General features: G+C 56.1%; 55 protein-coding genes (2 of these 55 cut by a window edge). 12 read left to right on the top strand and 43 right to left on the bottom strand.

Annotated features, from left to right (window positions below; all coding sequences use genetic code 11):
* The 4 genes from nifJ to A1355_RS18115 all read right to left on the bottom strand — a co-directional run.
* On the bottom strand, positions 1-2,803 hold the 5' portion of the coding sequence (gene nifJ / locus A1355_RS18100; RefSeq protein WP_064030678.1) for a pyruvate:ferredoxin (flavodoxin) oxidoreductase. It extends 833 nt beyond the left edge of the window; the window shows 2,803 of its 3,636 coding nt (coding positions 1-2,803); it begins with the start codon at positions 2,801-2,803; its stop codon lies off the left edge, out of view.
* 332 nt (positions 2,804-3,135) lie between these two features.
* Positions 3,136-3,666 carry a hypothetical protein gene (locus tag A1355_RS18105; protein ID WP_064030679.1) on the bottom strand — a complete coding sequence of 177 codons (531 nt, stop codon included), beginning with the start codon at positions 3,664-3,666 and terminating at the stop codon, positions 3,136-3,138.
* 60 nt (positions 3,667-3,726) lie between these two features.
* On the bottom strand, positions 3,727-4,170 hold the full coding sequence (locus tag A1355_RS18110; protein WP_331710126.1) for an SRPBCC family protein: 444 nt from the start codon (positions 4,168-4,170) through the stop codon (positions 3,727-3,729).
* A 128-nt stretch (positions 4,171-4,298) separates the two neighbouring features.
* A complete protein-coding gene (locus A1355_RS18115) occupies positions 4,299-4,667 on the bottom strand; it encodes a hypothetical protein (protein WP_082885634.1) in 369 nt (122 codons plus the stop codon).
* 213 nt (positions 4,668-4,880) lie between these two features.
* On the opposite strand from A1355_RS18115, the gene A1355_RS18120 reads away from it, so the two are divergent.
* Positions 4,881-6,248, top strand: coding sequence for a hypothetical protein (locus tag A1355_RS18120; protein WP_231883719.1), 1,368 nt, complete (start codon positions 4,881-4,883; stop codon positions 6,246-6,248).
* A 2-nt stretch (positions 6,249-6,250) separates the two neighbouring features.
* Here A1355_RS18120 and A1355_RS18125 read toward each other — a convergent pair whose 3' ends face one another.
* Positions 6,251-6,760 (bottom strand): O-acetyl-ADP-ribose deacetylase, encoded by a 510-nt coding sequence (locus A1355_RS18125; RefSeq protein WP_064030681.1) that lies wholly within the window; start codon positions 6,758-6,760, stop codon positions 6,251-6,253.
* A 62-nt stretch (positions 6,761-6,822) separates the two neighbouring features.
* Here A1355_RS18125 and A1355_RS18130 point away from each other — a divergent pair, with 62 nt between their 5' ends.
* Together A1355_RS18130 and A1355_RS18135 are read left to right on the top strand one after the other, a co-directional pair.
* On the top strand, positions 6,823-7,035 hold the full coding sequence (locus A1355_RS18130) for a DUF2905 family protein (protein WP_064030738.1): 213 nt from the start codon (positions 6,823-6,825) through the stop codon (positions 7,033-7,035).
* A 14-nt stretch (positions 7,036-7,049) separates the two neighbouring features.
* Positions 7,050-7,556, top strand: coding sequence for a YqiA/YcfP family alpha/beta fold hydrolase (locus A1355_RS18135; protein ID WP_064030682.1), 507 nt, complete (start codon positions 7,050-7,052; stop codon positions 7,554-7,556).
* 32 nt (positions 7,557-7,588) lie between these two features.
* Here A1355_RS18135 and A1355_RS18140 read toward each other — a convergent pair whose 3' ends face one another.
* The 14 genes from A1355_RS18140 to A1355_RS18205 form a co-directional block, all read right to left on the bottom strand.
* Complete coding sequence (locus tag A1355_RS18140; RefSeq protein ID WP_064030683.1) at positions 7,589-7,930, bottom strand: hypothetical protein; 342 nt, start codon at positions 7,928-7,930, stop codon at positions 7,589-7,591.
* A gap of 335 nt (positions 7,931-8,265) precedes the next feature.
* Positions 8,266-10,797, bottom strand: a complete 2,532-nt coding sequence (locus A1355_RS18145; protein WP_064030684.1) for a 6-hydroxymethylpterin diphosphokinase MptE-like protein — start codon at positions 10,795-10,797, stop codon at positions 8,266-8,268.
* Between the two features lie 67 nt (positions 10,798-10,864).
* On the bottom strand, positions 10,865-11,719 hold the full coding sequence (locus A1355_RS18150; RefSeq protein ID WP_064030685.1) for a flagellin: 855 nt from the start codon (positions 11,717-11,719) through the stop codon (positions 10,865-10,867).
* A gap of 600 nt (positions 11,720-12,319) precedes the next feature.
* On the bottom strand, positions 12,320-12,643 hold the full coding sequence (fliT, locus tag A1355_RS18155) for a flagellar protein FliT (RefSeq protein WP_064030686.1): 324 nt from the start codon (positions 12,641-12,643) through the stop codon (positions 12,320-12,322).
* Positions 12,643-13,029 carry a flagellar export chaperone FliS gene (gene fliS / locus A1355_RS18160; protein WP_064030687.1) on the bottom strand — a complete coding sequence of 129 codons (387 nt, stop codon included), beginning with the start codon at positions 13,027-13,029 and terminating at the stop codon, positions 12,643-12,645. The genes fliT and fliS overlap by 1 nt, the downstream gene beginning before the upstream one ends.
* An 18-nt stretch (positions 13,030-13,047) precedes the next feature.
* Positions 13,048-14,451, bottom strand: a complete 1,404-nt coding sequence (gene fliD / locus A1355_RS18165; protein ID WP_064030688.1) for a flagellar filament capping protein FliD — start codon at positions 14,449-14,451, stop codon at positions 13,048-13,050.
* A gap of 34 nt (positions 14,452-14,485) precedes the next feature.
* Positions 14,486-14,923, bottom strand: a complete 438-nt coding sequence (locus A1355_RS18170) for a flagellar protein FlaG (RefSeq protein WP_064030689.1) — start codon at positions 14,921-14,923, stop codon at positions 14,486-14,488.
* A 69-nt stretch (positions 14,924-14,992) separates the two neighbouring features.
* On the bottom strand, positions 14,993-15,841 hold the full coding sequence (locus A1355_RS18175; RefSeq protein WP_064030690.1) for a flagellin: 849 nt from the start codon (positions 15,839-15,841) through the stop codon (positions 14,993-14,995).
* Between the two features lie 133 nt (positions 15,842-15,974).
* Positions 15,975-17,027, bottom strand: a complete 1,053-nt coding sequence (locus tag A1355_RS18180; protein WP_064030691.1) for a nucleotidyltransferase family protein — start codon at positions 17,025-17,027, stop codon at positions 15,975-15,977.
* Positions 17,024-17,668, bottom strand: coding sequence for an acetyltransferase (locus A1355_RS18185; RefSeq protein ID WP_064030692.1), 645 nt, complete (start codon positions 17,666-17,668; stop codon positions 17,024-17,026). The genes A1355_RS18180 and A1355_RS18185 overlap by 4 nt, the downstream gene beginning before the upstream one ends.
* Positions 17,665-18,735 (bottom strand): N-acetylneuraminate synthase, encoded by a 1,071-nt coding sequence (neuB, locus tag A1355_RS18190; RefSeq protein WP_064030693.1) that lies wholly within the window; start codon positions 18,733-18,735, stop codon positions 17,665-17,667. The genes A1355_RS18185 and neuB overlap by 4 nt, the downstream gene beginning before the upstream one ends.
* 18 nt (positions 18,736-18,753) lie before the next feature.
* Positions 18,754-19,245, bottom strand: coding sequence for a hypothetical protein (locus A1355_RS18195; protein WP_064030694.1), 492 nt, complete (start codon positions 19,243-19,245; stop codon positions 18,754-18,756).
* A 1-nt stretch (position 19,246) separates the two neighbouring features.
* Entirely contained in the window at positions 19,247-19,873 is a 627-nt protein-coding gene (locus A1355_RS18200) for a hypothetical protein (RefSeq protein ID WP_064030695.1), read from the bottom strand.
* Positions 19,870-21,642 carry a VWA domain-containing protein gene (locus tag A1355_RS18205; protein WP_064030696.1) on the bottom strand — a complete coding sequence of 591 codons (1,773 nt, stop codon included), beginning with the start codon at positions 21,640-21,642 and terminating at the stop codon, positions 19,870-19,872. The genes A1355_RS18200 and A1355_RS18205 overlap by 4 nt, the downstream gene beginning before the upstream one ends.
* Positions 21,643-21,771: 129 nt before the next feature.
* On the opposite strand from A1355_RS18205, the gene A1355_RS18210 reads away from it, so the two are divergent.
* On the top strand, positions 21,772-22,944 hold the full coding sequence (locus A1355_RS18210; RefSeq protein WP_064030697.1) for a phosphoglycerate kinase: 1,173 nt from the start codon (positions 21,772-21,774) through the stop codon (positions 22,942-22,944).
* Between the two features lie 66 nt (positions 22,945-23,010).
* Here A1355_RS18210 and A1355_RS18215 read toward each other — a convergent pair whose 3' ends face one another.
* Together A1355_RS18215 and hslO are read right to left on the bottom strand one after the other, a co-directional pair.
* On the bottom strand, positions 23,011-23,784 hold the full coding sequence (locus A1355_RS18215; RefSeq protein ID WP_064030698.1) for a hypothetical protein: 774 nt from the start codon (positions 23,782-23,784) through the stop codon (positions 23,011-23,013).
* Positions 23,785-23,792: 8 nt separating this feature from the next.
* The gene (gene hslO / locus A1355_RS18220) at positions 23,793-24,674 is read right to left on the bottom strand and encodes an Hsp33 family molecular chaperone HslO (RefSeq protein WP_064030699.1); all 882 of its coding nucleotides are present in this window, start codon (positions 24,672-24,674) and stop codon (positions 23,793-23,795) included.
* 77 nt (positions 24,675-24,751) lie between these two features.
* Between hslO and msrA the strand changes: the two genes are divergently transcribed.
* From msrA to A1355_RS18235, 3 genes are all read left to right on the top strand, one after another.
* Positions 24,752-25,408, top strand: a complete 657-nt coding sequence (msrA, locus tag A1355_RS18225) for a peptide-methionine (S)-S-oxide reductase MsrA (protein WP_197471846.1) — start codon at positions 24,752-24,754, stop codon at positions 25,406-25,408.
* Between the two features lie 233 nt (positions 25,409-25,641).
* Complete coding sequence (locus tag A1355_RS18230; RefSeq protein WP_064030701.1) at positions 25,642-27,495, top strand: methanol/ethanol family PQQ-dependent dehydrogenase; 1,854 nt, start codon at positions 25,642-25,644, stop codon at positions 27,493-27,495.
* Positions 27,496-27,586: 91 nt separating this feature from the next.
* Complete coding sequence (locus tag A1355_RS18235) at positions 27,587-28,435, top strand: quinoprotein dehydrogenase-associated putative ABC transporter substrate-binding protein (protein ID WP_064030702.1); 849 nt, start codon at positions 27,587-27,589, stop codon at positions 28,433-28,435.
* On the opposite strand, the gene malQ is transcribed toward A1355_RS18235, so the two are convergent.
* The 3 genes from malQ to glgC are packed head-to-tail and all read right to left on the bottom strand — an operon-like array spanning position 28,432 to position 32,895.
* Positions 28,432-29,937 carry a 4-alpha-glucanotransferase gene (gene malQ, locus A1355_RS18240; RefSeq protein ID WP_396642577.1) on the bottom strand — a complete coding sequence of 502 codons (1,506 nt, stop codon included), beginning with the start codon at positions 29,935-29,937 and terminating at the stop codon, positions 28,432-28,434. The genes A1355_RS18235 and malQ overlap by 4 nt on opposite strands.
* Entirely contained in the window at positions 29,934-31,625 is a 1,692-nt protein-coding gene (locus A1355_RS18245; RefSeq protein ID WP_064030703.1) for a glycoside hydrolase family 57 protein, read from the bottom strand. Before A1355_RS18245 ends, malQ begins: the two co-directional genes overlap by 4 nt.
* A complete protein-coding gene (gene glgC, locus A1355_RS18250; RefSeq protein ID WP_064030704.1) occupies positions 31,615-32,895 on the bottom strand; it encodes a glucose-1-phosphate adenylyltransferase in 1,281 nt (426 codons plus the stop codon). The genes A1355_RS18245 and glgC overlap by 11 nt, the downstream gene beginning before the upstream one ends.
* Before the next feature lie 214 nt (positions 32,896-33,109).
* Between glgC and glgB the strand changes: the two genes are divergently transcribed.
* From glgB to A1355_RS18275, 5 genes are all read left to right on the top strand, one after another.
* Complete coding sequence (gene glgB / locus A1355_RS18255; RefSeq protein WP_064030705.1) at positions 33,110-35,287, top strand: 1,4-alpha-glucan branching protein GlgB; 2,178 nt, start codon at positions 33,110-33,112, stop codon at positions 35,285-35,287.
* 13 nt (positions 35,288-35,300) lie between these two features.
* Positions 35,301-36,734, top strand: coding sequence for a glycogen synthase GlgA (gene glgA / locus A1355_RS18260; protein WP_064030706.1), 1,434 nt, complete (start codon positions 35,301-35,303; stop codon positions 36,732-36,734).
* Complete coding sequence (locus A1355_RS18265) at positions 36,724-37,509, top strand: type II and III secretion system protein (RefSeq protein WP_064030707.1); 786 nt, start codon at positions 36,724-36,726, stop codon at positions 37,507-37,509. Before glgA ends, A1355_RS18265 begins: the two co-directional genes overlap by 11 nt.
* A gap of 120 nt (positions 37,510-37,629) precedes the next feature.
* Positions 37,630-38,682 (top strand): extracellular solute-binding protein, encoded by a 1,053-nt coding sequence (locus A1355_RS18270; RefSeq protein WP_157197943.1) that lies wholly within the window; start codon positions 37,630-37,632, stop codon positions 38,680-38,682.
* The gene (locus tag A1355_RS18275) at positions 38,682-42,443 is read left to right on the top strand and encodes an EAL domain-containing protein (RefSeq protein ID WP_064030709.1); all 3,762 of its coding nucleotides are present in this window, start codon (positions 38,682-38,684) and stop codon (positions 42,441-42,443) included. The genes A1355_RS18270 and A1355_RS18275 overlap by 1 nt, the downstream gene beginning before the upstream one ends.
* Here the strand turns inward: A1355_RS18275 and A1355_RS18280 are convergent.
* The 19 genes from A1355_RS18280 to A1355_RS18370 all read right to left on the bottom strand — a co-directional run.
* A complete protein-coding gene (locus tag A1355_RS18280; protein ID WP_064030710.1) occupies positions 42,424-43,263 on the bottom strand; it encodes an HlyC/CorC family transporter in 840 nt (279 codons plus the stop codon). The two genes, A1355_RS18275 and A1355_RS18280, sit on opposite strands and share 20 nt — an antisense overlap.
* The gene (gene ybeY / locus A1355_RS18285; RefSeq protein WP_064030711.1) at positions 43,260-43,718 is read right to left on the bottom strand and encodes an rRNA maturation RNase YbeY; all 459 of its coding nucleotides are present in this window, start codon (positions 43,716-43,718) and stop codon (positions 43,260-43,262) included. The genes A1355_RS18280 and ybeY overlap by 4 nt, the downstream gene beginning before the upstream one ends.
* Positions 43,718-44,707, bottom strand: coding sequence for a PhoH family protein (locus tag A1355_RS18290; RefSeq protein WP_064030712.1), 990 nt, complete (start codon positions 44,705-44,707; stop codon positions 43,718-43,720). The genes ybeY and A1355_RS18290 overlap by 1 nt, the downstream gene beginning before the upstream one ends.
* Positions 44,707-46,062 carry a tRNA (N6-isopentenyl adenosine(37)-C2)-methylthiotransferase MiaB gene (gene miaB / locus A1355_RS18295; RefSeq protein ID WP_064030713.1) on the bottom strand — a complete coding sequence of 452 codons (1,356 nt, stop codon included), beginning with the start codon at positions 46,060-46,062 and terminating at the stop codon, positions 44,707-44,709. Before miaB ends, A1355_RS18290 begins: the two co-directional genes overlap by 1 nt.
* Positions 46,063-46,167: 105 nt before the next feature.
* Positions 46,168-46,896 (bottom strand): MBL fold metallo-hydrolase, encoded by a 729-nt coding sequence (locus A1355_RS18300; RefSeq protein ID WP_064030714.1) that lies wholly within the window; start codon positions 46,894-46,896, stop codon positions 46,168-46,170.
* A complete protein-coding gene (locus A1355_RS18305; RefSeq protein WP_064030715.1) occupies positions 46,893-47,528 on the bottom strand; it encodes a hypothetical protein in 636 nt (211 codons plus the stop codon). Before A1355_RS18305 ends, A1355_RS18300 begins: the two co-directional genes overlap by 4 nt.
* A gap of 64 nt (positions 47,529-47,592) precedes the next feature.
* Positions 47,593-48,294, bottom strand: a complete 702-nt coding sequence (gene queC / locus A1355_RS18310; RefSeq protein ID WP_064030716.1) for a 7-cyano-7-deazaguanine synthase QueC — start codon at positions 48,292-48,294, stop codon at positions 47,593-47,595.
* Positions 48,275-48,934: a 7-carboxy-7-deazaguanine synthase QueE gene (gene queE, locus A1355_RS18315; RefSeq protein WP_064030717.1), complete on the bottom strand. Its 660-nt coding sequence runs from the start codon at positions 48,932-48,934 to the stop codon at positions 48,275-48,277. The genes queC and queE overlap by 20 nt, the downstream gene beginning before the upstream one ends.
* The gene (gene ybgF, locus A1355_RS18320) at positions 48,931-49,839 is read right to left on the bottom strand and encodes a tol-pal system protein YbgF (RefSeq protein ID WP_064030718.1); all 909 of its coding nucleotides are present in this window, start codon (positions 49,837-49,839) and stop codon (positions 48,931-48,933) included. The genes queE and ybgF overlap by 4 nt, the downstream gene beginning before the upstream one ends.
* Positions 49,836-50,393 (bottom strand): peptidoglycan-associated lipoprotein Pal, encoded by a 558-nt coding sequence (gene pal, locus A1355_RS18325; RefSeq protein WP_064030719.1) that lies wholly within the window; start codon positions 50,391-50,393, stop codon positions 49,836-49,838. Before pal ends, ybgF begins: the two co-directional genes overlap by 4 nt.
* Positions 50,394-50,456: 63 nt before the next feature.
* Positions 50,457-51,740 carry a Tol-Pal system beta propeller repeat protein TolB gene (gene tolB / locus A1355_RS18330; protein WP_064030720.1) on the bottom strand — a complete coding sequence of 428 codons (1,284 nt, stop codon included), beginning with the start codon at positions 51,738-51,740 and terminating at the stop codon, positions 50,457-50,459.
* A gap of 21 nt (positions 51,741-51,761) precedes the next feature.
* Positions 51,762-53,276 carry a cell envelope integrity protein TolA gene (gene tolA, locus A1355_RS18335; RefSeq protein WP_064030721.1) on the bottom strand — a complete coding sequence of 505 codons (1,515 nt, stop codon included), beginning with the start codon at positions 53,274-53,276 and terminating at the stop codon, positions 51,762-51,764.
* Between the two features lie 9 nt (positions 53,277-53,285).
* Positions 53,286-53,696 carry a protein TolR gene (gene tolR, locus A1355_RS18340; RefSeq protein ID WP_231883721.1) on the bottom strand — a complete coding sequence of 137 codons (411 nt, stop codon included), beginning with the start codon at positions 53,694-53,696 and terminating at the stop codon, positions 53,286-53,288.
* 44 nt (positions 53,697-53,740) lie between these two features.
* Positions 53,741-54,418: a protein TolQ gene (tolQ, locus tag A1355_RS18345; protein WP_064030723.1), complete on the bottom strand. Its 678-nt coding sequence runs from the start codon at positions 54,416-54,418 to the stop codon at positions 53,741-53,743.
* Complete coding sequence (gene ybgC, locus A1355_RS18350; protein WP_064030724.1) at positions 54,418-54,825, bottom strand: tol-pal system-associated acyl-CoA thioesterase; 408 nt, start codon at positions 54,823-54,825, stop codon at positions 54,418-54,420. Before ybgC ends, tolQ begins: the two co-directional genes overlap by 1 nt.
* Entirely contained in the window at positions 54,822-55,859 is a 1,038-nt protein-coding gene (gene ruvB / locus A1355_RS18355; protein ID WP_064030725.1) for a Holliday junction branch migration DNA helicase RuvB, read from the bottom strand. The genes ybgC and ruvB overlap by 4 nt, the downstream gene beginning before the upstream one ends.
* Positions 55,856-56,455, bottom strand: coding sequence for a Holliday junction branch migration protein RuvA (gene ruvA / locus A1355_RS18360; RefSeq protein ID WP_064030726.1), 600 nt, complete (start codon positions 56,453-56,455; stop codon positions 55,856-55,858). Before ruvA ends, ruvB begins: the two co-directional genes overlap by 4 nt.
* Positions 56,452-56,949 carry a crossover junction endodeoxyribonuclease RuvC gene (gene ruvC, locus A1355_RS18365; protein WP_064030727.1) on the bottom strand — a complete coding sequence of 166 codons (498 nt, stop codon included), beginning with the start codon at positions 56,947-56,949 and terminating at the stop codon, positions 56,452-56,454. Before ruvC ends, ruvA begins: the two co-directional genes overlap by 4 nt.
* 30 nt (positions 56,950-56,979) lie before the next feature.
* Positions 56,980-57,296, bottom strand: partial view of a YebC/PmpR family DNA-binding transcriptional regulator gene (locus tag A1355_RS18370; RefSeq protein WP_064030728.1) — the 3' end only. 439 nt of this gene lie beyond the right edge of the window; 317 of the gene's 756 nt are visible here — the last part of the coding sequence; its start codon lies beyond the right edge, outside the window; it ends in the stop codon at positions 56,980-56,982.

Raw genomic sequence — 57,296 nt, forward strand, 5'->3', positions numbered from 1 at the left:
CGTCGGACTGGTCGGCGTGCAGCAGTCCGTCCACCAATTCGCCGCCCAGCACTTCGCGCAGACTCAGCAACAACTCGGCGGCCTGTTCGGCCTGCTTGTCGATCGCCACCCGCATTCCCAGGCCGAACTCGGCGTTATCCTCGAACAGCGAGTTGCTCCAGGCCGGACCGCGGCCGTCTGCGTTTTTGGTCCAAGGCGTGGTCGGCAGATTGCCGCCGTAAATCGACGAACAACCGGTGGCGTTGGCGACGATCATCCGATCGCCGAACAGTTGCGAGGCCAATTTTACATAAGGCGTCTCGCCGCAACCGACGCAAGCACCGGAAAATTCGAACAAGGGTTGCAGCACCATCGCTCCCTTGATCGTGCTGGTCTTGATCAAGCGCCGGTCGTATTCGGGCAGACCCAAAAAATAATCCCAGTTTTGGCTTTCCGGCTCGCGCAGCGGGGCCTGCGGCGCCATGTTCAGCGCCTTGCGGCTGGCGTTGGATTTATCGCGTATCGGGCAAATATCCACGCACAAGCCGCAACCGGTGCAATCCTCGGGCGCGACTTGATAGCTGATCGATAAGCCGGCCGGGAAGTCCTTGCCCAGCATGGCCGCATGCTTGAAGGTGGCCGGCGCGTCGGCGACCGTGTCGGTCGAAAATATCTTGCTGCGGATCGCCGCGTGCGGACAGACCATCGGACACTTACCGCATTGGGTACACAAGTCGGTTTCCCAGACCGGAATCGCCAGCGCCAGATTGCGTTTCTCGTAGGCGGCGGTACCGGTCGGGAAGGTGCCGTCGGCCGGCATCGCGCTGACCGGCAACGCGTCACCGCGGCCGGCGATAATTTCGCCGGTGACTCGGCGCACGAAGTCCGGCGCGTTGGCGGCGACCGGCGCCTGTAGATCGAATGTGCTATCGGCCCGGCCTGGTAACATGACCTGATGCAGCCCGGACAGGGTTTCGTCAATGGCCTTGAAATTCAGTTCGACGATGCGTTGGCCCTTTTTACCGTAGGTTTTTTCGACCGCATGCTTGACCGCCGCGATCGCCTGCTGTTGCGGCAAGACCCCGGAAATCGCAAAAAAGCAGGTTTGCATGATGGTATTGATGCGCTTGCCCATGCCGCATTGTTCGGCGACCGCATAGGCGTCGATCACGTAAAAGCGGATGCGTTTTTCCAACATCTGCCGCTGCATCGTCGCCGGCAGGCTGTGCCAGATGCGATCGGCCGGCTCGGCGCTATTCAACAGAAACACCGCGTTGTCGGCGGCGTTAGCCAACATATCGTAACGTTCCAGGAAGATGGTTTGATGGCAACCGATGAAGCGAGCGTCGCCCCGGCCGATCAGATACGTCGAGCGAATTTGCTTGGGCCCGAAGCGCAAATGCGACACGGTAATCGCGCCGGATTTTTTCGAGTCGTACACGAAATAACCCTGGGCGTGCCAATCGGTTTCCTCGCCGATGATCTTGATCGTGTTTTTGTTGGCGCTGACGGTGCCGTCGCTACCCAGGCCGTAAAACATCGCCTGAAAGGTATCGGCATGGGCGTCGGTACGAAAATCGGCGTCCCAGTCCAAACTGGTATGGCCGACGTCGTCGAGTATGCCGATGGTAAATTGATGCTTGGGCCTTTCGCGCTTGAGTTCGTCGTAGACCGCCTTGGCCATGCCCGGCGTGAATTCCTTGGAGGACAAGCCGTAACGGCCGCCGACCACTCGCGGCAAAGCGGCGAATTTGCCGCCGGCGGCAAAATCCTGAACCAGCGCCGCCAGCACGTCTTTGTACAAGGGCTCGCCGTCGCTGCCCGGCTCCTTGGTCCGATCCAGCACCGCGATTCTGCGGCAACTGGCCGGTAAGGCTGCGATCAGCCGGTCGGCGGCAAACGGCCGGTACAGGCGCACTTTCAGCAAGCCGACTTGTTCGCCTTGCCGGATCAGAAAATCCAGGGTTTCCTCGGCCGCCTCGGCCCCGGAACCCAGCAGCACGATCACCCGCTCGGCTTGCGCCGAGCCGACGTAATCGAACAAGCGGTATTGGCGGCCAGTCAAACCGGCGAACCGATCCATCGCCCGCTGGGCGATGTCCGGTAGCGCCGCGTAAAACGGATTGACCGATTCGCGGCCTTGAAAATACACGTCGGGGTTTTGCGCGGTGCCGCGCAGTACCGGCCGGTCGGGGGTCAGCGCCCGGTTGCGATGCGCGGCAACCCAGGCGTCGTCTATCATCGCCCGAATCACATCGTCGCCGACTTCGACGATTTTCGCCACCTCGTGCGACGTGCGGAAACCGTCGAAGAAATGCATGAACGGAATTCGGCTTTCCAGCGAGACCGCGTGAGCGATCAGCGCCAAATCCTGGACTTCCTGGGGTGAGTTGGAGCACAGCATCGCGAAACCGGTCATCCGCGCCGACATCACGTCGCTGTGGTCGCCGAAGATCGACAAGCCCTGGCAAGCCAACGAGCGGGCGGCGATGTGAAACACCGCCGGACTCAGTTCGCCGGCGATTTTGTACATGTTCGGCAGCATCAGCAACAGGCCTTGCGACGCGGTAAACGTCGTCGCCAGCGTGCCGGCCTGCAAAGCGCCGTGGATCGCGCCGGCCGCGCCGGCCTCGCTCTGCATCTCGACCACTTGCGGCACGGTACCCCAAAGATTGACTTGGCCGCGCGCCGACCATTCATCGGCCCATTCGCCCATCGCCGACGACGGCGTAATCGGATAAATGGCGATGACTTCGTTGAGTTTGTGGGCGATGGCCGCCGCGGCCTGATTTCCGTCTATCGTAAGCGTTCGAGGATTTTCCATGACACAACCTTGCTGCTAAGGTGAATGGCGCCGCCCGGCGGCAGCCTCTGAATTCGCTGGCGTCCCTCTCCGATTCGCCGGCGGACTGGATCCGGCGTGGCAAACTTTAGCGGCTGCGAGAGGCTCTCCGACCGGTAAAGTTTTCGACGCCGTGATTAACCCTACTAAGCATAGTCAAAAAATGCTTGCGCAAAATTTGGTCAATTTGATGACAGCCTAATGGCAACGGCGAATGGCGGCGATTGGCAACCGCTTAATCACAAACTTATCCACAGCTTTTGTGCATAACCGTACTTTAGGACAATAGCCTGAAAGTGGCGGCCATAAGGAATTCAATCGCGAATCGGTATCCGCCCCAATTTCTGCTCTATGCCGAGAACGGCACGGTTAAGTAGATAAAAATGCCGGTCCTCGACAAACTGCAAGCCCAACATGTAGAAAATCGGTCCCCAGAACGGGTTGACCAGCATGCCGCCGAGCACGCTTTTAGCGGTCCTCGACAGATTCCGTAACGGATTGAACGCCACCGCCAAGGTTTGCCTGGGGTGCTCGGCAAACACCTCGGCAATCGGCTGCAATTGACACAGTTCGCGTTGCTCCAGTCCGGCCGAGGAAACCGCCAGTTTTTTAGCCATTTTGGCAAAATGCCATCGCGCAACCGTTGCCGACACCGCAAACACCAGGGCCATCAACGGTAACAGAATTTTCGGCGGTAGCAACGGCGCGAATATCGGCGCCAGCAGCACGAGACCATATCCCAACATCACCAGATCCTCGCCGCGTTCGACGTCGCGGTCCAGATGCTCGACTATACCGGCGACTCGATTGCCGGCCTGTAACGGATAACTGTCTGATTCAACCATGTCGCTCGCCTCCGCAATGAATTCGAGAGGGTTCGATTTAATGCTTGTCGCGGGAAAAAGTCAATCTTCTGAAACAGTAACGGCCGGCAACGGCCAACGCGCTTGCAACACCTCGGCCCGCCACTGGAAAATCCGCTGTAATCGCATTCCGATCAAGCAGTAATGCAACAATTCACCCATCCAGCCCCAGCGCATCGAGTAAAACACGATGTCCGCCACTTCTACTCCGCTTCGGCAAGGCGTCACAACTACTTCGTGGCTAAAGAAAGCGAAAGGACCGACGCGCTGCTGATAGACAAAACGTCGCGGCGGTTCGCAATAGCACACTTCGGACAACCAAGCCATCGGCCATCCGAAAACCGCGCGCATTCGGTATGCAATCAGTAAACCAGGATAAATTTCCTCCGGCACCGGCGAGGCAATATCGACGTGAAAAAAATCCGGGGTAATCGCGTTGAGATGCTGAGGCGACGAGAAAAAACGCCAAGCCTGTTCGGGAGCCACATTCAGATGCTGAGATCGGTGAAGGCGATGAATAACCATGACGTAGTGAGTTCTATATCCGGTTGGACTAAACGCCAATCTACCGCGAAAAAGGTCAAACGCCAGTATAAACCGGCGCAAGTATCGCTTTAACGGTCGCCGTCGCGGTCCGGATCGCGAATTTCGGCAATCAGATCGCCCAAATTCTCTTTTTGTCGCAAAATGAAATTTCTACTTTCCACGGCGGTGCGGCCACTGACGGTCAATAATTCCTTGCGGTATTTGTGCGCAAAATAGCCGCTGGCAATGCCTGCCACGAACAAGCCCAGCGGGCGCCTGACAAAAGCTTTGGCGATACTCCGACTGGCGTGGCTGATGCCGGAAATCACAATGCCCATCACCACACCTTTAACCAGTATTTCGCCGTTGGTCGGCGGCGCCATCCTCGCCGACTTAGGTTTACGGATTTTCTTTTGCGGCATTTCCGCGCCTGCTTCCAGTGGTTTTTTCTGTTTCATCCCGCGACTCCAGTACAAATTGATCGAAACCGTCCTAACGCCCCAACAGAAGGCATGCCTGAAAACGCAAATGCTGCTTGACCGACATATCGCTATTCTCTAATCTTCCGCGACTTTTGGCGGCCGGTCAAATTTCCTTAACCGGCGTTCGGTTCGGCTCGACCCGCGCTATCGTCGCGGCTCGAACTTTGCGCCCGCGGAAATAATCCGTCAATGAACAGTCCAAGCGAAATGCCGGCGGAAAACGCCGAACTTCCAGAATCCGAAACTGCCTTCCACCACGGAATACCGATGCCCATGCCGCTTTCGCCTATCGCCACTATTCCCTTTCGCGCCGAACAATTGAACGGCTCCTGCCGCTGCGCTTCGTTAAACCGTAAGGCCTTGCGCAAATCACTAGCGGACTCGATGAACGGCGATGCACTGTACCGCATGCTGACCGAGGAGCGGCCGCATTTGTGCGCCGACGTACCGGTATTCGTCAGTCAATCGGATCTGGATCGGCAAGCGGAAATCATTGCCGCACTGGAACGGGTAATCGCATTACCGGCGTTTCGGGAACAGGTATTGAGCCGCGCGCCGCTGAGTGCCGCTCACCAAACCCAAGCTACCGGTGTATTTCTGGGTTACGACTTCCATCTAGGCACCGATGGCCCACGTTTGATCGAGATCAATAGCAACGCCGGCGGTGCGCTGATCAATGCCCTGCTGATCCGCGCCCAGGACACTTGCTGCGAAGTCGCCGACCATCGGCAACCGGGCCGCCCGCCCATAACTCCGCCCGCGCCGGAAGCGGCCTTCGTCGAGATGTTTCTCAGCGAGTGGCGCGCGGAACGCGGGATTCAAGCTCTACGGACCATCGCCATCGTCGACGAGCAACCCGAACAACAATACTTGTATCCGGAGTTTTTGCTGTTCAAACAACTGTTCGAAGCGCACGGTTCGCAAGCCTGGATTCTCGACCCCAGTGCTCTGGAATATCGGGACGGCGGCGTCTGGCACCAGCAAACCCGAATCGACCTGATCTACAACCGCTTGACCGATTTCGGCCTGGACGAACCCCAGCATGCGGCGTTACGCGCGGCATACCTGGCCGGCGCCGCCGTGGTCACGCCGCACCCGAGAAACCACGCCTTATACGCCGACAAGCGCAATCTGATCTTGCTGAGCGACGACGATTATTTACGAACCCTGGGCGTGGATAGTCAAACCCGGGCGGTATTGCGCGAAGGCGTCGCCAAAACCATAGCCGTCGCATCGGAAAACGCCGCTGCCTTGTGGGCGGAACGCAAACGGCTATTCTTCAAGCCCGCCCGCGGCTACGGTAGCAAAGCGGCATATCGGGGGGATAAACTGACCAAACGGGTGTTCGAGGACATTCTGCAAAACGATTACGTTGCCCAATCGATCGTCCTACCCAGCGAACGCCGCCTGGACAGCGGCTATTTAAAACTGGATTTGCGCCACTACGTGTATCGGGGCGAAACTCAATTGGTCTGTGCCCGGCTCTATCAAGGCCAAACCACCAACTTCCGGACGCCCGGCGGCGGCTTCGCGCAAGTCGTGGCGATTGCCGAATGAGATCAAACCCGTTCCAGCAAATGCCGATATATCGCCAGTTCGGCCGCGCCGAAACAGCAAAAAATCACGTCGACCTCGTAACGCGTTAGCTTAAGAGACTCGCTAACCTCCGCTACCGCTACTTCGGCGGCGGCTAGTATCGGAAAACCGTAAGCGCCGGTACTGATGCAGGGAAAGGCGATAGACGACAAAGCGTGCTCGCCGGCCAACGTCAACGAATTGTGGTAACACGCGGCCAGTAGTTCGGCTTCTCGATGCGAACCGCCTCGCCAGACCGGACCGACCGTATGAATGACGAATTTGGCCGGTAAGCCGAACCCTTCGGTAAGTTTCGCCTGCCCAACCTGACAGCCGTCCAAGCGGCGACAGGCGGCCAACAACGCCGGACCGGCGGCCCGGTGTACCGCACCGTCTACCCCGCCGCCACCCTGCAGCGAGGCGTTCGCGGCATTGACGACGGCATCCACCGCCAACGTGGTAATATCCGCTTGCACGGCCTGCATAGTCCGCATTAAAACTCCCGGCCGATTTGGGCCTGAAACGCAGTCCGCCTGAAAAGGCGGAGGATAATCTAATGGTAGGCAAAATTTTGACGATTGCCGGCGCCGGTCTGTTATTGCTCGGCTTGGCAATAAGCCATGCGCCTTGGCTGTTGAATTGGTTCGGCAAACTACCCGGCGATATTTCGATTCAAACCGAAAACAGTCGAGTCTTCATTCCGATCACGTCGATGCTGGTCGTCAGCCTGTTGCTGAGCTTGCTAAGCCATCTGATTTTGCGGAAATAACGTTACCCGTCTCTATGAAACACTTAGTCATCTACAACCACGGCATGGACAGTATTCCCTGGGGCGAGAAGGCCTTGGCACTGGCCGACGTCGCCGAGCGGCGCGGGTTTCATTTCAAAAGCATCGATTATCGGCCCAACAACGATCCGGACTGGCGGGTTTCCCGACTGCTGGCCGAAAATTTGCCTACCTACGATAAGCTGGTCTTGGTCGGTTCGAGCATGGGTGCCTACGTCGCCACGGTCGCCGCCGAAACACTGAATCCGCACGGTTTGTTCCTGATCGCGCCCGCCTTCTATCTGCCGGGGTACGCCCGCGACCGTTTCGCACCGGGGACTACGAATATCGAAGTCTTTCACGGCTGGCGGGACGACGTGGTCCCGCCGGAGCATGCCTGGCGATTTTGTCGGGAACACGGCGCCCGTTTGCATCTGTACGACGCCGATCATCGCTTGCTCAGCATTCTGCCGGCGATGGGCTTAGCTTTCGACCGTTTTCTCGCGGCGTTAAGCGTCGACTAATCCATAGCACAAGCACATAGGAAACCGACCGACTAGTAACGCCCGTTACCCAACCAAGCACCCGCCGCCGCGCCAACGCCGGCCGCCAACGGATCGCCGCCACCGAACTGATAACCCATCGCCCCGCCGACCACGCCACCCAATAGTCCTGTCGGTGAACGCTGTTCGTAACGGTAATAGACCGGCGGTGGCGGCGGTGCATAATAGCGAGGTACCGGTACGTACTCGACAACTCTAGGCGGCATGTAGATGATCCGCTCCCGAATTATCGGGCCGTGCCCATGGTGGTGATGGCCGTGATGCCAACCGTGACCGTCGGCGCTAACCGCTGACGAAAATATCAAGCCAACAATCATGAATTTCAAAGTGTTCATCGCATAGCTCCTTTTCCTGGGTGCTTGGACCAGAGCATGCGCCGCGACACTTAATGTTGACTTAAAATCGAACCTCGGGCGACTAAACAGATAATAGAACTTACCCCATCTCGATTGCCGGGCCGGGCTGGGCAGCCACACGTCGCATGCCTTACTCCGCCAGCAAGGTAATCGCCAGTCGTTGTTAATCGTGCGCGTCACAGTTAGTTTGGAGCACAAAACGTCCATTGCCGACTTCCTTGAGTAGATGGTTGGTGCGCGGCTTCCCCGTGACTAAAACGATCCTTCAATTCGCCGTCGGAATAGGCGACCTTATCGGCAACGCTGTAGTTTTCTCAACCGACATCCGCCGAACCAACCGCCGAGTCGGCTCTGATTTTGGCTAATTGCAAGCGCATCGCCAAGGCCGCCTCCAATCCCGGCTTGTTCGTCAACAAGTGATCGAGCATCAATTCAGCCGCTTCGTAAATACCCTGATCCAGATATAAACGCGCCAATTTCAACTGAGCGGCACTATCGTCCGGAAACCTGCGAATGTAGGCATTGTAAGTGTCAATCGCCACCAGAATGTCGCCGTGTAAGCGCTGAATTTCAGCGTACCAAGACTGGTAAAGCGGATTCAACCGCGCCAGGCACTCCAACGCCAGATTGGCCTGATACACGTCATCGCATTCGACCGCGATCACGACGATACGCGCCAGCGCTTCTTCCAACAACGAGTCCCCACCGTCGACAATCTGGCGATACGCATCCAGCGCCGCATCGTGATCGCGTGCCAACTCAGCCAAATAACCGGTTATCAGTGCTTGATACGGCGCGACATTTTCCGGTTCAGGGTGTTTTCGCAGACTATTTCGCAAGTCCGCCAATTCTTCGACTTTTTGGTGTTTGAATAGCATCCCCGCCCGTTGCCTCAGGTTTTGCAAGCTGCTTTGGCCTTTGGCTTGAACAAAATGCCGGGTTTCCCTATCGTGCAGTACCCGTAGATAGGCGCTATCCAATTCGGCCAGCTCGTGTTGCAGCGCCGCCGGGATTAATTCCGCCGCGAAACGCCGGCGCCATAAACGGACGCGACCGAAACTTCGATCCTTACGGGCTTGAGCAATCAATACGCTAAAATCCGGATGCAAGGCCAGCTCCTGTTGCCTGGCCAATACTCTGTCGATCGAGGCTTCGATCAACTGCAGCAGCTTAGCCGCGCCGTCGCGATAGGCATCGTAAAATACGTTACCAAGCTGTTTTGCCTCTTCGGCGGTCCAATCCTGGTCGTTAAACGGTTTCGCCAGCTTGATAAAACGGCGTATGCCGAACTTCTTAACCAAGCGGCTGTAGTGGCGGTGTTCGCGCTTGAGCTTTTTCTCGATTTTATCGAGCTTCTGCTTGTCCTTGTACTCACCAATCACGCCGTGTTCGTTGTACATCGCGTCGTTGATACGTCGGGCGTCTTCCACCAGTTTGGCGATGGAGCGAATCTGAAATCGCGCTCTACGCAAATCCGTCAAGGCCTTGACGTAATACGCGGCTTCCTCGTCGGAACCCGCCAGGCGTGATTGAACAATGTCGGCTACATCAACCGCTGTTTGCGGCAAATCGAGTTCTGCAAGCGCTAGATAGCGTATGCCGTCGACTTTGGCGGCGTGCTCGGACACGTTGACGATGTCGCAACCGGCGGCGGATAGATGACGGGCTTGCAACGCTAGCGAGTGTATCGCTTGGGCAAAGTCGCAACTGGTCGGCGCCATGCCGCCGGCGTTTGTCTGCACTTGCAGGGACGTCAAATTGAAGCGCGGCCCGGCCAGCGCTTCGTTACTGCCTTTGGCATGGGTAAAGCCGTCGCGGGTAAAACATAAATCAACACCGGCCAGTACGATTCGCCGGAAGCCAAAGCGATAAGCCACCTGCAGTGCTGTGTTCGTCACGGTCGGTCCAACGCTTTCCAGGTTGGGGCAATTCAGATCGCTGGTCCAGGGCAAGCGATCGCCTAAATACAAGGCCAGGCCTCGCCATTGATTTAACAGGGTAGGCACGGTGTGATGGGAACAGACGAAAACGGTGCGCTCGTCGAACTCCAGCATTTCCTTGCTAATATCGAAGCTGAGTTCGGTCGGATCGACCGAAAAAATGAAGTCGGGATATAGATCGGCTTGCAACAATTGTCGGGCGATCCTGGAAACGGCAAAAACGACCAAACGGTCGCGATGGGTCCTGACCCAAGGCAGCGCGCTATCCAAGGACGGGCCGCCGGCCAACAGAACCACAGTTTTACCGGCGAAGGCCCCCGCCAACAATTTGGCGGGCAATTTGTTGTCGGCAATGTTATGGATTTGCCGGGCAATGAATGCCTCCGCGCCTAATTCGACGCTGGTCTGCCAATGCAGTTGCGACAATAGTTCGGTAACATGCCAACTCAGCTCGGCATATTCCTCGATATAATCGTCCTGGGCGCAGATTGCATTGTATGACCGAACCGCATCGATATAGAAATAGTCGGTAATCTTAAAGCGACCGATAGCGTCCACCCAATCGCTCATCGCGATACAGGCCATACGCTCGTCCATATCCGTCAATAAACCGTTAGCGTCGAGCGCCGCTAGTACCGACTCCGGTTCGATAAACAGATAGCGGGTTCCGTTAGGTAGCGGCCTCGCTTGCAAATAACGAAGCAGTAAACCGGAATCGGTGCCGATTATGACGTTTAACGCGTCTTCTTCGAACAAAGCCTTGCCGAACTTCGTATCGAATAGCACCTCGGCGCTAACCTTATCGAAGCCGTGCCGATTCAGGTTGTAATAGTACCGTTCCCCGAAATCGTTAACGCACAATGGCCCCAAGCGTTGTTCTTCCGAACCCTGTTCGCACTGTGTCATGTTTGGAACCCCGGTTAGTCGGCATCTCGACCATTATCCCGTTTGCACGGCTAAACTCAAGCCGGCGTTATTGCAACAACTGCAACACGCCTTGCGTTACTTTGTTGGCCTGCGCCAGCATCGCGGTTCCAGCCTGTTGCAAGATTTGGCCGCGACTCAAGTTCGAAGTTTCCGAAGCAAAATCGGCATCCATAATCCGCGAACGCGCCGAACTTTGATTTTCAATAGACGATTGCAAGTTGGAGATCGTCGTCATAAACCGGTTCTGAATCGCACCCAAATTGGAACGGAACACGTCGACTTTTCGAATCGCGGTATCGATTGCGTTAATCGCCGACCGAACGTTGTTTGAGGTCGCGTCGGAACCGATCGACAATTTAGTGCCAAACAAGGCGCTTAAGCTATTAACGGTCGCCAAATCCGAGACTGTCACCGAAATTTGGTTGTCGGTCGCGGTGTTGGCACCGATCTGAAAATTGGCATTTTTTAACGAACCGTTCAAAATTTTCTTGCCGTTGAATTCGGTATTTTGAATGATACGCTTGACCTCGGCACCCAATTGCTTGAATTCCGTCTGCAACTTTTGTCGGTCTTCGGTACTCACCGCCGCCCGGTTGGCCGCTTGCACGGCAAGGTCGCGCATGCGCTGCAAAGTCTCTGTGATGGTTCCCATCCCCGCCTCAGCGGTTTGCGCCATCGAAATGCCGTCGTTGGCGTTGCGCATCGCGACCGTCATGCCGCGAATTTGCGACGTCATTCTATCGGCTATCGCCAAGCCGGCCGCATCGTCCTTGGCGCTGTTGACTCGCAAACCAGAGGACAGACGTTCCATCGACGTTTGCAAACTGTCGTTCGTCCTGCTTAAAAACTTTTGGCTGTTCAACGAAGCGATGTTCGTATTAATGACCATTGATGATGGCATGATCGTTCTCCCGGTTTATCCTGAATGAAGTAGGCATGTTTGCCGCCATCCAGAATCAATCACTTTCCATGCCAACAAATAAAATTACTTTATTTTCAATAAATTATAAAATTTTGCTTCGTGAAACATCGCCTATCTATCCGTAGCGGCAACGGGATTTTGCCGCTCCGCTTGCCGCCAACGCCGGCCGGCGACAATTTTTTGACGACACGCCGCCGTACAATTATCGGACGCGTCTAATAATCTTCCCTCGCCGCTAAAAACAGACTGAGACAAGTCTCGACGGGATTTTGCCGAAGCTTTACTGCCGTAAAAGATTGGCCTCGCAAATGACCGTTGAACACTAAAACCGGCGACCTAACATTTCCGGCCCTGCCATTTTTACGACACGTTCAGATTGATAGCTATTTTCGAGATCCGAAGAATTCCGGAGGCGCGGATCAGCGAGAAAGCTGATTTGGCATTTCGATAGGATAAAGAATGAGTTTACTTCTACTTGGAGTTGACGCACGAAAAGCTCAAGCAACACCCCCTTAGCACAGGATTGAACCAATCTCGCGGAAGCCGATCTTGGGCAGTTTTCTAAACTGGCGATTGAACTTAACCAGCGCGATAGGCGCGTAACGCCCGCTTGCCTTTTTCGAAAGCCAATTGATTGGTCTTGGCTTGAGCTTGAAGGTGTTGTATCTGCGCCAGAAACGCGTTATCCAGTTCGGCCACGTTCCGCGCGAACTGCTTCGCCTGAGGTTTTTCCGATTCGGCTAGCGGCATCGTCGCTAACGCCTCCAGCCAAGCCTGCCTCTCGTTCAATAAAACCGACAAATTTTCCCAGTCCTCCTGGGTTATGTGGCCTTTTATGGCTGCGTTAAATTGCTCCAGACGCTCTTGCCAGGCCAGGAAATCAACGCGAGGACCGGTTGCCATCACGCAATCGCATCCCAAGCTTCCTTAATGTCGCGCATCAATGTCGCGACTTCGTTAAGCTTGTCTTCGCTGTTTTCGCGACTGGCTTCCAATAGCCGGATATTCATATAGTCGTATAGTTGGCGCAGATTGGCCGCGATTTCGCCGCCACGTTCCAAATCCACTGCTTCGTTCAAGCCGCCAACGATGCCGATCGCCTTGGAGATGTAGATGCTTTTGGCCTCCATGTCATGATGGGCTATCGCGCCCTTCGCGGAGTTGACTCTAGCCAAGAAACCCTCCATCAACATCTGAATCAAACGATGCGGAGAATCCTCTCCGAGACCGCTGGAAGTGTGCACATCGGCATATTGCCTAGCACCTCTCTTATGGGCATCTACATACATGGGAATCCCCCTTCCGGTTTATAAATTATTGATCCAACTTGTCAAAAATGAACCAGTCGAATTAAATTGCCCGACCAGCACATCCATCGCTGTAAATTGCTTTTGCAAGGATTTCTGAAAGTTATCCATCCTAACCTGCACGTCGGTCCGCCTATCTTCCAATGTGGTTAATTGCTTTTTCAACGAGCTTTGCTGAGTATCCAAGTTACCGCCGGACTGCAACAAGCCCGTTAACGTCGAGTCCAGACGGGTGGCAACACCGTCGCTCGAAGAAAACACATCGCCGACCGAATCGAAATCGGCCGCCAAGGCGGTATCCAGCTGGGTACTGTCCAAGGACATCACGCCATCTTTATCGATTTTGACGCCAATTAACGCTAAGGAGTTGTAATTGCCTGTCGCCGACGAAACCACCGAGGTCGTATTTGTCCGCACTTGGCTGGTGACATAACGTAAGGTGGCATCGCCAATTAACGCGCCGTTACCGTCGCCGCTGCCATCGGTACTGCCGCCGTATTTGCCAAGGTCTTTGGTGGTGGTGTGCAGTTTGTTGTAAGCCGTAACGAAACTGTTGATAGACTTGGTAATCGCGGCCTTATCCACACCGATGTCTATGTTTACCGAAGTACCAGGCTCTTGGGACTGTAAATTGAGCGTCACTCCCGGTAAGACATCGGTGATAGTATTGCTGCTACGCGTTGCAGTCTGTCCGTCCACCTTAATAATCGCGTCTTGGGCAACCGATGGATTATCGAAATTCGTCGAAAACAACTGAGACAGCCCGGAAGTATCCGTATCGTTGCCGTCGCTATCGCTACCACTGACAGTAAACGCATTCGTCGTGCCGCTGTTTTTGGCTGTCAACACCAGTTTAGATACCGTGCCGGTTCCGGCGGCATTGTCGACATTAACGATGCTGGCGCTGACGAAACTATTGCCCGACGCGCTATTGATCGCATCACGCATTTTCTCCAGCGTATTGTTACTACTGTCCACGGTCAGGCTGAATGTCGAACCCGAAGTCGCGGTAAACGATAAAGTACCGGTACCGACCGTCGTAGTCGTAATATCGGAAAACTCGGCTTTGGCGATCGACTTTTGAGCCTTGGCCAGCTGGGTCACTTCCAGCGAATATGAACCGGCAACCGCCGAGGCTCCGGCGGTTGCCTTCAAAATAGATTCGTCGGAGGAGGAAGCGGTGTGGGTCTTAAAAACACTACCGTCTTTCAACGAAGCGAGCGCCGTCTGAAAGTCTGACAGTCCGCTCTTCAACGAACCCAAGCCGCTCAACCGGGCGTTGGCGGCGTCCTCCTGACGCTGAATCGCGTTGAAGGCCGGCTGGCCCTCAGCGGTTACCAATTGAGAGACCAGCGAATTAATGTCGATACCGCTACCGATACCTGTCGTGGAAACTATGCTCATGACACCCTCCTCAACGAACCGCCGCTATCCCACGCTAAGCCCGATCCTGAATAACCGAACCTTGATGCCCGTCTAACTCTTGCATTCGCCTGATAAACGCCAACATTTCCTCCGACGGAATTTGCCTTACCACATCGCCGGTTTCGCTATCGACAATCTTGACGACCAATTCTTGCGTTGAATCGTCCACTTTAAATTGCAGATTGCGGGTTACGGCCTGCAACAGCGAATTGCCTTGATCGGCCGCCTGCTTTACCGTATCCAATGTCACTTTAGCGTCGTTCTGCTTGTCCTCGTCCTGTTTCGAATTCAAAGAAGACGCCGTTGAATCGCTTTGCAACGCAGACACCGCCGAACTGGCTTGATTCGCCTCGGTTCTAGTGCTGGAAAACGACTTTTCATCCGTTTGCTTATCGGTTTTCACAACAGTCAAGGGGGCTAGCTTCAGCACATTTGAAATTTCACTATTCATGATGCTCACCCTATGTTGTCAGTGTTAAAGGAAAGATTGCGCCATGACGGCGCAATCTTCCTATCCAAACTACCGGAGCAAACTCAAGACGTTTTGCGTAGACTGATTCGCTTGCGCCAACATTGCGGTACCCGCTTGTTGCAGAATTTGCTGTCTACTCAAGTTCGATGTCTCTGTCGCGAAGTCCGCATCCAGGATCCGGGATCTTGCCGCGCTTTGATTCTCGATCGACGAGTTCAAGTTGGCAATTGTCGTTGTAAACCGGTTTTGAATCGCACCCAATGTAGATCTAAAAGTATCTATCTTTTTGATCGCGGTATCAATCGCTGTCATTGCCGATCTGACGTTTCCGGAGGTCGCCATCGACCCAATCGACAATTTGGTACCGAACAAGGCGCTCAAGCTGTTGACTGCGGTTAAATCGGAAATATTCACGGAAACCTGGTTATCCGTGGCGGTATTGGCACCCACTTGAAAGTTAGCGTTTTTCAACGAACCGTTCAAAATTTTCTTACCGTTGAATTCGGTATTCTGAATGATACGTTTCATCTCCAAACCCAATTGCTTGAATTCGGTTTGTAATTTCTCGCGGTCGGAAGAACCGACTGCCGCCCTGTTGGCCGCCTGTACGGACAAATCGCGCATCCGTTGCAAGGTATCGGTGAGAGCGCCCATGCCAGACTCCGCCGTTTGCGCCATCGAAATACCGTCGTTCGCGTTACGCACCGCCACCGTCATACCCCGGATTTGCGATGTCATCTTGTCGCTAATCGCTAAACCGGCCGCGTCGTCTTTCGCGGAATTCACCCGCAAACCGGAAGATAAGCGCTCCATCGAAGTCTGCAAAGACATGTTGGTATTGCTCAAAAACCTTTGACTGTTCAACGAAGCTACGTTTGTGTTGATTACCATTGCCATGATGTTACCCTCCAAAATCCGAAAACTGAGCCGCCGCCGGAATTATTTGTTTTGGTTGATTTACGAAAAAAAGGTTTGTTTTCAAACTCGCTGGATGTATCGGCCCCGATTTGAAATCCTTTAACCCTCGTCATCAAAAATATTTGGCGAATTCGCCCTGCGCGCGCAGAAAATCGGCTTCCCGACCAATATCCAGCCAATAGTCGTTCACCGGAAACATAGACACCGTCTCGCCTAGCGCGATTTGCTGGTTAAACAGCGTCGGCATATCCAGGCTTTTCTGGCCGGCGATCCCTGCAATCAAACTGTGATCGAGCACATAGATTCCGGCGTTGGCCAAGCAGCTCTGCAACGGCTTTTCCTCGATACCGACGATCCGTTGCTGTTCCAACATCACGACGCCGTAAGGAATCTGATACTCGTACTGGCGGACGCACATCGTCGCGATCGCTTGCTGTTCGTTGTGGTAAGCCAACAGTCGCGAAAAGTCGATCTGGGTCAAGATATCGCCATTCATCACAATCAACGGCACGTCCGGCAAGCTATCAGGCAGTAACCCGATCGCACCGGCCGTCCCCATCGGCTCGACCTCGTCGATATACCGAATGCTTATCCCCCAACGACCGCCGTCGCCGAAGTAATCCTTGATCTGGTCGGCTCGGTAATGCACCGCGATAAAGAATTGGCGGAAACCTGATTTCACGAAATTTTCGATGATGGTTTCCAGAATCGGCTTTCCGCCGATTTCTAGTAATGGTTTCGGCCTATCGTCGGTATAAGGCCGCAGCCGTTTGCCGAATCCCCCCGCCATCAAAAACACCGGATTCGGAAAAGCCGGCTGCTTGTATAAAGCCTGCAGCGATTCCAAGCGCACCACTCGGCCACGCTCGTCCACCACCGGCAACTGATACAAATGATGCCCCTCCATCACCGCGATCAATTGGGTCTTACTGTCGGTCTCGCTGGCCACCTTAGGCCGCTTGTTCATCACTTCGCCGACCGGATGCTCCAGCGCCAGGCCCCGAATCAAGGCTCGGCGAATGTCGCCATCGGTAACCACCCCGACCAAGCGCCCGTCTTCATCCACTACCAACGCGATTTGCAGCGCGCCGCGGTCGATCACCTCTATCGTGGTCCGTAACGTTGCTTCCGGACTTATCACTACCTGTTGCCAATGCTGTTTCATGATTCAATATCCTTGAGCTGCGATCGGGCCGGATAGACGATTTGCCGAACCGCAACGTCGCGCGTCACGACACTGCCGGCACCTATCACGCTACCCGCGCCCACGCGAATTCCTTGGATTACGACCGCGCCGGCACCGACATGTGTCCTATCGCCAATTTCGACACCTCCGCTTAACACCGCGCCCGGTGCGACATGCACATGGCGGCCGATTACGCAGTCGTGCTCGACGATGGCACCGCTGTTTACGATGGTGTTCTCAGCAATATGCGTGCCTGCCTGAATTATGGCGCCCGCCATGATTTGCACGCCAGCCGCCAATTCCACGCTCCCCGCCAAAAAACACGTCGGATCGACGACATGACCGAAGCGGTAACCGCGCTCGGCGAATGTCTCGAAAAGTCGAGACCGCGTGCCGGGGTCACGGGGCAGCGAGCCAAGCCCATTTATCAGCGCAATGTTTTCTGAGCCGTAATCGGCAACGACCTCATCCCCGCCCAATACAGGTAGGTCGAGCCAACTATCACCTTGTCGCTTGGCCGGGTCGGCGACTCCCAGAATATCGACCTCCAGGCGCCGCAAAATATCCAACAACACCTTGGCGTGCCCCCCGCTACCGAGCATAATCACCGGCAACTTCATGAAATCAAGTCGTCTACTTGATAGGCGCGCGGGCTGGTTTGTCCCAACATCCGCCAATATTCCATCGGGCTCAAGCCTGTGCCCGGCCGTTTGGCCGCCAAATTTTCGACGCTGAACGGCTCGCCAATCGCAATATCCGCGGCCGCCACCAGACTTTTGCGTACCACATCGCGATTTTGCAACTCGATCGGTTGCGGGATTTTGCCTGCACCTCCCAAAGCCAACTCGACTGAGCGAATAGCCGCTACCATTTGCGTGAGTTCCGCCGGTTCCAGCGAAACCCGATGATCCGGCCCCTGCAAGCCTCTATCCAACGTAAAATGTTTTTCGATCAACACCGCGCCGCGTGCCGCCGCGGCAATAGGCACCGCCAACCCCTCGGTATGATCGGAATATCCCACCCGCAAGCCGAACGCTTGCGCCAGCGTATCCATCGCCCGCAGTTGAACGTGTTCCAGCGGCGTCGGATACTCGCTGGTGCAATGCAGCAACGTGACTTTTTCTCGCAGTGCCGCCTGGCCGGCGTCGCAGCCGTAAGCTTGCCGAAACCGCGCCAAACTCGGCCGCTCCCAACCTAAGAAGCCGAAGGCCAACACCCCCAGCGCGGTCTCCACCTCACCCAAAGTCGCCATGCCTGTGGACAACACAAGCTCTTTTCCGGTCGCGGCGTGAGCCAGCAAAAATGGACCGTTGGTAATTTCACCGGAAGGTACTTTCAGTTGCCTAACGCCGATTTCGCCGGTCAAGAATGCCAAGCTGTCGAAATCGAACGTGGTCGATAAAAACTCGATACCGTGCTCGGCGCAGTAGTCGCGCAATCGCACGTGGAATTCGTATTTCAGCTCCAGTTTCCGCAGCATCGCCAGTTGGCTCTCGCCGGCATCGGTGGTTTCTCGCTGATAGGCCGCCTTGCCGGCCTTACCGGTCACCAGTTTGTCGGCTTTAAAGGTTTGAAATTTGACCGCATCGGCGCCCGCCGCCACCGCAGCGTCTATCAACGCGATTGCGGTGTCCAGGTCACCGTTATGATTCACGCCGGCTTCGGCGATGATATAGATACTCGTCATCCTGTCGTTCTCAAAAACTCAATCGAACACGTCGCCCCAATCCGGCGGCGGGTTGCCGGCGGCGGACTTCTCTTTTTCATCGGAAGGCTCGGTCTCTTGTCCGCTGTTGTCGTCCGGCGACTCTTCGCCGGCTACTTCGGCCGTCTCGGAACCCGGCATCGAACTGAGATAACTGTTCAACAAGCGGCACAAACCGTCGTAAAAGCCGCTAACCGCCTGCTGTTGCATTTGCTGCTCGAAAAAACCGTGCAAAAACTGTTTTTCGGCCAAAATCAGACTTTCGGATAACTCCCGCGCCTTTTGCTCGTCCAGCCGGTATTTGCCGACGAGCATCTCAGCCATTTGATCGCTGCGCTGGCCCTGCCGGTCCTTGATATCGTCCAACAAATGCTCCAGCTCCGCCTGACTCTGTTTGCGCTTTCGCCAAGCGACCAGCATCAAGGCAACCAATGCGATCAACAGCACCAACAGCAGATTGACCAACACCACGACCAGCAGCGATTCGTCCATACTACTCCTCTGCCTCGCCAGCGACATTGATCCGGATGCTGTGTTCGGCTTCCGCGAACACTTGCAACATTTTTTTACTGCTGTTTTCCAATTCCAGCGCCGTCTGATTGCCGCTGAACACGCGGGTATATTCGGCGGAAATTTCGTCTATGGTTTTCATCGCGGTGTCCAGCTGTCGAACCAGTTGTTGGTTGATGCGCTCCATGGCCGCCAGCTTGTCGACCTGCCCAACGGCGCCGCTTGTCGGCTCGGGGTGATCGACCAATAGATTCTGGTACGGCTCGGCCAATTCGTCGATTTTTCTCTCGATGTCGGCCAGTGTCGCCAAATCCCGCTGTAAAAACAGCCTAAATATTTGCTGGAACAGGGCCCTCTCGGCTTTGAGTACGGCCGCCAGCACCGATTCGACCGTTTCGACCGGCAAACCGCAGTCTTCGCCTAGAAATTGTTCCAACCGATGTTGTTTGACCAAACTTTGCTCGTCCATTTGATCGATAAAGCGGTCGACTTCCGCCATTTCCCGGCCACGCCGGTTCCGAGACAGGAAAAACAACACTGCCATGAACAGTACCAATACGACTAGGGCTTCCGCCATCAGCACCACGACGACCGAGTCGAGCTGAATCATGCCAACCTCTCCAATAACGCTTGCTGTTTGCGAAATTGCGCTTGCTTAAAGGCCTGGTAACCGAAATAACCGGTTCCGGCGATCAGCAGGTTCAACCCCAGCACAATGCCGGTAACCTGCAACCAATTGGTCTCGCTCACGGGCTCTCCATGAGCGTCCTCGCTCTCTCCCGCGGCCGCATCGCCGTGCGTCGCGCCGTGCTCCGCATCGGCCGCGACATCCGGTTCGGCCGGATGTGTCTCGGAGGCGGTCGGCTCGGCGACAAACCAACTATCGTCTATCGTGACCGGCGGCACCAACGGTTCCAACGCGTTACCGTCCTTGGCCCTGGCGGTGACGCTAAAGCTGACTTGTGTCGTCCCGCCGATCGGAACATCGGCCAAAACCAAGTCCCAGCGCCCGTCGTGCGCGGCCAACGCTCTGGATTCGCCGGCTTGACCCGCTCGGCCGATGCTGACGTTGACGGACATCCCGGTCGTGTCCAGGAGAGCGGTATCGGGAACCAAGGTCAGCGTGACCCGACGCGCGGCAATATCGATCTGCTTTTCGACGGCAATCGGTGCCGCCACCACTTCAAACTCATGGACGATTTCACGCCGGAAAGTCTTGCCGTCGGCCACTACCCGTAACAGATGCTTACCGAGCCCCGGATTCAGCGCATTCCAACCAAAGTAGCCCGCTTCGCCAGTCGCCGCCATATTGGTCGGCGTCTGCTGGTCCACGGTAACCTGCAAGCTCAGCATCGCGAGAAAATCCGCCCTGTCAATCAATTGGCCGCCATCGGTAAAATGCGCTTTGACGGTCAAACCCTGCTTTTCGGTTAAGAAATTCGGCAATTCGCCCAGTTGCAATTTCAAGTCGGTCACGATCATGACTCGGTTATCCGGGTCCACCTCCGCTTCCAGGCGCCATTCGCCGGCGCGCGGCTCTCTGACGGTTATCAGATCGTAATTGGCGCTCTCCAGCCAGGACACGTTGCCGGAGGCGCTTTGCTTGCCGAGCTTTACGCCGTCCGGCGTCCACAACAAAGTCGGCGCCGCGCCGGGCTTCTTGAACACAAGCACCGAAAACTCCTTGATGCTGGCGTCCACCTCGAAGCGATTTCCCGCCAGCGGCAGACTGTCCTTGGGCGCGGCCTTTTGCGCCATCTTAACGAAAACCCGCTGCAACTGGTCGGCCGACTCGGCGACTTCGGCCCATCCGCCGGTCTCGCCCGCCAAGCGTTGCAACAACTCCTTATCGGCTTGAGCGGACAACGCGATGGTCTCGACCTTGACCCGCATTTGCTGCAAGCGCGGTATCCATTCGCTGAGGATACGTTCGCGCGAATCGGCACTCTCCATAATGTCCTTGGAAATATCGACGAAACCATCGGTCAGTAAAATCAGATGTTTATTTCCCGTTCCCGCAAACCCACCGTCCAAGACGCTTTTTATCGCGTCCTCGATATTGGTATAGAGTCCGCGCGAGTGAATATTCGCGGTAGCCTTGCCGGCTTGCTGTTTCCATGCGGGTGAAACCGCGTCGCTAGCCGAAAGGACCTCGGTTTTTTCAGCGAACAAACGTAAACCGGCCTTGGCATTATCCGGTAATAAGTTGACCAGCAAACGGCTGGCTTCAATGCGCAAATTATGCGGATCGTTTTGCTTCATACTGCCGGACACGTCGATCAGCACTTGAATCTCGTCGGTCGCAGGCACTTGCGCCTGGAGACATGCGCTCCAGGCGACCAACCAGCCGATCACCGCAAAAATTAACGCTTTGGCCATGAATCTATCCGCGAAAGAGGGCAATAGATTGCAAATATAGTTCAAGCCTCCCACGGGAAGACGACTTTTATTCGGCCGGCGCCGGTTACACTTTATAATGGCGACACTATTACACACAAAGGAGAGCTTATGTCTATCAAACGAATGGTCGATCTGGATCTGGCAGGCAAGCGCGTGTTGATCCGCCAGGATTTGAACGTGCCGGTGAAGGACGGCAAAGTCACCAGCGATTTGCGCATCCAAGCCAGCGTACCGACCGTGGAAAAGGCCTTGGCCGGAGGCGCGGCGGTCATTTTGATGTCGCATCTGGGCCGTCCCACCGAAGGCGAATACGACGAAGCTTCCAGCTTGAAACCGGTCGCCGAACGTTTTTCGCAATTGCTCGGCAAACCGGTGCGGTTGGTGAAAGATTGGCTGGATGGCGTGGATGTCGCGGCCGGCGAAGTCGTGCTGTGCGAGAACGTCCGCTTTAACAAAGGCGAGAAGAAAAACAATGCCGAGCTGGGCCAAAAGATGGCCAAATTGTGCGATATCTTCGTGATGGACGCCTTCGGCACCGCCCACCGCGCCGAAGCCTCCACCCACGCCGTCGCCGAATACGCGCCCGTCGCGTGTGCCGGCCCGTTGCTGGCGGCGGAGCTGGACGCGCTGGGCAAGGCGCTGGAAACCCCGGCTCATCCGCTGGTCGCCATCGTCGGCGGCTCCAAGGTGTCCACCAAGCTGACCGTGCTGGAATCCTTGTCCACCAAGGTCGATCAATTGATCGTCGGCGGCGGCATCGCCAATACCTTCATCGCGGCGGCTGGCTATAACGTCGGCAAATCGTTGTACGAAGCCGATTTAATCTCTGAAGCTCAAAAACTGATCGCGGCCGCCAAGCAACGCGGCGCCGACATCCCGGTACCGGTTGACGTGGTCTGCGCCAAGGAATTTTCGGAATCCGCCGCGGCAACGGTCAAAGCCGTTAGCGACGTGGCCGACGACGACCTGATCTTGGACATCGGGCCGGAAACCGCCCGGCAATATGCCGACATTCTGAAAACCGCCGGCACCATCGTTTGGAACGGCCCGGTCGGTGTGTTCGAAATCGATCAATTCGGCGAAGGCACCAAATCGCTGTCGCTGGCGATTGCCGAAAGCCCGGCGTTTTCGATTGCCGGCGGCGGCGACACCCTGGCAGCCATCGACAAATATGCGATCGCCGACAAAGTGTCTTATACATCGACCGGCGGCGGCGCTTTCCTGGAATTTCTGGAAGGCAAGGAATTGCCGGCCGTGGCGATTCTGAAAACCCGCGCTTAACCGCCGCAAGCTCGGCGAGGCGAGGCGAGGCGAGGCCAACCGGCCGCCTCGCCACTTATCGGTTATCTACAAGCCCGCCACCTTTTTTTCGTCTTCGTCCTGGAAATTGCGATAGTTGATCGATATTTTTAGGCCGGCAAAGCGGCCGGACATTTTGACCAACTCGGACGTGGCCTTATCGAAGGTCAGGCGCACTTCGCTCAAAGCCCGATCTTCGTAACCTTCCTCGATCTCGCGGGCATCCAAGCGGAAGTGGTATTTATAAATTTCCTGTTTGTCTTCATTCTCGACTTCCAGCGGTTCACCCAATTGTTTGACCACGACAGCCTTTTTCGGCAGTTTTGCGGCGATTTTTTCCATCTGGTCCGCTTTGGCTTTCAACTGCTGTTTTTCTTCATTGATCTCGGCACCGCCCAACGAACGGAACGAAGCTTCCAAAAACTCCGGCGGCGCAATCTGTAAAAACAGATTGGAAAATGTCCAGTCGGTGATTTTGTCTTCTTTATTAAAGGCCAGATCCAGATAAAAACTGATTTCCGGATTGATCGGCTTGCCGTCCTTGTCGATCTTGCGAAACCAATAGCGCCATTTTTTGCCATCGCCGATTCTTTCCTCGCTGCTGGCGTGCAACTTGGCCAACGACACGAAATCTTGGCTTAGCAACCTCGGCTCCTTGAAATGCACGGTGAAATCGTCTTTAGACGTCACCGCGAAATAGCGGTCGAATTCGTCCATTTGCAGATAAGTCTGATAGGCGTGCAGCCAGTGCAGGCAGCCGGTCAACGTGGAGAGCAGGCCAAAGGCCAACACTAATCGAAAAATGCGGGTGACTTTTTTCATGCGCGTCCTCAATGTCTGGTCGGCGACGGCAGGCCGCTGTCGACCGCCGAATTGTTCAGTAAATGCTCGACATCGACTTTGTCGTAGCGGTATTGGGCTCCACAGAACTGGCAATCGACTTCGATGTCGTCGCGTTCGCGCAAAATAGCCTCCAACTCGGACCGTCCCAACGCCGATAAAGTGCCGGCAATTTTTTGCCGCGAGCAACTGCATTGAAATGCCACCGGCTCGACTTCGTATAGTCTGACCTGTTCCTCGTGAAATAAGCGATGCAAGATGTCCTCGCAGTCCAGGCCCAGCAATTCGTCGGCGGTGACGGTGCCGGCCAGGATTTCCAAACGTTCCCAATCCGCTTTGTCGGCGGATTCCCCAGGCAAGGCTTGCAGAAGCAAGCCGGCGGCATGCGTGTTACTCGCAAACAACCACAAGCGGGTATCGAGCTGCTCCGACTGCCGAAAATAAGTCGTCAGTACCTCGGCCAAACTGTCTTCGGTGACCGCGACGATGCCTTGGTAGGGTTCGCCGCTGTCGGACTCCACGGTTAACACTAGTCGGCCGCCGTTGCCGACCATTTCCCGCAACGTTTCACCGTTCACCTCGGGTTGACTGCGCACCAGCCCGCGAATCCGCCGCTCGTTGCTGGATTGGGCGACCAGCGCGCGCAGATCGCCGCCGCCCTGCACCTGCAAAATCATCGCGCCCTTAAACTTGATGGTCGCCGACAATAGCACCACCGCCGCCAGTGCCTGTCCAAACTGAGCGTCGACCGCGTCGTTCGGCAAAGACTGATGCTGCTTAGCATCTTGCAAGCTGTGTTGCAACCTGACCCATACGCCGCGCGCACCGGCTTCTTCAAATAGAAACCGCCTTAAACAATCTTGTTGTGTCATATCGTTCCGAAACCTATCCAAATCGAGACGGGATTATAATCCCCGCCATGCTTCGATTCGACCACGGGATGTCCACCATGTCTATTCTGTTTAAAAAATCCGCAATGCCCAGCCCTGAACAAGCCTTACCCGGCCGCCGCAATCCGATTGCCAGCGGCAGTAAGCATCACGTCAGCGGCAACGGCTACCACCCACCGTTTCCGGCATCCATGCAACAAGCCGTCTTCGGTCTGGGCTGTTTTTGGGGCGCCGAGCGAAAATTCTGGCAACAGGCCGGCGTACATGCGACGGCGGTCGGCTATGCCGGCGGATTCACCCCCAACCCCACCTACCAGGAACTCTGTACCGGGATGACAGGTCACGCCGAAGTCGTTTTGGTGGTATTCGATCCGGCCCTACTCGATTACCGCCGCTTGCTCCAGGTTTTCTGGGAATCGCATGACCCAACGCAAGGTATGCGCCAGGGCAACGACGTTGGCACCCAATATCGTTCGACCATTTACTGCTACACCGAACAGCAACTCGCCGAAGCGCTGGCCAGCCAACAACAATACCAACAACGCCTTAGCGCGGCCGGCTTCGGCTCGATCACGACGGAAATCGCCCCGGCGCCGAGCTTCTACTATGCCGAGGAAGAGCACCAGCAGTACTTGGCCAAAAACCCGGACGGTTATTGCGGTTTGGGGGGATGCGGAATTTCCTTCGCGGAACCGCTCGATGTCCGAAAAAGCTAAGGCATTATCAGGCTTGACATTATTCCCGCCAACCGGGATTCCCAGAGTTTTTCCGGTTGACTTTTAGGAAAAAATCCTTCAATTTACGCGCTTGGCGTGGCTTAGCCTAGGCTGTGAGCGGCCGGTAGCGGGCGTTTCGGGCAGTCATCCAAACAGAGCTTTAAAACTAATATTAGTCTTAACAACACAAAATCGTACTCTGTGTACATCCGCAGATTACCAGGAGGAAACATATGAAGAAGCCTGTAACAAACTGGCTGCTTGCTTCGACTGTAGCTACTATTCTTGCTGCACCAACTGTCTCTACCGCTAACGACGACTTAGAAAAATTAACCCAAAACCCTGCCAACTGGGCTTCTTGGGGCGGCGACTACGCCGGCACTCGTTATAGCAAACTGTCGCAAATCAACGCTCAAAACGTTAAAAATCTGCAACCGGCTTGGTCTTTCTCCACCGGCGTTCTGCGCGGTCACGAAGGCGGTCCCCTGGTTGTTAACGGCGTTCTGTACATCCACACTCCGTTCCCTAACACCGTTTACGCGATCGACCAAAAAACCAAAGCGGTCATCTGGGAATTCACCCCAACCATGGATGCCGACGTCACCATCCCCGTGATGTGCTGCGATACCGTTAACCGCGGCTTGGCTTACGGCGACGGCAAAATCTTCCTGCAGCAATCGGACACCGTACTGACCGCGCTGGATGCTAAAACCGGCAAACGTATTTGGAGCGTGCAAAACGGCGATCCGAAACTGGGCATGACCAACACCAACGCCCCTATCGTTGTTAAAGACAAAGTTCTGACCGGTATTTCCGGCGGCGAATTCGGTGTGCGCGGCTTTCTGGCGGCCTACGACATCAAAACCGGCCAATTGGCGTGGAAAGGTTACAGCATGGGTCCCGACAAGGACACTCTGATCAAACCGGGCAAATCCACCACCTGGCAAGACGGCAAAGTCACCCCTCTGGGACCTGAGTCCAGCTTGGCTACCTGGAAAGGCGACCAATGGAAAATCGGCGGCGGCACCACTTGGGGCTGGTACTCTTACGATCCTAAACTGAACTTGGTCTATTACGGTTCAGGCAACCCATCTACCTGGAACCCTGTACAACGTCCGGGCGACAACAAATGGTCCATGTCTTTGTGGGCGCGTGACGCCGACACCGGTGAAGTTAAATGGGTTTATCAAATGACCCCGCACGACGAATGGGACTACGACGGTATCAACGAAACCGTTCTGGTCGATCAAGAAGTCAAAGGCAAAATGCACAAAACCATCGTTCACTTCGACCGTAACGGCGTGGGATATACCCTGGACCGCGAAACCGGCGAATTGTTGGTTGCCGAAACCTTCGACAAATCCGTCAACTGGCTAACCCATGTCGACATGAAATCAGGCCGCCCACAAGTGGTACCTGAATTCTCTACCGAACATAACGGCGAAGACGTCAACACCGTTGGCACTTGCCCTGCAGCTTTGGGCGCGAAAAACCAACAACCGGTTTCTTACTCTCCACAAACCGGCCTGTTCTACATCTCAGGCAACCACTTGTGCATGGAGTACGAACCGTTCGAAGTTAGCTACACCGCCGGCCAACCTTACGTCGGCGCAACTCTGAACATGATGCCGGCTGGCGCCGATGTTCTGACCGGTAAAAAAGACGGCACCACCAACCTCGGCCAATTCACCGCATGGGATGCTAAAACCGGCAAAATCGCTTGGTCCAACAAAGAGCAATTCTCTGTTTGGTCAGGCTCTGTTGCTACCGCGGGCGGCGTCGTATTCTACGGCACCCTGGAAGGTTACCTGAAAGCGGTTGATGCCAAAACCGGTAAAGAATTGTACAAATTCAAAACCCCATCCGGCATCATCGGTAACGTCAATACCTGGGAATTCGAAGGCAAACAATATGTTGGCGTTCTGTCGGGTATCGGCGGCTGGGCAGGTATCGGTATCGCGGCCGGTCTGGACGACGGCTCGTCATCAACCAACTCGGAAGGTTTGGGCGCGGTGGGTGCGTACAGAAGCTTAGGCTCCTACACCAAATTGGGTGGTACACTCACTGTGTTCGCCCTGCCTAACTAAGATCCAACCTTAAGATCCGCGTTAAGCAAGCCTTGGCCGAGCAATCGGCCAAGGCTTTTTTGTGGCTTCATGAAAACGAAGGAAGAAGACTATGACTTACAATCGATGCGTAGCCGCGCTGGCACTGAGCTGCGCGGCCGTTACCGGCCAAGCCGACGAGAATAAATTTCGGGTTTGTGCCGACCCGCTGAATCCCCCTTATTCCACCAAGGAACTTAGCGGCTACGAAAATAAAATCGCGGCCCTCTTCGCCAAACAACTGGGTCAGGAATTGGAGTTCACTTGGTTTCCGGAACGGATGGGCTTTGTCCGCAACACCTTGAAAGCCGAAAACGACAACGGCCAGGGTTTTAAATGCGACGTGATCATGGGCGTGCCGGCGGGTTTCGATTTGACCGATACCACCAAACCCTATTTTCATTCGACTTATGTGTTGTTGATCGCCAAAGGCCGAGGCTGGGACGATATCCACGACCCGATGCAACTAACGCAACTGCCGTTGGAAAAGCAGGAAAAGCTGAAAATTGCGATGTTCGACCGTGGCCCCGGCACCGAATGGTTGCAACGCAACGGCTTGCTGGAATACGGCGTTCCTTATCAAAGCATGACCGGCGACGGCGAACACAATACGGCGATGCAAATTGAAGCCGATCTGAGCACCGGCAAGATCGATATGGTGATTTTGTGGGGACCGATGGCCGGCTACGTTCAATCGAAAAACCCGAAGAACCAGTATATCGCCATTCCGATGCAGTCCACGCCGGGCATGCGCTTCGATTTCTCAATCGCGATGGGCGTGCGACAAGGCGACAGCAAGCGCAAACAACTTTTGAACGACCTGATTGCCAAGAACTTCGATGAAATTCAGCAAATCATTGCCGGCTACCGGATTCCGTTATCGCCGATTCCCAGCACTCCCGCCAAGCAAGACAACGACTAACGCGGACCTCGGCCGAACAAGCGTATCAAGTGTTCGAAATGACCGGCTTTGTCGCCGGTTAATTGCGACCAATCGAAACGCCAGCGCCAGTTACCCTCGGTGGTACCTGGCGTATTCATCCGGTCGGCGGAGCCAAGTTTCAAAATATCCTGCATCGGGATAATAGCCAAGTTGGCTACCGAGCCCAACGCGGCGTGAATTAAGGCACTAGGCATCGGCAGGCTGGACCAGCCCAAATAGTCGTATATGCGCTGCTTGTCGGTATCGTTAAGCGCGTCGAACCAGCCTTGGGTGGTGTCGTTGTCGTGCGTACCGGTGTACACCACGCAGTTACGCCGGTAATTGCAAGGCAAATAGGGATTGCGAGCGTCGTCGCCGAATGCGAACTGCAAAATTTTCATACCGGGCAAATTAAAATCGTCGCGCAAGGCTTCTACTTCGGGGGTGATGATACCCAAGTCCTCGGCGACCAAGGTTAAAGCCGGAAAATGCTGCTGAATCGCTGCCAACAGCTCGCCACCAGGCGCCGTCACCCAGCGACCGTTGACCGCGGTGTCTTCGCTGGCCGGGATTTCCCAAGCCGCTTCCAAGCCCCGAAAATGATCGATCCGCAAAATATCGAACATTTCATACTGCGCTTCTATCCGATCCAGCCACCATTTGAAGCCGGTCTTTTTCAGGTAGACCCAGTTGTAATGCGGATTGCCCCAACGTTGCCCGAACTCGGAAAAATAATCCGGCGGCACGCCGGCCACGACATCCATTTCACCCAACGGGTTCAACTTGAAAGCTTCGCGGTTGGCCCAGACGTCGGCACTGTCGTAGGACACGAAAATCGGAATATCGCCGAACATCAGCACGCCTTTGCTGGAAGCATAAGCCTTTAGCTCGTCCCATTGCTTGAAAAACACATACTGCTCGAACTTGATGCCTTCGATGACCGCCTTCAACAACTGCCGGGACTCGCTCAAGGCATCCGGCTTACGTTGCTTAAGACCATCCGGCCATTCGTTCCAACTTTTGTGTCCGAACACGTTGCGTAGCGCTATGAACAGCGCAAAATCGTCCAGCCAACTCGACTTGTCCTGGCAAAACTGCTTGAAATCCTGCTGGGCCGATACATCCGCCAGCACTTGAAAGCCGTAAAACGCCTTAGTCACCAGACAGCTTTTGCTCAATTCACCATGACCTGAGCAATCGTTGCAGCGGTCCGCCAGTTGCAGCCAACCTCTATCCACCAACCAGTCAATACTGATCAAGGCCGGGTTTCCGGCATGAGCGGATAAACATTGATAAGGAGAACCGTCGCCATGCGGCATGCCTAACGGCAGGGTTTGCCAGATCGTGGCGCCGACATCGTGCAGAAAGTTGACGAAGTTGAACGCTTCCGATCCCAAGTCGCCGCACTCGCCATGCCCCGGTAACGAAGTGATATGCAGCAAAACACCCGCGCGACGTCTATCCAAGCCAACCCCCAAAAACCGTTTTTCGAATTCGTTCAAAGTTCATTACCGCGCCGCATTGCGCCGCCCATCGCCGGACTACCGCTGCCTTGAGTGAAGGATAAGGCTAAATAGCCGGGCGGTTCCTCGCCCAAGAGCCGATACAAATTGGTTAAATTCAATCGGTACTGCTTTTCGAAATCGCTGACCGCCTCGCCGGGATTGTAGTCACCGAACCACCAAAACCAATCGGACCCTTCGCACACCGCCAACTGTACTCGCGCCTTTTCCTGCTGTTGATCGGACAAGCGGCCATCCTGCACCGCGTTGTCGAACGCCTGCTTGACGTCCCCCAACATATCCCAGCCGCAGTTTTTATCGGCGTCGCCGATCCAGGTCGAGAACGTGCCGTAAACCCAACTGCCTGCAACCAGACGCGGCAATGGCTGTACTTGAGCTTCGGCACCTTGCAGGTATTCCGAAAACGTCGTCAACTCTATCCGTGGATGTTCGCCGAGCCGGCGATACAAAGCGCTCAAAAAATGATAGCCGTTATCCGGAAAATACTCCCAGGCATTTTCACCGTCCATGATAATCGAAACCAACGGCGGCCGAGCCTCGTAATCCGCAATATTTTCCAGATGCTGAATCAGGTCGGCCACGGCATCGTCGGCATGCCATTTGGAATATTCGAAGCCAATCAGATCGGACAAACCGTCGTCCCGAAAAAAGCACACCGTGCTGGCCGATGCCAACCGGAACGCTTGATGCACGCTAGTTTTACCGGCCAGATCGGAGGCCCGCAAGCTATTGTGCAAGACATTACCGCCGCTGGCGGCCCAGTGAAAACCGAACTCGCCGAGTATCGCCAGCGTACGCTCGCTGACGCCACCTTCGGATGGCCAACAACCGCGCGGTTCGAAACCGAAAAAGTGTCGAAAGGTGTTGATCCCCTTCCGCAAGTGCCAGCATACGCGCTCTTCACCGCCGGGGTAATCCGGCAATTTAGGCAAAGCCACTTCCGGCATCGCCTCTCGGGCACTGGCGATATCCAACATCAACGGCATGATCGGATGCGCGTATGGCGTCACCGATAATTCGATACGGCCCTTACGGGCTAATGCCTTATAGCGATAAATCACTTTAGACAACAAGTCGCCGATCACCTCGACGATTTCTATCCGGTCGTGCAACGTGAACGCCGCGCCTTTTTCGATCAAGCGTTTGATCCGGTTGTCCGTCAACTTGACGGTTTCGCCCATCCAGATCAAGTGATACCAAACCAGGATATCGGAAACGAATTGGGCGTTGACATATTTAATGGCGTCCTGATGCCCGAGAATCCAATCGGCCATGTCGATCAATTTGCGGAAGGCCGGATAGCGGTCGATTTGGCGTTCGCGGTTAGCTTTTTTACAATCGCGCAGCAGTTTCAGACGTTTGTCCGGGTCGGCCGACGCCGTCGGCTCGACCAACGCGGCCAACAACGGATCCTTCATAGCGATCCGATCATGCAGATAGCCGGTCACCTGATTAGAATAATCTTCGATTTGCTCCAGCAAAATCGGCGCGAAATTGACAACCGCCTTAGCCGACGGAGCCGCCTCCAAATGGGCGACCATATCGACGTAATCCTTGATGACGTGCAGATAAGTCCACGGCAATTTGAATTCGCCGCTCTGCGTGTCGCGGTACTCCGGCTGGTGCATATGCCAGCACAGCACCAGCTTGAGTTTTTTACCGGACATAATGCCGTCTTTGACCGAGCATCTCCGGCGTCACCAACACCACACCGCCCTCGCTGACATAAAAGCGCTTTTCGTCGTCGGCGCGGTTCTCGCCGATCACGGTGCCTTCCGGCACTTGGCAGCCCTTCTCGATAATTGCCTTGTCGATCCGGCAATGCCGGCCGATGTTGACTTCCGGTAGCACCACCGAATCCTTGACGGTCGTATACGAGTTTACGCGCACCTGCGAAAACAACAGCGAATGGCGCACCGTTGCCCCGGAAATCACGCAACCGCCGGACACCATCGAATCGATCGCCGCGCCCCGTCTATCGTCGTCGTCGAACACGAACTTGGCCGGCGGCGTTTGCGCCTGATAGGTCCAGATCGGCCAGGTGTTGTCGTACAGGTTCAAGTCCGGCTTGACGCCAATCAATTCCATATTGGCGGCCCAGTAAGCGTCTATGGTTCCGACGTCACGCCAATAGCTTTGCTGGCCGCTTTGCAAATCCAGGAAGGGATAGGCATACACCCGATATTTGTCAATGACGGCCGGAATAATGTCCTTACCGAAATCGCGGCTGGAGGCTTTGGTGTCGGCGTCCTTGATTAATTGCTCGAACAAAAAGCGGGCGTTGAAAATATAGATACCCATCGACGCCAATGCGGTATTGTCGCGACCCGGCATCGCCGGCGGGTTATCCGGTTTCTCGACAAAGGATTTAACCCGGCGCTCGTCGTCGACATGCATCACGCCGAATGCCTTGGCATCTTCCAACGACACTTCGATGCAACCGATCGTCAAGTCGGCTTTGTTGGCGACGTGATCGGCCAGCATCACCGAATAATCCATTTTATAAATGTGGTCGCCGGCCAAGACCAACACGAACTCGGGATTTCGCGCCCGCAGAATATCAATGTTTTGATAGATGGCGTCGGCGGTTCCCTGGTACCAGGAATGTTCGTCGTGGCGCTGCTGAGCGGGCATCAAATCGACGTACTCGCCGAATTCGCCGCGTAAAAAACCCCAGCCTTGTTGAATGTGGCGAATCAGCGAGTCGGCTTTGTATTGCGTCAAAATGCCAATCTTGCGGATATCCGAATTGATGCAATTGGACAGCGGAAAGTCGATGATCCGGAACTTGCCGCCGAACGGTACCGCCGGCTTCGCCCGCCAATCGGTCATGTCCTTAAGTCGCGATCCCCGGCCACCAGCCAAAATCAAGGCTATGGTGTTACGGGTCAAATCGTTGACCCGTCTTTCCTGTAGATTTGTATCGACGACTGACATGAGCATCCTCTAAGAAAAAATAAGCGACACCGATGGCCGCCCGGGATGGGCATATCGGCGGATTTGTCGGCATGGCACTTGCCGCGTCCGAGCATTATCGTTACTCTTCGCGAAAAAGTAAAAGCCAAGCGATTTGTTACCGAGTAGTCTATCCTGCCTGGCATGGCTGTCCCTGCCAACCATCTAACAAAACTATAACCGAAGGCGTTGCATCATGAACAAGCCAAGCCCATCCCTGCCGCTCGATCCGGAAATCGTCAAAATCATCGAGGCCAGACATCACGACCCCTTTTCCGTGCTGGGTCGCCACGGCCAGGACCGCGATACCGTCGTCCGCGTGTTTCTACCCTACGCCGAAAGCGTGAGTCTGGCCGCCGACGGCGGCGATTTCGTAAGACTACCGGATACCGACGTATTCGAATACCGCCCCGGCACCGGCGACGTTCCGAAGCATTACCAATTGGCCTGGACCGACAAGGACGGCAACGACCACCTCCAATACGATCCCTATTGTTTCGGCCCGGTACTGCCTGAATTCGACCAACACTTGTTCGCGGAAGGCCGCCATTGGCACATCTATCAAAAACTCGGCGGTCACCGCCAAAGCGTGGCCGGGATAGACGGCGTGTCTTTCTCGGTCTGGGCGCCCAACGCGCAACGCGTCAGCGTCGTCGGCGACTTCAACCGCTGGGACGGCCGCTGCCATCCGATGCGCAGCTTGGGCGGCAGCGGAATCTGGGAAATCTTTATCCCCGGTTTAACCGTGGGCTGCTTGTACAAATTCGAAATCATCAATCGCAATTCCGGGGAATTGCTGGTTAAAACCGACCCCTACGGCCAACAATTCGAATTCCGCCCGCAGACCGCCGCGATCGTGGTCGATGAAGATCGTTACGTCTGGCACGACGGCGAATGGATGGACCAGCGCGCCCAACATGACTGGCTGCACCAACCGATGTCGATCTATGAGGTGCATTTGGGCTCGTGGCGGCGCGACCAGCGCGGCAACTTCCTGAACTATCGCGATTTGGCCGAACAATTGGTCGATTACGTCAAAGCGTTGGGCTTTACCCATATCGAGTTACTGCCGATCACCGAACACCCGCTCGATGCGTCCTGGGGGTATCAGACCACCGGCTATTTCGCGCCCACCAGCCGCCACGGCACGCCGGACGACTTCCGCTATTTCATCGACCACTGCCACCAAAACGGCATAGGCGTGATCCTGGATTGGGTGCCGGCCCACTTTCCCAAGGACGCCTTCGCGCTGGCCCGCTTCGACGGCACGGCCCTGTATGAGCACGAGGACCCGCGCAAGGGCGAACACCGCGACTGGGGAACCTTGATCTACAACTACAGCCGCAACGAAGTGAAAAACTTCCTGCTGTCCAGCGCCTTCTTCTGGCTGGAAGAATTCCACCTGGACGGCCTGCGCGTCGATGCGGTGGCCTCGATGCTGTATCTGGACTATTCGCGCGAAGCCAACGACTGGATTCCCAATATGTACGGCGGCAACGAGAACCTGGAAGCGATCGACTTCCTCCGCCACATGAATACCGTCACCCACGAGCAACACCCCGGCACCGTCGTGATGGCCGAGGAGTCCACGTCCTGGCCGCAAGTCACCCGGCCGACCTGGACCGGCGGCTTGGGCTTCTCGATGAAATGGAACATGGGCTGGATGCACGACATCCTGTGCTACATGCAACAGCAACCCATCCACCGCGCCTACCACCACGACCAACTGACCTTCGGCTTGCTGTACGCGTTTACCGAAAACTTCATCCTGCCGTTTTCGCACGACGAAGTGGTACACGGCAAACAGTCGATGCTTAACAAAATGCCGGGCGACGAATGGCAGCGTTTCGCCAATCTGCGCCTGCTCTATACGATGATGTTCACCTATCCCGGCAAAAAACTGTTGTTCATGGGCAGCGAGTTCGGCCAAGGTACCGAATGGAGTTTCAATCGCACGCTGGACTGGTACGTACTGGACTACGCCCACCATGCCGGTCTGCAAACCCTGGTCAAGGATCTGAATCGCCTCTATACCAGCCATCCGGCCTTGTACCGCTTCGATTTCGAGCACGCCGGCTTCGAATGGATAGACTGCCACGATTACCAGCAGTCCATCATCAGCTACCGGCGTAAATCGGCCCACGAAGAGCTGATCGTGATTCTGAACTTCACCCCGGTGCCGCGCGAACGTTACCGAATCGGCGTGCCGCAACCCGGTACCTACGTCGAAATCTTTAACTCGGATTCTCACTATTACGACGGCAGCAACACCGGCAACGGTAGCGTACTGTCCGAGCCGCAGCCCTGGATGGGGATGGAGCATTCGATCTCCGTCACTCTTCCGCCGTTAGCCGGCATCATATTAAAAATGTAAACCTGTTTAAGCGATGAAGAAAATTTTGTTCGCCACCAGCGAAACCCATCCACTGATCAAAACCGGCGGCCTGGCCGATGTCGCCGGCAGCCTGCCGCTGGCCCTCGGCGAGCTGGAGCAGGACGTGCGTATCATCATGCCCAACTACCAGGCCATCCGCAATTGCGAACCGGGCCGTTACCTGTGCACGGTCAAGGTCAACAATTGCGACGTCAATCTGCTGGAAACCTGGCTGCCCGGCAGCCAGATTCCGGTCTGGCTGGTCGATTACCCGCCGTTCTTTAAAGTACCGGGCAACCCTTACGTCGACGATAACGGCATGCCATGGCCGAATATCGGCGACCGCTTCGCGCTGTTCTGCCGCATCGTCGCCGAAGTGGCAATGAACCGCGCCTACCTGGACTGGCAACCCGACATCGTGCATTGCAACGATTGGCAAACCGGTCTGGTGCCGGCTCTGCTATCGCTGGAACACCAACATCCGGCCAGCGTATTCACGATCCACAATATGGCCTATCAAGGCCTGTTTCCAGCGACCGCGTTTACGTTGCTGAACCTGCCCGGCCAGCTCTGGCACCCGGAGGGTCTGGAGTACCATGGGATGTTGTCGTTCATCAAGGGCGGCTTGGCCTACGCGGAGCGCATCACTACCGTCAGCCCAACCTATGCCCAGGAAATCCAAACGCCGGAATTCGGTTACGGCCTGGAGGGTCTGTTGGCGCATAAGCAATCGCAATTGAGCGGTATTCTAAACGGCATCGATACCGAAGTCTGGAATCCGGCGATCGATCCGCACATCGCCCAGACCTACGGCATGAAGACCCTGAACGACAAAGCCGCCAACAAAATCGCATTGCAGCAACAAATGAACCTGCCCGTCGACGCCGAACTCCCGGTATTCGGTTTGATCGGCCGGCTGGTCGAACAAAAAGGCATCGATCTGATTCTGGCCGGCTTGCCGGAATTGTTGGAACTACCGGCCCAATTCGTTTTCCTGGGCAGCGGCGACAAGAGCAACGAATACCGCTTGATGGAATTCGCCCGCCTGTATCCGGAAAAAGTCGCGGTAACGATAGGCTACAACGAGCCGCTAGCCCACCAGATCGAAGCGGGCGCCGACATTTTCCTGATGCCGTCGCGCTTCGAGCCTTGCGGCTTAAACCAAATGTACAGTCAACGCTATGGCACGATCCCTATCGTCCGCAAAACCGGCGGCTTGGCCGATACCGTCGTCGACACATTGCCGGAAAGCATCGCCAACGGCACCGCGACCGGTTTCGTATTTAACGACACGTCGGCGGCGACACTGACCGAAGCGATCAAACGTTGCCTAGTGATGTTCCGACACAAGAAAGATTGGCGGCAGTTGCAGCGCAACGCGATGAGCCGGGATTTTTCTTGGCAAAGTAGCGCCCAACGCTATCTGGCGCTGTACGATGAAATTTAGCGGGCCGACGCTTGCAATCAGCCTTTGGGCCGCAGCCGTTTTGGCCGATGATACGGTGATGGAAATCATCGAGCTTGGCAACCGGCCGGCGGCGGAGATCCAAGCCCTGCTGCAGCCCTTACTAAACGGTGACGACCGCATCGTCGCCGATGGCGCCAAATTGATCGTCAAAACCGCTCCGGCCAAGCTTGCGGAGATCCGCGCCCTGGTCAAGCAATTGGACGGCCCGGTCCGTAATTTGACGATCAGCGTCTTGCAAACCACCAGCCAGACCGCCGAGCAATTGAACGCCGAAGCGGCCGCGACACTGCACCCCGAGCGCGTCGAACTGCGCGGCTTGGCCGGGAATACCGAGGATTTGCGCGGCCAACGCCAACAACAGCAGGTGCGCGCCACCGAGGGACAAACCGCCTTTATCAAGACCGGCGAAATCAAACCGGTCCGTAATGTCGCGGTATACGGCTCCAATTACGGAGGCGCGGTGCTGAGCAGCACCCAAATGCTGGAAGCCAGCAGCGGCTTTGCGGTGGTCCCGCGCTTGGCCGGCGACGACCAAGTGACGCTGGCGATATCGCCTTGGTCCAACCAATTTCAAAACGGCGAAATAGCCACTCAAGCCGTTCAAACCACCCTCCGCGCCAAACTGGGCGAATGGATTGAAATCGCCGGCAATGCCGATCAAACCCAATCGTCCGGCACAGGCATGACGGGTTTCAACCAAAGCACCGAAACCCAGGCGACGCGTATCCTGATACGTGTCGACATTGCCAAATAAAACCGGCTAATCTCGGCCGGCCTTACTCGCTAGCACAAAAACAGATTAATACAAGTTTTTCGCGCGATTCGCCAACAATTTACCTTTCTTTCCAACCGCCTTTGGGTATCATGGGCAACCATGAAATCCATCGTCTCTCTCCTAAGTTCCCACCAACGCTTCGCCAGGATGGTTTCGATCACGGCACTGTGGCTGTGCTCCGTTTCGCTGGTAAGCGCAAAACCCTCGTTAAAGGTTTTGGCCTGGCCGGGTTACGCCGACCCGGAGATCGTCGCCGAATTCGCCAAACGCTACGACGCCGATGTGGAAGTCACCTACGTCGAATCGGACGACGACTTATGGTACAAGCTCAATCACGAGCATCACGACGTATTCGCGGCTAACACCGCCGAATTGCAACGTTACATCGCCGCCGGCATCAGCGTGCCGCTGGATGCGGCCAAGATTGCCAATCGCTCGCGCCAACTGCTGCGCTTTCGCGACCTCGCTACCTTTGGCCTGATTCACGCCGGTCGCGCCTATGCGATACCCTACACCTATGCTGAAATGGGGCTAATCTACGACCGCCGTAAAGTGACCTCCGCGCCTCGCTCGATGTCGGTGCTTTGGGACCCGGCCTACCGCCACCGGGTGCTGGCTTTCAATACCAGCAACCACAATTTTACCCTGGTCGGATTACTCAGCGGCGCGGCCGACCCTTTCAACCTCGGCGACGCCGAGTTGAACGCCGCCGCCCGCCGACTGGCCGAACTGCGCCGCAATGTACTGACCTTTTACACGTCGGTAGAGGAAGCCGGCGAACTGTACGCCAAGCACGATATCGCGCTGATTTTCGGCAACTATGGCAATCAACAAATTCAGGAGCTAAGGCGGCGCGGCGCGGACATCGGTTACGTCATCCCCGACGAAGGCGCGTTGGCGTGGTTGGATTGCTGGGCGCTTACCCGAAACGCCGGCAATACCGGGCTGGCCGAACGCTGGATAGACTTCATGCTGGAGCCGCAAGTCGGCGCGCACTTAACCGAACGACACGGCCTAGCCAACACCACCAGTCAGCCGGCCGATCTGGCACCCGATGCCAAATTGATCTGGCTGGAGCCGATCGGCAATCCCGAGCGTCAAAAAACCCTGTGGGACCGGATTATTTCCGGCGATGCGCCGGAGGCCTTCTGATGCGTCTGAGCATAGGCCTAAAACTGGCATTCTGGCTGGGTCTGTTCGGCACGTTGTCGTCGGGCCTGACCGGCTATTACGTCTACCAGCGCAGTCGCGCGCTGCTGATCGATTCGGCCAAGGAAAAACTGCTGACCGCGACGCGAGACTCGGCGCAACGCTTCGACGCCGCGCTCAAGGCGACCGTTGCCGATGTCGATTTCCTGGCCGGCTTGGCGCTAAACCGCGCAATACTGGAAGCCGAGCCGGCCACCAAACCTACGATGGATAAAGACAGGCTCGCCGAGATATTTAGCGGCTTGCTGGTCTCCCACCCCGAGTACAGCCAAATCCGCCTGATCGATAGCCGGCATTTTGGCCTGGAAACGGTGCGGGCAGATCGCGACCAATCCGGCGTTAAAGTGATCGAAGCACCCCACTTGCAGGAAAAAAACCATTTCCCCTACGTCTTCGAAACCGCGGCCTTGCCGGCCGGTCAGGTTTACATTTCGGAGATCAACTTAAACCAGGAGCTTGGGACCCATCTGGGCTACGGCCAACCGACCATCCGCGTCGCCACCCCGGTCAAGTCCGCCGCCGGGACAACCTTGGGCGTGCTGGTCATTAACGTCGATCTCGCCGACCTATTCAAGCGGCTGCGCGACAGTTACAGCGGCGACAGCTACCCATTGCTGGTCAATCGACGCGGTGATTACCTGATCCATCCCGATCCCGCGAAAGCCTTTAGTTTCGAACGCGGCCGGCCGGTCAGAATCCAAAACGACATTCCGGACACCGCGCCGCTGCTGAACGGTTCCAGCCGGATCGCGGTACTCAGCGATACCGCCGTTAGCGCGTTGGGCGTACCCTATCTGGCCGCTTTCGCCCGCCAGGATTACGGCGCGGCCAGCGAAGGCCGTTTCGTGGTACTCGGCTTATACACCCCGCTGGACGTGGTCTCGATCGGCAGCAAGACTCTGAGCCTCCAAGTCATCCGTATCGCCTTGTCCCTAAGCTTATTGGTCAGTTTGGTTTCACTGCTGCTTGCCAAGATGCTGGCCAAACCGCTGCAGGCGATGACCAAAGCCATCGGCCAATTTCAGCTCGGCTTGCCACTCGCCGATATCCCCGTCGACCGCAACGACGAGATCGGCCATTTAGCCCGCCTGTTTCGAGCGCTGGCGGAGCAGCTCAACGGTCAAATCGCCGAGATACATGCCTCCGAAGCCAAACTGCACGCGATCCTGAACAACGCGCCGGTCGGGATTTGGTTGGTGGACACCAACGGTCGCTACGCCTTCGTCAACCAGACCTTCTGCCAAGCGCTAGGCATTCCGGAAAGCCGGTTTTTGCACACCTCCGCGCTGGACGAACTGCTGGGCACCGACATGGCTGCCCGCTTCGAAGCGGCCGACCAACGCTGTCTTAGCGGCGGCCTGGCACCGCACCTAAGTCAGGAACAACTGACGTTCGTGGACGGCGAGAGCCACAGTCTGGAAATCAGTCGCACCAAACTATTGGGCCTGAAGGGCGAGGTCTTGGGCATTATCGGGATCGCGACCGACATCAGCGACCGCAAACACGCCGCCGATCGCGAACGCGCTCACAACCGGGTGTTGGAACGCCTGGCCAAAAGCCTGCCGCTTGCCGACATTTTGGAAGCGGTCGTCGAGGGCATCGAAACCCAAAATCCGGCGCTATTGTGCTCCATTTTGTTGCTGGACGCAGAAGGCAGCCATTTGCTGGTCGGCGCGGCCCCGCATCTACCGGAATTTTACAATTGCGCGCTACACGGCCTGCGCATAGGCTTCGGCGTCGGCTCTTGCGGCACTGCGGCGGTGACCGGCGACCGAATCATTATCGAAGACATTCAAAGCCATCCTTATTGGACACCGTATCGGGAGTTGGCGGCCAAGGCCGGCTTGGCTTCTTGCTGGTCGGAGCCGGTACGCGATGCCGGCGGCAAGTTGCTCGGCACACTGACCATTTATCAGCGCCAGCCGGCGCTACCCACGCCGCGCGACTTGCAAATGACCGAACAGGCCGCCAATCTGACCGGAATCGCGATAGAACATTGCCGTGCCAACGAAGAATTACGGCTGGCTTCGCTGGTCTACCAAAACAGCAGCGAAGCGATGGCCGTCACCGACGCGCTCGGCTCTATCCTGGCCATCAACCCGGCATTTTCGGCGATCACCGGCTATACCCCGGCGGAAGTCATTGGTCAGAATTACAATATTCTGAACTCCGACCGCCAGGACTACCATTTTTATCAAACCATGTGGCATGCGATTAACGCCAGCGGCCACTGGAAGGGCGAAATCTGGAATCGCCGCAAGAACGGCGAAGTGTTCGTGCAATGGTTGACGGTCAACACGATTTTCAACGAGGACGGCAGTCCGCATCGGCGCGTGGCCTTGTTTTCCGACATCACCGAAAAAAAGCAAACCGAAGAGCTAATCTGGACTCAGGCCAATTTCGACCCGTTGACCGGACTGCCCAACCGCCGGATGTTTCACGACCGGCTGGATCAGGAACTGAAGAAGGCGCATCGCACCGGCCGCGCGCTGGCGCTGATTTTTCTGGATCTGGACCGCTTCAAGGAAATCAACGACACGCTCGGCCACGATATGGGCGATTTGTTGCTTAAGGATGCCGCGCAACGCTTGCTGCGTTGCGTGCGCGAATCCGATACTGTGGCGCGACTGGGCGGCGACGAATTCACGATTATCCTGGGCGAACTCGACGATACCGAACATGTCGAGCGCATCGTCGTCAATTTGCTGCAAAAACTGGCCGAACCGTTTCAGCTGAAAGCCAAGGTGGCCTATCTGTCGGCGAGTATCGGCATCACGCTGTTCCCGAAAGACGGCGACAAAATCCACGTACTGATCAAAAACGCCGACCAAGCCATGTATGCCGCCAAGCACCAAGGCCGCAATCGCTATTGTTATTTCACACCATCGATGCAGGAAGCGGCGCAAATCCGAATGGAAATCGCCGGCGATTTACGCGGCGCGCTCGGCGCCGATCAATTCCAACTGTATTATCAACCAATAGTCGATCTTGCCACCGGCGTCGTGTATAAGGCAGAAGCCCTGTTACGCTGGCGGCACCCGCTACGCGGCTGGGTGAGTCCGGCGGAGTTCGTGCCGATCGCCGAGGACATCGGCATTATCAACGAAATCGGCAATTGGGTGTTCAAGCAGGCCGCCGAGCGCGCCAAACTGTGGCGGCAACGGTTTCACGCCGATTTCCAAATCAGCATTAACAAATCGCCAGTCCAATTTCATGATACCAACCAAACTCAGCGCGATTGGCCTGAACACTTACGGCAACTGGGCTTGCCTGGGGCCGGCATCATCGTCGAAATCACCGAGGGGCTGCTGCTGGATGCCAGTAACGACGTCAAGGAGCAATTGCTAAGCTTTCGGGACAACGGTATCCAAGTGGCGCTGGACGATTTCGGCACCGGCTATTCGTCGCTGGCCTATCTGAAAAAATTCGACATCGATTATCTGAAAATCGACCGCTCCTTCGTCAGCAACCTGGGGCCGGAATCGAGCGACCGCGTGCTTTGCGAGGCGATTATCGCAATGGCCCATAAACTGGGAATGAAGGTTGTCGCCGAAGGGATAGAAACCGAAGAGCAACACCGGATACTCGTGGAATCCGGCTGCGACTTCGGCCAGGGCTTTCTGTTCTCGCAGGCGCTACCGGCCGAGGCGTTCGAAGCCCGCTTGGCCTGCGGCCCGGCCGAGTTTATTTCAATTTCAGTTTGATCAAATGCACGCGGCGGTTGTCGGCGCGCAAGACTTCGAAATAAAAGTCGTCGATTTCGACTTTTTCGCCCTTCTTCGGAAAATGCTCCAGGCGTTGGACGATCAAGCCACCAATGGTGTCGCATTCGTCGTCTTCCAGAACCGCCGAGAAGTAGTCGTTGAATTCCTCAATAGGCGTCAACGCGTTGAGTATGAACTCTTTCTCGCTACGCTGGGAAATGTACTCCTCGGATTCGTCATCGTCGTGTTCGTCCTCTATCTTACCGACGATTTGCTCCAGAACATCCTCAATGGTCACCAAGCCGGCGGCGTTACCGTATTCATCGACGACGATGGCCATGTGATTACGCTCGGTACGAAACTCCTTTAGCAACACGTTCAAACGTTTGCTCTCAGGCACGACGTTGGCCGGCCGCATGACGTTTTCGACTTTCAAGTTCTTGTCGCGTAAAACGCAGCCAAGCAAATCCTTGGCAAGCAGAATACCGACCACCTTGCTGCGGTCTTCTTCGATGACCGGGAAACGGGAATGGGCGAATTCGACAACCAACGGAAAGATGGTTTCCAATTCCGCGTCCCTAGGAACCACCACCATCTGCGAGCGGGGGATCATGATGTCGCGGACCCGCATCTCGGCGACATGCATCACGCCTTCCATCATGGCCAGCGCGTCGGAGTCCAGCAAGTGTTTTTCCTGCGACTCACGGAGAATTTCCAGCAGATCTTCCTGATCTTGCGGCTCCCCACTCAGAAAATGGCCGATACGTTCGATCAGGCTTTTCTGGTGGGGCTGACTACTCGGGGGGTTACCATCGCTCATCGTTCGTGTTCCTCCATATAAGGATTGGCAATATCCAATTTTTCCAAAATTTCAATCTCCAGGGCTTCCATTTGCTCGGCCTCCAACTCGTCGACGTGATCATACCCTAACAAATGCAATACGCCGTGTACAGTGATGTGCGCCCAATGATGCTCAACCGACTTGCCTTGCTCCGCGGCCTCACGGGCTATCAGCGGCGCGCAAACCACCAAATCGCCCAGCAAATCCATTTCCACGCCGGGCGGCGCTTCGAACGGAAAACTCAGGATATTCGTCGGACCCGCCTTTTGCCGATATTGGCCGTTCAATTCGGCGCTTTCGGTTTCATCAACCAAACGGATCACAATTTCGCTGTCGACCTCGCGCCCGGCCAGTGCTGCATCGACCCAAACCTGAAACCTCGCCGGCTCGGGATGCTCGGCTTCGGTCGCGACCTGCAACTCGATCAGGTTCATCAGCCGACCTTACCTTGTTCTTGCTCGTAACGGTCGTAAGCCGCCACGATGCGCTGAACCAACGGATGGCGCACCACGTCGCGCACACCGAAGAAGGTAAAACTGATGCCTTCGACATCCTTCAAGACTTTCAATACGTGTTTCAACCCGGACATTTTTTCGTTCGGCAAATCAATCTGAGTCACGTCGCCGGTGATCACCGCCGTCGACCCGAATCCAACCCGGGTCAGAAACATCTTGATCTGCTCGACCGTGGTATTTTGCGCCTCGTCCAGAATGATGAACGAGTCGTTCAGCGTTCGTCCGCGCATGAAAGCCAGTGGCGCGACTTCGATGACGTTTTTCTCCAATAACTTTTCGACCCGCTCGAAACCCAACATGTCGTAGAGCGCATCGTAAAGCGGCCGCAAGTAGGGATCAACCTTTTGCGCCATGTCGCCGGGTAGAAAGCCGAGTTTCTCGCCGGCCTCGACCGCCGGACGAACCAACACGATACGCCTTACCCGCTCGGTCTGCAGCGCCTCGACCGCGCAAGCCACCGCCAGATAAGTCTTGCCGGTACCGGCAGGACCGACGCCGAAGTTGATGTCAAAGCTGAGAATCTTGCGCAGATAATCCTGTTGGTTATGTCCCCGGCCTTTGATGACGCCGCGTTTGGTGCGAATCGCCACCGGCTCGAGCTGCGATGCCGGCAAGGCCTTCAACAATTGGTCGATACTGGCGTCCTGCAGACTTAGATGCACTTGTTCGGGGGTAATCTCTTCGCGCTCGGTCAATTCGAACAGCTTCAGCATGACCGCGCAAGCCGCCTTGACCGCCGCATCGACACCGGTCACCCGAAAGAAATTGCCGCGATTGGCGATCTCGACCTGCAGACGTTGCTCGATTTGACGAATATGACTATCGAGTTGACCGCAAAAATTAGATAGGCGCTGGGCATCCGCCGGCAGCAGCGTCAGTTCTTCGGAAAAATGAGAGCTGTTCAACACTAGGCAATCTGTTGGATTTTTTCGACGCTGGACTCGGCCAATCGGCCGCGCAGCGAATTGGGTAAGGCTTCGGTAATCAACACATCGACGAATTGACCGATCAGCCGTGGGTGAGCGGCGAAATTGACCACCCGGTTGTTTTCGGTCCGGCCGGTCAAATGCAGCGGATTTTTCTTGGAAACACCTTCCACTAACACGCTCTGCACCGAACCGACCATGCTTTCGGAAATCGCCATGAACATGTCGTTCAAACGTTCCTTCAGCCGTTGCAAGCGCGCTTCCTTGACCTCCATACCGACATCGTCGGCAAAGCCGGCCGCCGGCGTGCCCGGCCGCGCGCTGAAGATGAAACTATAAGAAAAATCGAATCCGACCTCTTCGATCAAGGCCATCGTGTCTTCGAAATCCTGCTCGGTTTCGCCGGGAAACCCGACAATGAAATCGGACGATAAACTGATGCCGGGGCGGGCCGCCTTGATCTTGCGGATGATGTCCAGATAATCCTCGCGGCGGTGTCCGCGCTTCATTTCGGCTAGTATTCGATTGCTACCGCTTTGCACCGGCAAATGCAGGTGATTGACCAGTTGCGGAATCTCGGCGAAAGCCTCGATGATGTCGTCGGTGAATTCCAACGGATGCGACGTGGTAAAGCGAATTCGCTCGATACCGTCTACCGCGGCCACGTAATGCAGCAGCAACGCAAAGCTGGCGATGTCGCCGTCTTCGGTTTCGCCGCGATAGGCGTTGACGTTTTGACCTAGCAGATTGACTTCGCGCACGCCCTGCCTAGCCAGCGCTTCGATTTCGGCGATCACGTCGTTGAGCGGGCGACTGACTTCCTCGCCGCGCGTATACGGCACCACGCAATAGGTGCAGTACTTGCTGCAGCCTTCCATCACCGATACAAAGGCTTTCGGGCCTTCCGCCCTGGGTTCGGGCAAGTTGTCGAATTTCTCGATTTCCGGAAATGAAATATCGACGACGTGCCTGTCGCCGCTCCGGGCTTTGTTCAGCAATTCCGGCAGCCTATGCAGGGTTTGCGGCCCGAACACGATATCGACGTAGGGCGCGCGTTTTTGCAATGCCGCGCCTTCCTGGCTGGCCACGCAACCGCCGACGCCGATAATCACGTCCGGCCGCTTGTCCTTGATTTTTTTCCAGCGCCCAACCGCCGAAAACACTTTTTCCTGGGCTTTTTCGCGTATCGAACAAGTGTTCAATAACAACACGTCCGCCTGCTCGGGTATTTCGGTCAGTTCCATACCGTGCGAGGCCATCAGTACGTCCCGCATCTTGTCGGAATCGTACTCGTTCATTTGACAACCGTTAGTTTGTATATACAGTTTTTGCGCCATGCTCGATGAGATACTCCAGCCTTTCTCACTAACAAAAAACCCCAGTCTCTCGACAGGGGCTAGATTGGCGCGGATTATAAACCCAATTTTCGGCAAATGCTTGTTTTATACGGCAATCCCCACCGGCAAGGCTTCAAACCAGTCCAGAAAACGCTTGACATCGTCGCCCTTGAACATGCGCCCGTGCTGGGGCGCCAGGATCTGAATCTCTAATTTGCGGACGCGCTCGATCCAGACCCGCTTAGCTTGATTGGACGGCATCCAGCGTTGATGGAAATAGCGCATTTTTTCGACATGAGTATCGAAATGCTCGACGAAAACCGGCGTATCGCCCTCCTCCAACGCCGCGCCGACGTCGCCGGACATCAGAATCTTCGCGACCGGATCGTAAATATGAAAGTTGGCCGACGAGTGTAGATAATGGGCCGGCACTATTTGCAATTGCACGCCGTCCAGATCGATAGTCCCACCCTGATCGGGAATGGCGACGTACTCGATCGCGTCGCAACCGAAATGTCTCAAAAAACCCTCCCAAAGTAGCGGCGCGTGCAGTCTAGCGTGCGGTAAGGCCCGATCCCACAAGCCCAACGACGAAATGATGTCGGGATCTTGGTGCGAGGCGAACAAATCGGTGATTTCCTCGACGGGCGCGTGATGAACGGCTGCCGCCAGCATCGGCGCGAACAATTCGATCCCACCCGGCTCCATCAATAGACAACGGCTGGCGGTGCGCACCATGTACTGATTGGTATCAATGATGGTGGCCGGTTTGGTGTTGTCGCGGCCAAACATCAGCCACTGATGAGCACCTTCGTAGATTTTCGTGATTTTCATAGCTGGCCTTGGTTGCCCTGAGCGTATCCGGCGCTGATCGCGACCAACGCCCCCCGGCACTTGCTAACTTTTTCGTTGATGATTTGCGCGGCACGATCGACACTCTCGGCGACGGCTTGCAAGCTTTGCAGGTATTCGCCGGCTTGCGACGCTTCGATGCGCGAGTTGGCGGCGATCACTCTGGCGGCTCTGGCGGGATAGAGGATGCCGCTTAACTGGTTTAATAAATCATCGACGTGAATCGAAAATTCGCCGTGACAGGCCTCCGCTTGCTGTCGAGCCGTTTCCCGTACCCGTAGCAACGAATCGGCGTGACGAGCACCTGCCGCGGCCGCGACCGCCAAATCAAAGTGCCGATTGGCCTCCCGCATTCGCTGCTCGGCAACCGTCAAACGGTATAAGTTCAGAGTATCGGCATTGATCCGGTTGACCACCGCCATCGTGTCCTTGGCCAACTCGTTGATGAAATCGGTGATCGGTTTGAAGCCCTTGGCCTTTTCGCCGGCCCGAAACGCAATCGCCTTGGCATTCGCCGCTGCCAACGAAATCTCCTTGGCGACCTGTAATACCGCGTTCAATTCGGCGGCAATCGAAGCAACCGCGACGAATTGTGAACTAGTTGAACTCCGCATGATGACGCCCCAAGTCCTTGATCCGATCAAGGCAAAGCATAGCCGAGGATCGCCGAAGCGCCATCTAACCGCGAACGTAACGGGTGGGATCGGCCACGCCGGCCGCCGCGAATCCGGCCGCCCGCAATCGGCAAGCATCGCACACGCCGCAAGCCCGGCCTTCAACATCGGCGGCATAGCAAGAGACCGTGTCGGCGTAATCAACGCCCAACGCCGAACCTTGCCGAATAATGTCGGCCTTGCTCATCGCCATCAAGGGCGTGTGTATCCGGATTTGCTGGCCTTCGACACCGGCCTTGGTCGCCAAATTCGCCATGGTCTGAAAGGCTTGGATAAATGCCGGCCGGCAATCCGGATAGCCTGAATAATCGACGGCATTGACGCCGATGAATACGTCGCTGGCGTGCAAGACTTCGGCCCACCCCAGCGCGTACGCCAAGAAGATCGTATTGCGAGCCGGCACATAGGTGACGGGTATGCCGGTTTGCGGCGAGGTCGGCACGGCGATGGCGCTGTCGGTCAGCGCCGATCCGCCCATCGCATTCAAACCGAGATTGAAAATCTTATGGTCGGCGACTCGATACTGTTCGGCGATGCGCCGCGCGGCCGCCAATTCGGCATTGTGGCGTTGACCGTAATCAAAACTCAACGCGTGGCAAGCATAGCCCTGCCGAATAGCCAACGCCAGAACCGTAATCGAGTCCAATCCGCCCGATAACAACACAATGGCGGCTTTGCCCGCCGAATCATTTTCCTCTCGCGTCATCCCAAAGAAATTTATGCAGTTGAATTTGAAAGCGTACCGGCAACTGGTCGGCTAGAATCCGATCAGCCAACTCGCTTGGAGCCATCTGCCCCATCACCGGCGAAAACAGCACTTGGCAGCGTTCGGCCAAACGATGTTCGTTTACTTGTTGCTTAGACCATTGATAGTCGGCCGAGTCGGCAATGACGAATTTGATTTGATCGCGCGGCGTCAGGCAATCGAGGTTCTCGTAGCGGTTGCGCGCCATTTCGCCGGAGGCCGGCGTTTTCAAGTCCATGACCTTGACGATTCGAGCATCGACACCCGAAACATCCAGTGCACCACTGGTTTCCAAGGAAACCTGATAGCCCGAGTCGGCCAACGCACTCAGTAAACTCAAGCAACCGGGCTGCGCCAGCGGCTCGCCGCCGGTCACGGTGACGTAACGGGTCGAATATTCGCGAACCCTTTGCAAAATCGCCGAAATCGGCATTTTCTCGCCGCCGCTGAACGCGTAAGCGGTATCGCAATAAGCGCACCGTAGCGGACAGCCGGTCAGGCGGATAAACACGGTCGGCCAACCGACGCTATCCGCCTCTCCCTGCAGCGAATAAAAGATTTCGGTAATGCGTAACGACGGTTCCGCTAGCTCGTCGGTCATTGCGGCATTTGCGCCAGCTTCTTAGCGGCCAGATGCGCGGCGGTGGTCCCGGGGTAGCTGGTCGTAACCCGTGTTAGATAGTCCTTGGCTTTCGCGGCGTTTTGCAGGTCGAACTCGATGTAACCGAGCTTCAGCAACGCGTCCGGCACCTTGGAGCTATTCGGATACTGACTGACCACTTTGTTGAACGCCGCCTTGGCGGCATCGAATTCGCGGTTGATCTTGTAAGCTTCCGCCAACCAGTACTGCGCGTTGTCGGAAAATTCGCCGGCCGGATTGGCCGCCAATAGCTCCTGAAACATCTTGATGGCCTGGCTGTTATGACCGTTCCGCAAAGTTTCGTAGGCTTGCTGATAGCGCTCCTGCTCGCTGCCGCTCGTGGCGGGACTTGGACCGGCGCTCGCGGCCCCACTGATTGCAGGCTTGACTTCGGCGGGCGGGACCGCTGCGGCAACCGGTGCCGGAGCGGTCTGGCTAGCTGGCGTCGATACCGGCGATCCGGCAACCGAAGGCGGTGTAGCGCCGGTCTGCGCCGGCGGAACCGCGGAAGCCACCGCCGTACTCGCCGCCCCGGCCTGCGCCGCCGCTGCAGCCGGCGCGCCACCCGGTTGCCCGGGCGCCTGCAACGCCTGCATTCTGTCGTCCAGATCCGAATACATATTGCTTTGCTTGCGCTGCAAGTCCGCGATCGTTTGCGATTGCTCCTCGACCATGCCGCGCAGTTGTTGCACTTCCGATTGCAATTGTTCCAGCCGGCTCAACACTTCGAAGATTGCGTTGTCGGTCGGAGCCTGCACGGCATAGCCGCCCTGCTGCCCGACATCGCCGCCGTTCGCCGGAGCGGCTTGGGCCTGGGCGCCCAGGCCCAAGCCGATACTTGCAATCAGAAGCGCCCGCCGGCTCATTGATAGCCTACTTCAACGCGACGATTTTGTTGCCATGCGGATTCGTCGTGACCGGAAACCGCTGGTTTCTCTTCGCCGTAGCTGACGACTTCCAACTGGCCGGAACCGACCCCTTGGCTACGCATCATCCGTTCGACCGATTTGGCGCGTTGTTCGCCCAATGCAATGTTGTATTCGCTGGAACCGCGTTCGTCGGCATGACCGGCCAAAATTACGTGCTGGTTCGGGTGGGAGGCCAGATAACGAGCGTGAGCGGCGACCACCGGCACATAGTCTTGTTTGACTTGCGCGCTATCCAGTTCGAAATAGATCACTTGCTTGGACAACGGGTTGTTCGGATCGCTGAACTCCGGACCCAGATTCGAACCGGAGTTGAAGCCGTTACCGGAGCCGAATTGGCTGCCGGACATGGAGCCGTCGTTATAGCCGCTGGTCGACGCGTCGCTACCTTGAGTCGCGTCGCCCAAACCGTTCTCGCTTTCGTCGGTCGAGCTACAGCCGCTTGCCAAGACGGCGATCATCGCCAAAGCCAGAGTTTTTTTGCTAAGTGTCATGCTGTTCTCCAAATAAAAAATCAAAGTCGATTAGTGATAGTTTGCAGGCTATCGCTCGGGCGATCAAGGTGCCCAGGCCGGCTCGCGAACCCCGCCGTTCTCGAAGGCCAATTTCTGCTGCATCGCGCCATCGGTGGATACGACGGACAGCGCCGACTTGCCGCCGCGCGTCGCCGCGAACAAGACCATGCTGCCGTTGGGCGCGAAGCTCGGCGACTCGTCCAATCGGCCTTCGGTCAGCACGTTGACGGTCCGAGAGGCCATATCCATCACCGCGATCCGGTAATCGCCGCCGCTACCGGTCACCATCGCCAAACTGCGACCATCGGCCGAGAAGCGGCCGCGAGCGTTGTAATCACCCTGGAAGGTCAGGCGACTGGCTTTACCGCCGGACGCCGGCATGATGTAAAGCTGCGGTTTACCGCCTTGGTCGGACGTGAACACGATCGAACTACCATCCGGCGACCAAGTCGGTTCGGTATCGATCGACAATCCCGAGGTCATCCGGGTCAAACTCCGGCCGGACAGATTCAGCACGTAGATGTCGGGACTACCGTCCTTGGACAGCGTAATCGCCAAGCGGCTGCCGTCGGGCGAAAACGCCGGCGCGCCGTTGATACCCGGATAGGACGACACGCTCTCGCGCTGACCGGTAGCCAAAGTTTGTATAAAAATTTCCGAGCGCTTGGTGTGGAACGATACGTAAGCGATCTTGCTGCCGTCCGGCGACCAGGCCGGCGCCATGATCGGCTCCGGCGACTCGGCGATCGTGCGCGGATTGTAGCCGTCGGCGTCGGCCACTTGCAGCATGTATTGCTTGCCGTTGCCGCGCGCCACGCTGGTCACGTACGCGATTCGAGTATTGAACGCGCCCTTGCGCCCGGTCAACTTCTCGTAGATCAAGTCGCTGATATGGTGGGCGGCGCGGCGCAATTCGTTGGCGCCGGCGGTCAGCCGGTAACCCATCAACAATTGGCCGTTATGGACATTGAACAAATGGAACTGAATGTTGAAGCTGCCGCCGTTGCCGACGACCTGACCGATGACGACGTAGTCCTGGCCTAATACCTGCCAATCCTTGAAATTGACGCGTTCTGGCTCGGTCGGCTTGGTCAACATATCGTCTTCGGACAGGGTTTTGAAAAAACCGCTGCCGCCCAAGTCGGCGCTAACCACATCCGACAATTTGACATTGCCGACGGCGCCCTGCTGACCGAACGGGACGATGGCGATGGGCACCGCAGTTTGCGAGCCCTTGGTGATTTCTATTGTCAAACCGGCGGCCTGAGCGACGGAAAGTATCGAAGCCAACAGGCCGACGACTAATATTCGGGGGATTAACATCATTTTCTAGGGTTCCGTTACGGGTTATTCCGGCTTAAACACAAAGGTAAATACTCTAAATTCCTGATTGAACAGATTCCTGTCCTGCGGGACCGGCAATGGCGACGCTTTTCTAACGGCGTTTTCGGCCGAACGATCGAAAATCGGATCGCCGCTGCTGCTAACGACCACCGCATCCATGACATCGCCGCTAGCCAGCAATTTTACCTGAATTGTACATTTCAAGCCCTGCGTCGCGCTGATCGGCCGAGTCCAAGCGCCCTCAACCTTACGGGCGATCGCATCCTTGGCGGCCAAGCTCGCTTGTTTGTCAGACTCGGCTTTCGCGGCCGCCGCGGCAGCGGCTTCCGCCGCCTTGCGTTCCTGTTCGGCTTTTTCGGCGGCGGCAATCGCGGCTTGGCGCTCTTGTTCGGCCTTGGCCTTGGCTGCAGCCTCGGCGGCCAAGCGCTCTTTTTCAGCCTTTTCCGCTTTTTCGGCCGCCAACTTGGCCTGACGGTCTTTTTCGGCTTTGGCTTTAGCCTCGGCTTCCGCCGCCAAGCGCTCCTTCTCGGCTTTTTCGGCGGCGAGCTTTGCTTGGCGGTCTTTTTCGGCTTTCTCGGCAACCAGTTGTTTTTCCCTTTCAACTTTGGCCCGCGCTTCGGCTTCGGCGGCTTGCTTGGCTTTTTCCGCGTTCAGCGCGGCCTGCCGGTCTTTCTCAACCTTGGCCCTTTCCGCCGCCAGTTGTTGCTCTCGTTCGGCCTTGGCTTTGGATTCCGCCTGTTTTAACTGTTCCTGCCGCTTCGCTTCCTCGGCTTTTTGTTCCTGTAGCTTTTTTTGCTGCTCCAGTACTTTTTGCTCCTGCAGCTTCTTCTCTTGCTCCAGTTTCTTGCTTTCGGCTTCTTGTTGTTGCTTGAGCTTGGCCTCTTCCGCCAGTTTTTGTTCCTTGAGCTTGGCTTCGCGCTCCGCTTCCTGCTGCTTCTGCTTTTCCAGCTGTTTGAGTTTTTCGACTTCCCGTTGCTTTTCCAGCGCCGCTTGCTTTTCCAAGGTCGCTTGCTTTTCCGCGATTTCCCTTTGCTTCTCCAGTTCGGCCTGTTTCTGCTTCTCGGTGGCTTCCTTGGCTTTTTTCTCTTCCAGAGTTCGCCGTTCCTTGGCCTCCTCTAGCTTTTTTTCCTCTTCCTTGCGCTTGACTGCCAGTTGTTCCTGCCGCTTTTGCTCTTCCAAAGCCTCTTGCTTGCGGCGCTCCGCCGCTTCTTGAATTTTCTGTTCTTCCAGCACTCGCTGTTTTTTGGCTTGCTGCAAGGCCTGTTCTTCGGCTTTCCGGGCATTTTCCAGTTGTTGTTGGTGCTCGACCTCGGCTTGATGCTTATTGGCTTCGTTTTGTTTCAAGCGCTCGGCTTCGGCATCGATTTCGGCGCCGTCGAGGATCGTGGCTTCGATAACTTCAGCCGGCGGCGCGGTCTGAGCGGTATCGCTGTCGGTCAGGAAGCTGATACTGAACAGCAACACGATCAATATATGTAAAGCGACCGCCAGGACAAACGAGGGTTTGAAATTTCTCATGCGCTATCGTTATTTACTCTCGGGCGGGGGCGAGGTCATCAAACCAACCTTGGGGGCGCCGGTTTTTTTCAATTCCACCATCACTTTAACGATACTGCCGTAATCCACTTCGTGGTCGCCGCGCACGTAAAGCTGGGCTTTTGGATTATTTTTGAACACGGCGGCAACCCGAGTCTTGACGGTATCGACATCGACCGGCGTATCGGCCTCTTCGTCGCCATTGCCGATATCGACGTAAAGACTGCCATCCTTCTTGATCGAAACGATAACCGGGACTTGATCCTGTAGATCGACCGACTCGGCTTCCGCTTGTGGCAGTTCGACATCGACGCCGGTCTGGACCAGCGGCGCTGTGATCATGAAGATCATCAACAAAACGAAGGTGACGTCGATATAAGGTACGACGTTGATTTCGGCCATGACGCCGCGTTTTTTTCGCGATCTCCGATTGCTGCCACCGACATTCATTTGCTGTGCGCCTGTCTTTGCAAAAGGACCACGAATTCGTCAACGAACAATTCGTAACGGCCCGCCAAGCGATCCAAACGAGTGGAAAAACGGTTGTAGGCGATTACCGCCGGAATCGCCGCGAACAAGCCGATTGCCGTGGCAATCAAAGCCTCGGAAATCCCCGGCGCGACATTCGACAACGTGGCATTTTTGATCTCGCCCAGCGCCCGAAACGAGTTCATGATGCCCCAAACCGTGCCGAACAGTCCGATATACGGACTAGTCGAACCGACGGTAGCCAGAAACGGCAAGGTCTCATCCAACCGGTCCAGTTCGCGCGAAAGTTCGATGCGCATCGCCCGTTGCGCGCTTTCCACTTGTACCGACGGCTCGACATCGCCTTTCTGGCGCATCCGCGCGAATTCGCGATAGCCCGCCAAAAAGATTTTTTCGATACCTTCCGGCTCGAAACGGTCGCTGGACATTTTTTTATACAGTTCGGCCAGACCGACTCCGGACCAGAATTCGTCCTCGAAATCATCGGTAATCTCGATCGCCTGCTTCAACTCCTTGCGTTTGGAGAAGATAAAAGTCCATGAAGCAACCGACGCCGACAGCAAAATGAACATGACGAACTGAACGACAAAACTGGCTTCTTTAACCAGCGTCAGGATGGATAAATCGGTATTCATCAGTTTAGGGTTTCCAAAATGGCAAGGGGAATCGGTTTAGGTTTCATCGTTTGCGCGTCGAGACAGGCAATGCGAATCTCGCCGCTGGCTAATTGGTCTTGGCCGCGCATCAGGGTTTGAGCAAAGGTCAGATTGGTTTTTTGATGCTCGACGACCGAGGCGGTGGCCTGCAGCAAATCGTTGAAGCGAGCCGGTTTCAGGTAATCGACCCTCACCGAACGGACCACGAAAATCAGATTTTGTTCGCGTAACAGTTGGTCTTGCTCGAAGCCGCGATCGCGCAACATTTCGGTGCGGGCGCGCTCGAAAAACTTCAGGTAATTGGCGTAAAACACGACGCCCCCGGCATCGGTATCCTCGTAGTAGACGCGGACCGGCCAACTGAATGCGCTATTTGACAAGGTCATAAACTAAAGATGTCGTCGCTGCCCGGTTCTTGGTTGGGCGCCGGCAAACCGAAGTGACTGTAAGCTTTATGCGTGACTACCCGCCCTCGGGGCGTCCGCATGATAAATCCCTGCTGTAACAAATAAGGTTCCAATACATCTTCGACGGTGCCGCGCTCCTCGCTGATGGCCGCCGCCAAGGTATCCAACCCGACCGGCCCGCCCTGAAAGTGTTCAATCATCGCTAAAAGCAATTTACGATCCAACATGTCGAAACCGTGTTGGTCGATTTTCAACATCGCCAAGGCCCGCTGGGCAATATCCCGATTGACGACCCCGTTTCCCATTACCTCGGCAAAATCGCGTACCCGTCTCAAGAGACGATTGGCGATTCTGGGCGTACCGCGCGAGCGGCACGCGATCTCGTCGGCACCCCCGCTGTCCATGCCGATGCCCAGCATTGCCGCGGAACGCGTCACGATACTGGCCAGTTCCTCGATGCTGTAAAACTCCAGGCGTTGCACGATCCCGAAACGGTCTCTGAGCGGCGAAGTCAGCAATCCGGCCCGCGTTGTCGCGCCGATCAGCGTGAACGGCGGCAAGTCCAGCTTTATCGACCGGGCGGCCGGACCTTCGCCTATTATAATATCAATTTGGTAGTCTTCCATAGCCGGATACAGCACCTCTTCGACCGCCGGACTCAAGCGATGGATCTCGTCTATGAACAATACGTCGTGCGCTTGCAGATTGGTCAGCAAGGCCGCCAAATCGCCGGCTTTGTCGAGCACCGGCCCGGATGTCTGCCGAATGCTGACATTCATTTCGGCGGCGACGATATTCGCCAGCGTGGTTTTTCCCAAACCCGGCGGCCCGAAAATCAGTACATGATCCAAAGCCTCGGCACGACTAACCGCCGCCTGGATGAAAATCTCCATTTGTTGGCGCAATTCGGTTTGCCCAACGTAATCCTTCAATCGGCGCGGTCGGATGGCCCGATCTTGACGCTCTTCGTCGCCGCTGCCGCTGGCGCTGATCAGCCGGTCGCTCTCTATCATTTAACGGCTCCGCGCAGGGCCTGGCGAATGATGTCCTCGCAGCTTTTATCGTCTTCGGCCACCGCTCGGACCATTTTTTCGGCTTCCGACGACTTATAGCCGAGCGCGCAGAGAGCGCTGACGGCCTCTTGCCTAGCTCCGGCCGGCATGCGTGCCGCCGCTTGCTGGGTCGTCCGCGACGCGGGCTCACCGATGTCCGGTAGCCGGCCGCGCATTTCGATAATCAGTCGCTCCGCCGTTTTCTGGCCGACGCCTGGCAAACGCACCAAACTCTTGGCGTCGTTATCGTCGACACAACGGTAGAACTCGTCGATGCTTTGGCCGGACAATATCGTCAATGCCAATTTAGGCCCTACGCCGTTGACTTTAATCAGGGTTTTGAACAGCAAACGCTCGTTTTCGGTCGCGAAGCCGAACAGAATATGCGCGTCCTCGCGCACCACTAGGTGGGTATGTAAACGCACCTCCTCGCCCAAAGCCGGCAAATCGTAAAACGTGGTCATCGGCGCCTCGACTTCGTAGCCGACGCCTTGCACGTCCAAAACCAATTGCGGCGGCGCCTTGTGGATTAATTTACCGCGCAGAAATCCGATCATGCGCCGGCCCTCGCCAAACGCAAGGCGGTTTCTCGATAATGGCTGTGGCACAACGCTATCGCCAACGCGTCGCTGGCGTCGATTTGCATCTCGCCTTGGATTCCCAGCAGTATTTTGACCATGTGCTGAACCTGAGTCTTGTCGGCATTGCCCTTGCCGACCAGAGCTTGTTTGACTTGGCGGGCGGCGTATTCGTGTACCGGCAAATCCAAGTTCATCGCCGCGCAAATTGCCGCTCCGCGCGCTTGCCCTAGCTTCAAGGCCGAATCGGCGTTCTTATGCATGAAAACTTGTTCGATGCCCATCTGCTGTGGCTGATAAAGCGCGACGATTTCACTGACTCCGTCGAAAATCTGCTTCAACCGGCTCGGAAAGTCGTTGGGAAGCACGCGGATGCAGCCACTGGCAATATAGCGAACACCGCGCGGTGTGGTCTCTATCACACCGTAACCGGTGATCCGGGAGCCGGGATCTATGCCGAGTATCCTGATCAATAGCGGGCCAGGGAACGGGTTAAAAAGAACTTAATCATTGCCGAGCGACATCATGATGTCGTCGCTGATATCGGCATTGGTATAAACGTCTTGTACGTCGTCCAGATCTTCAAGACGATCGATTAATTTAAGCATTTTCTCGGCCGCTTCACTGTCCAGATCGGTTTTGACATCGGCGTGCATGGTCACTTCGGAATTTTCCGCCACCAAGCCCACCGCCGCCAACGCTTCCTTGACGTTCAAGTAATCGTCGGGCGCGGTAAAGACGTCTATCGAACCATCGTCGTTGGTTACAACGTCTTCCGCGCCGGCTTCCATCGCGGCTTCCATCACCGCATCCTCGTCGA

Source organism: Methylomonas koyamae (assembly GCF_001644025.1).
Classification (GTDB): Bacteria; Pseudomonadota; Gammaproteobacteria; order Methylococcales; family Methylomonadaceae; genus Methylomonas; species Methylomonas koyamae_A.

What these genes read in the sequence shown, in the direction of transcription:
- A1355_RS18245 (WP_064030703.1), bottom strand. Translation starts at nt 31,625, where the DNA reads ATGTCCGGTAAAAAACTCAAGCTGGTGCTGTGCTGGCATATGCACCAG.
- A1355_RS18150 (WP_064030685.1), bottom strand. Translation starts at nt 11,719, where the DNA reads ATGCCATCATCAATGGTCATTAATACGAACATCGCTTCGTTGAACAGC.
- A1355_RS18140 (WP_064030683.1), bottom strand. Translation starts at nt 7,930, where the DNA reads ATGAACACTTTGAAATTCATGATTGTTGGCTTGATATTTTCGTCAGCG.
- A1355_RS18115 (WP_082885634.1), bottom strand. Translation starts at nt 4,667, where the DNA reads ATGAAACAGAAAAAACCACTGGAAGCAGGCGCGGAAATGCCGCAAAAG.
- A1355_RS18235 (WP_064030702.1), top strand. Translation starts at nt 27,587, where the DNA reads ATGACTTACAATCGATGCGTAGCCGCGCTGGCACTGAGCTGCGCGGCC.
- tolR (WP_231883721.1), bottom strand. Translation starts at nt 53,696, where the DNA reads ATGGCCGAAATCAACGTCGTACCTTATATCGACGTCACCTTCGTTTTG.
- A1355_RS18205 (WP_064030696.1), bottom strand. Translation starts at nt 21,642, where the DNA reads ATGGCCAAAGCGTTAATTTTTGCGGTGATCGGCTGGTTGGTCGCCTGG.
- A1355_RS18230 (WP_064030701.1), top strand. Translation starts at nt 25,642, where the DNA reads ATGAAGAAGCCTGTAACAAACTGGCTGCTTGCTTCGACTGTAGCTACT.
- A1355_RS18135 (WP_064030682.1), top strand. Translation starts at nt 7,050, where the DNA reads ATGAAACACTTAGTCATCTACAACCACGGCATGGACAGTATTCCCTGG.
- A1355_RS18185 (WP_064030692.1), bottom strand. Translation starts at nt 17,668, where the DNA reads ATGAAGTTGCCGGTGATTATGCTCGGTAGCGGGGGGCACGCCAAGGTG.
- glgB (WP_064030705.1), top strand. Translation starts at nt 33,110, where the DNA reads ATGAACAAGCCAAGCCCATCCCTGCCGCTCGATCCGGAAATCGTCAAA.
- ruvB (WP_064030725.1), bottom strand. Translation starts at nt 55,859, where the DNA reads ATGATAGAGAGCGACCGGCTGATCAGCGCCAGCGGCAGCGGCGACGAA.
- A1355_RS18210 (WP_064030697.1), top strand. Translation starts at nt 21,772, where the DNA reads ATGTCTATCAAACGAATGGTCGATCTGGATCTGGCAGGCAAGCGCGTG.
- ybgC (WP_064030724.1), bottom strand. Translation starts at nt 54,825, where the DNA reads ATGACCTTGTCAAATAGCGCATTCAGTTGGCCGGTCCGCGTCTACTAC.
- glgA (WP_064030706.1), top strand. Translation starts at nt 35,301, where the DNA reads ATGAAGAAAATTTTGTTCGCCACCAGCGAAACCCATCCACTGATCAAA.
- ruvA (WP_064030726.1), bottom strand. Translation starts at nt 56,455, where the DNA reads ATGATCGGATTTCTGCGCGGTAAATTAATCCACAAGGCGCCGCCGCAA.
- A1355_RS18125 (WP_064030681.1), bottom strand. Translation starts at nt 6,760, where the DNA reads ATGCGGACTATGCAGGCCGTGCAAGCGGATATTACCACGTTGGCGGTG.
- ybgF (WP_064030718.1), bottom strand. Translation starts at nt 49,839, where the DNA reads ATGAGCCGGCGGGCGCTTCTGATTGCAAGTATCGGCTTGGGCCTGGGC.
- fliT (WP_064030686.1), bottom strand. Translation starts at nt 12,643, where the DNA reads ATGGCAACCGGTCCTCGCGTTGATTTCCTGGCCTGGCAAGAGCGTCTG.
- A1355_RS18270 (WP_157197943.1), top strand. Translation starts at nt 37,630, where the DNA reads ATGAAATCCATCGTCTCTCTCCTAAGTTCCCACCAACGCTTCGCCAGG.
- A1355_RS18300 (WP_064030714.1), bottom strand. Translation starts at nt 46,896, where the DNA reads ATGAAAATCACGAAAATCTACGAAGGTGCTCATCAGTGGCTGATGTTT.
- pal (WP_064030719.1), bottom strand. Translation starts at nt 50,393, where the DNA reads ATGACACTTAGCAAAAAAACTCTGGCTTTGGCGATGATCGCCGTCTTG.
- A1355_RS18305 (WP_064030715.1), bottom strand. Translation starts at nt 47,528, where the DNA reads ATGCGGAGTTCAACTAGTTCACAATTCGTCGCGGTTGCTTCGATTGCC.
- A1355_RS18195 (WP_064030694.1), bottom strand. Translation starts at nt 19,245, where the DNA reads ATGGACGAATCGCTGCTGGTCGTGGTGTTGGTCAATCTGCTGTTGGTG.
- A1355_RS18200 (WP_064030695.1), bottom strand. Translation starts at nt 19,873, where the DNA reads ATGATTCAGCTCGACTCGGTCGTCGTGGTGCTGATGGCGGAAGCCCTA.
- queE (WP_064030717.1), bottom strand. Translation starts at nt 48,934, where the DNA reads ATGACCGACGAGCTAGCGGAACCGTCGTTACGCATTACCGAAATCTTT.
- A1355_RS18170 (WP_064030689.1), bottom strand. Translation starts at nt 14,923, where the DNA reads ATGAATAGTGAAATTTCAAATGTGCTGAAGCTAGCCCCCTTGACTGTT.
- neuB (WP_064030693.1), bottom strand. Translation starts at nt 18,735, where the DNA reads ATGACGAGTATCTATATCATCGCCGAAGCCGGCGTGAATCATAACGGT.
- glgC (WP_064030704.1), bottom strand. Translation starts at nt 32,895, where the DNA reads ATGTCAGTCGTCGATACAAATCTACAGGAAAGACGGGTCAACGATTTG.
- queC (WP_064030716.1), bottom strand. Translation starts at nt 48,294, where the DNA reads ATGACGCGAGAGGAAAATGATTCGGCGGGCAAAGCCGCCATTGTGTTG.
- A1355_RS18120 (WP_231883719.1), top strand. Translation starts at nt 4,881, where the DNA reads ATGAACAGTCCAAGCGAAATGCCGGCGGAAAACGCCGAACTTCCAGAA.
- A1355_RS18105 (WP_064030679.1), bottom strand. Translation starts at nt 3,666, where the DNA reads ATGGTTGAATCAGACAGTTATCCGTTACAGGCCGGCAATCGAGTCGCC.
- A1355_RS18180 (WP_064030691.1), bottom strand. Translation starts at nt 17,027, where the DNA reads ATGAAACAGCATTGGCAACAGGTAGTGATAAGTCCGGAAGCAACGTTA.
- tolQ (WP_064030723.1), bottom strand. Translation starts at nt 54,418, where the DNA reads ATGAATACCGATTTATCCATCCTGACGCTGGTTAAAGAAGCCAGTTTT.
- fliS (WP_064030687.1), bottom strand. Translation starts at nt 13,029, where the DNA reads ATGTATGTAGATGCCCATAAGAGAGGTGCTAGGCAATATGCCGATGTG.
- A1355_RS18275 (WP_064030709.1), top strand. Translation starts at nt 38,682, where the DNA reads ATGCGTCTGAGCATAGGCCTAAAACTGGCATTCTGGCTGGGTCTGTTC.
- A1355_RS18130 (WP_064030738.1), top strand. Translation starts at nt 6,823, where the DNA reads ATGGTAGGCAAAATTTTGACGATTGCCGGCGCCGGTCTGTTATTGCTC.
- A1355_RS18215 (WP_064030698.1), bottom strand. Translation starts at nt 23,784, where the DNA reads ATGAAAAAAGTCACCCGCATTTTTCGATTAGTGTTGGCCTTTGGCCTG.
- ybeY (WP_064030711.1), bottom strand. Translation starts at nt 43,718, where the DNA reads ATGAACCTGATCGAGTTGCAGGTCGCGACCGAAGCCGAGCATCCCGAG.
- A1355_RS18265 (WP_064030707.1), top strand. Translation starts at nt 36,724, where the DNA reads ATGAAATTTAGCGGGCCGACGCTTGCAATCAGCCTTTGGGCCGCAGCC.
- fliD (WP_064030688.1), bottom strand. Translation starts at nt 14,451, where the DNA reads ATGAGCATAGTTTCCACGACAGGTATCGGTAGCGGTATCGACATTAAT.
- tolA (WP_064030721.1), bottom strand. Translation starts at nt 53,276, where the DNA reads ATGAGAAATTTCAAACCCTCGTTTGTCCTGGCGGTCGCTTTACATATA.
- tolB (WP_064030720.1), bottom strand. Translation starts at nt 51,740, where the DNA reads ATGATGTTAATCCCCCGAATATTAGTCGTCGGCCTGTTGGCTTCGATA.
- miaB (WP_064030713.1), bottom strand. Translation starts at nt 46,062, where the DNA reads ATGGCGCAAAAACTGTATATACAAACTAACGGTTGTCAAATGAACGAG.
- hslO (WP_064030699.1), bottom strand. Translation starts at nt 24,674, where the DNA reads ATGACACAACAAGATTGTTTAAGGCGGTTTCTATTTGAAGAAGCCGGT.
- msrA (WP_197471846.1), top strand. Translation starts at nt 24,752, where the DNA reads ATGTCTATTCTGTTTAAAAAATCCGCAATGCCCAGCCCTGAACAAGCC.
- A1355_RS18145 (WP_064030684.1), bottom strand. Translation starts at nt 10,797, where the DNA reads ATGACACAGTGCGAACAGGGTTCGGAAGAACAACGCTTGGGGCCATTG.
- A1355_RS18280 (WP_064030710.1), bottom strand. Translation starts at nt 43,263, where the DNA reads ATGAGCGATGGTAACCCCCCGAGTAGTCAGCCCCACCAGAAAAGCCTG.
- A1355_RS18175 (WP_064030690.1), bottom strand. Translation starts at nt 15,841, where the DNA reads ATGGCAATGGTAATCAACACAAACGTAGCTTCGTTGAACAGTCAAAGG.